The 56,491-nt window shown below is 70.6% G+C and carries 53 protein-coding genes, 3 tRNA genes and 1 other RNA gene (1 of these 57 cut by a window edge); 20 read left to right on the top strand and 37 right to left on the bottom strand.

Going from position 1 to position 56,491, the window contains the following annotated elements; translation table 11 throughout:
- From INP57_RS24380 to INP57_RS24350, 8 genes are all read left to right on the top strand, one after another.
- A protein-coding gene (locus INP57_RS24380) for an FtsX-like permease family protein (RefSeq protein ID WP_233628215.1) crosses the window boundary here: on the top strand, window positions 1–1,726 show its 3' portion. 485 nt of this gene lie to the left of the window's left edge; 1,726 of the gene's 2,211 nt are visible here — the last part of the coding sequence; the start codon falls outside the window, past its left edge; the stop codon is at window positions 1,724–1,726.
- A 128-nt stretch (window positions 1,727–1,854) separates the two neighbouring features.
- On the top strand, window positions 1,855–3,024 hold the full coding sequence (locus INP57_RS24375) for a cytochrome P450 family protein (protein ID WP_200072666.1): 1,170 nt from the start codon (window positions 1,855–1,857) through the stop codon (window positions 3,022–3,024).
- 7 nt (window positions 3,025–3,031) lie between these two features.
- Complete coding sequence (locus tag INP57_RS24370) at window positions 3,032–3,910, top strand: DUF72 domain-containing protein (protein WP_200072665.1); 879 nt, start codon at window positions 3,032–3,034, stop codon at window positions 3,908–3,910.
- Between the two features lie 76 nt (window positions 3,911–3,986).
- Window positions 3,987–4,481, top strand: coding sequence for an LLM class flavin-dependent oxidoreductase (locus tag INP57_RS29815; RefSeq protein WP_233628214.1), 495 nt, complete (start codon window positions 3,987–3,989; stop codon window positions 4,479–4,481).
- Window positions 4,482–4,566: 85 nt separating this feature from the next.
- The gene (locus INP57_RS29810) at window positions 4,567–5,040 is read left to right on the top strand and encodes an LLM class flavin-dependent oxidoreductase (RefSeq protein ID WP_233628213.1); all 474 of its coding nucleotides are present in this window, start codon (window positions 4,567–4,569) and stop codon (window positions 5,038–5,040) included.
- Between the two features lie 132 nt (window positions 5,041–5,172).
- A complete protein-coding gene (locus tag INP57_RS24360) occupies window positions 5,173–6,027 on the top strand; it encodes an alpha/beta fold hydrolase (protein ID WP_200072664.1) in 855 nt (284 codons plus the stop codon).
- 134 nt (window positions 6,028–6,161) lie between these two features.
- Window positions 6,162–6,395, top strand: coding sequence for a hypothetical protein (locus tag INP57_RS24355; RefSeq protein ID WP_200072663.1), 234 nt, complete (start codon window positions 6,162–6,164; stop codon window positions 6,393–6,395).
- Between the two features lie 118 nt (window positions 6,396–6,513).
- The gene (locus INP57_RS24350; RefSeq protein WP_307850261.1) at window positions 6,514–7,080 is read left to right on the top strand and encodes a helix-turn-helix domain-containing protein; all 567 of its coding nucleotides are present in this window, start codon (window positions 6,514–6,516) and stop codon (window positions 7,078–7,080) included.
- Window positions 7,081–7,083: 3 nt separating this feature from the next.
- Here the strand turns inward: INP57_RS24350 and INP57_RS24345 are convergent, their stop codons facing one another.
- From INP57_RS24345 to INP57_RS24320, 6 genes are all read right to left on the bottom strand, one after another.
- Window positions 7,084–7,773: a thioesterase II family protein gene (locus INP57_RS24345; protein ID WP_200072662.1), complete on the bottom strand. Its 690-nt coding sequence runs from the start codon at window positions 7,771–7,773 to the stop codon at window positions 7,084–7,086.
- Window positions 7,770–8,738: a DMT family transporter gene (locus tag INP57_RS24340; protein ID WP_200072661.1), complete on the bottom strand. Its 969-nt coding sequence runs from the start codon at window positions 8,736–8,738 to the stop codon at window positions 7,770–7,772. The genes INP57_RS24345 and INP57_RS24340 overlap by 4 nt, the downstream gene beginning before the upstream one ends.
- On the bottom strand, window positions 8,695–9,393 hold the full coding sequence (locus tag INP57_RS24335) for an alanyl-tRNA editing protein (RefSeq protein WP_200072660.1): 699 nt from the start codon (window positions 9,391–9,393) through the stop codon (window positions 8,695–8,697). The genes INP57_RS24340 and INP57_RS24335 overlap by 44 nt, the downstream gene beginning before the upstream one ends.
- A gap of 64 nt (window positions 9,394–9,457) precedes the next feature.
- On the bottom strand, window positions 9,458–10,417 hold the full coding sequence (locus INP57_RS24330) for a chlorinating enzyme (RefSeq protein WP_307850260.1): 960 nt from the start codon (window positions 10,415–10,417) through the stop codon (window positions 9,458–9,460).
- A 9-nt stretch (window positions 10,418–10,426) separates the two neighbouring features.
- Window positions 10,427–10,690, bottom strand: a complete 264-nt coding sequence (locus INP57_RS24325) for an acyl carrier protein (RefSeq protein WP_200072659.1) — start codon at window positions 10,688–10,690, stop codon at window positions 10,427–10,429.
- Complete coding sequence (locus INP57_RS24320) at window positions 10,672–12,147, bottom strand: amino acid adenylation domain-containing protein (RefSeq protein WP_200072658.1); 1,476 nt, start codon at window positions 12,145–12,147, stop codon at window positions 10,672–10,674. The genes INP57_RS24325 and INP57_RS24320 overlap by 19 nt, the downstream gene beginning before the upstream one ends.
- Before the next feature lie 338 nt (window positions 12,148–12,485).
- Between INP57_RS24320 and INP57_RS30430 the strand changes: the two genes are divergently transcribed.
- Complete coding sequence (locus INP57_RS30430; RefSeq protein WP_200072657.1) at window positions 12,486–12,728, top strand: SDR family oxidoreductase; 243 nt, start codon at window positions 12,486–12,488, stop codon at window positions 12,726–12,728.
- Between the two features lie 367 nt (window positions 12,729–13,095).
- On the opposite strand, the gene INP57_RS24310 is transcribed toward INP57_RS30430, so the two are convergent.
- The 6 genes from INP57_RS24310 to INP57_RS24285 all read right to left on the bottom strand — a co-directional run bounded on the left by INP57_RS24310 (window position 13,096) and on the right by INP57_RS24285 (window position 16,807).
- A tRNA-Ala gene (locus INP57_RS24310) sits at window positions 13,096–13,171 on the bottom strand.
- A 105-nt stretch (window positions 13,172–13,276) separates the two neighbouring features.
- On the bottom strand, window positions 13,277–13,924 hold the full coding sequence (locus INP57_RS24305) for a UdgX family uracil-DNA binding protein (protein WP_200072656.1): 648 nt from the start codon (window positions 13,922–13,924) through the stop codon (window positions 13,277–13,279).
- A gap of 7 nt (window positions 13,925–13,931) precedes the next feature.
- Window positions 13,932–15,317: an NAD(P)/FAD-dependent oxidoreductase gene (locus tag INP57_RS24300; RefSeq protein ID WP_200072655.1), complete on the bottom strand. Its 1,386-nt coding sequence runs from the start codon at window positions 15,315–15,317 to the stop codon at window positions 13,932–13,934.
- On the bottom strand, window positions 15,310–15,543 hold the full coding sequence (locus INP57_RS24295) for a DUF6158 family protein (protein ID WP_233628227.1): 234 nt from the start codon (window positions 15,541–15,543) through the stop codon (window positions 15,310–15,312). Before INP57_RS24295 ends, INP57_RS24300 begins: the two co-directional genes overlap by 8 nt.
- Before the next feature lie 5 nt (window positions 15,544–15,548).
- Window positions 15,549–15,851, bottom strand: a complete 303-nt coding sequence (locus INP57_RS24290) for a WhiB family transcriptional regulator (protein WP_200072654.1) — start codon at window positions 15,849–15,851, stop codon at window positions 15,549–15,551.
- A gap of 86 nt (window positions 15,852–15,937) precedes the next feature.
- Entirely contained in the window at window positions 15,938–16,807 is an 870-nt protein-coding gene (locus tag INP57_RS24285; protein ID WP_233628209.1) for a GNAT family N-acetyltransferase, read from the bottom strand.
- 89 nt (window positions 16,808–16,896) lie between these two features.
- Here INP57_RS24285 and INP57_RS24280 point away from each other — a divergent pair, with 89 nt between their 5' ends.
- Entirely contained in the window at window positions 16,897–18,873 is a 1,977-nt protein-coding gene (locus tag INP57_RS24280) for a UvrD-helicase domain-containing protein (protein WP_200072653.1), read from the top strand.
- A gap of 13 nt (window positions 18,874–18,886) precedes the next feature.
- On the opposite strand, the gene INP57_RS24275 is transcribed toward INP57_RS24280, so the two are convergent.
- Window positions 18,887–19,420, bottom strand: a complete 534-nt coding sequence (locus tag INP57_RS24275; protein WP_200072652.1) for a hypothetical protein — start codon at window positions 19,418–19,420, stop codon at window positions 18,887–18,889.
- Between the two features lie 238 nt (window positions 19,421–19,658).
- On the opposite strand from INP57_RS24275, the gene INP57_RS24270 reads away from it, so the two are divergent.
- The 3 genes from INP57_RS24270 (at window position 19,659) to INP57_RS24260 (ending at window position 23,067) form a co-directional block, all read left to right on the top strand.
- Window positions 19,659–21,113: a carboxylesterase/lipase family protein gene (locus tag INP57_RS24270; protein WP_200072651.1), complete on the top strand. Its 1,455-nt coding sequence runs from the start codon at window positions 19,659–19,661 to the stop codon at window positions 21,111–21,113.
- Window positions 21,114–21,142: 29 nt separating this feature from the next.
- A complete protein-coding gene (locus INP57_RS24265; protein WP_200072650.1) occupies window positions 21,143–21,292 on the top strand; it encodes a hypothetical protein in 150 nt (49 codons plus the stop codon).
- Between the two features lie 62 nt (window positions 21,293–21,354).
- Entirely contained in the window at window positions 21,355–23,067 is a 1,713-nt protein-coding gene (locus INP57_RS24260; RefSeq protein ID WP_200072649.1) for a bis-aminopropyl spermidine synthase family protein, read from the top strand.
- 292 nt (window positions 23,068–23,359) lie between these two features.
- Here the strand turns inward: INP57_RS24260 and ssrA are convergent.
- The 10 genes from ssrA to INP57_RS24210 all read right to left on the bottom strand — a co-directional run bounded on the left by ssrA (window position 23,360) and on the right by INP57_RS24210 (window position 33,293).
- Window positions 23,360–23,729, bottom strand: a transfer-messenger RNA (tmRNA) gene (gene ssrA / locus INP57_RS24255).
- Window positions 23,730–23,843: 114 nt separating this feature from the next.
- Complete coding sequence (locus INP57_RS24250) at window positions 23,844–24,773, bottom strand: amidohydrolase family protein (RefSeq protein WP_295145577.1); 930 nt, start codon at window positions 24,771–24,773, stop codon at window positions 23,844–23,846.
- Window positions 24,774–24,814: 41 nt separating this feature from the next.
- Entirely contained in the window at window positions 24,815–25,291 is a 477-nt protein-coding gene (gene smpB, locus INP57_RS24245; protein ID WP_200072648.1) for an SsrA-binding protein SmpB, read from the bottom strand.
- A gap of 35 nt (window positions 25,292–25,326) precedes the next feature.
- Window positions 25,327–26,229 carry a permease-like cell division protein FtsX gene (gene ftsX / locus INP57_RS24240; RefSeq protein WP_200072647.1) on the bottom strand — a complete coding sequence of 301 codons (903 nt, stop codon included), beginning with the start codon at window positions 26,227–26,229 and terminating at the stop codon, window positions 25,327–25,329.
- Between the two features lie 43 nt (window positions 26,230–26,272).
- Window positions 26,273–26,962: a cell division ATP-binding protein FtsE gene (ftsE, locus tag INP57_RS24235; RefSeq protein WP_200072646.1), complete on the bottom strand. Its 690-nt coding sequence runs from the start codon at window positions 26,960–26,962 to the stop codon at window positions 26,273–26,275.
- A 172-nt stretch (window positions 26,963–27,134) separates the two neighbouring features.
- Window positions 27,135–28,241, bottom strand: coding sequence for a peptide chain release factor 2 (gene prfB / locus INP57_RS24230; RefSeq protein ID WP_200072645.1), 1,107 nt, complete (start codon window positions 28,239–28,241; stop codon window positions 27,135–27,137).
- A 99-nt stretch (window positions 28,242–28,340) separates the two neighbouring features.
- Window positions 28,341–28,838: a PadR family transcriptional regulator gene (locus INP57_RS24225; protein ID WP_200072644.1), complete on the bottom strand. Its 498-nt coding sequence runs from the start codon at window positions 28,836–28,838 to the stop codon at window positions 28,341–28,343.
- 950 nt (window positions 28,839–29,788) lie between these two features.
- A tRNA-Met gene (locus INP57_RS24220) sits at window positions 29,789–29,862 on the bottom strand.
- A gap of 370 nt (window positions 29,863–30,232) precedes the next feature.
- Window positions 30,233–30,306, bottom strand: a tRNA-Met gene (locus tag INP57_RS24215).
- Between the two features lie 92 nt (window positions 30,307–30,398).
- On the bottom strand, window positions 30,399–33,293 hold the full coding sequence (locus INP57_RS24210) for a UPF0182 family protein (RefSeq protein WP_200072643.1): 2,895 nt from the start codon (window positions 33,291–33,293) through the stop codon (window positions 30,399–30,401).
- Between the two features lie 187 nt (window positions 33,294–33,480).
- Here INP57_RS24210 and INP57_RS24205 point away from each other — a divergent pair, with 187 nt between their 5' ends.
- Window positions 33,481–34,002, top strand: a complete 522-nt coding sequence (locus tag INP57_RS24205; protein WP_200072642.1) for a PPA1309 family protein — start codon at window positions 33,481–33,483, stop codon at window positions 34,000–34,002.
- 244 nt (window positions 34,003–34,246) lie between these two features.
- On the opposite strand, the gene INP57_RS24200 is transcribed toward INP57_RS24205, so the two are convergent.
- Window positions 34,247–35,272, bottom strand: a complete 1,026-nt coding sequence (locus tag INP57_RS24200; RefSeq protein ID WP_307850259.1) for a YlbL family protein — start codon at window positions 35,270–35,272, stop codon at window positions 34,247–34,249.
- A 142-nt stretch (window positions 35,273–35,414) separates the two neighbouring features.
- Between INP57_RS24200 and INP57_RS24195 the strand changes: the two genes are divergently transcribed.
- On the top strand, window positions 35,415–36,890 hold the full coding sequence (locus INP57_RS24195) for a zinc-dependent metalloprotease (RefSeq protein ID WP_200072640.1): 1,476 nt from the start codon (window positions 35,415–35,417) through the stop codon (window positions 36,888–36,890).
- Window positions 36,891–37,013: 123 nt separating this feature from the next.
- Here INP57_RS24195 and INP57_RS24190 read toward each other — a convergent pair whose 3' ends face one another.
- Entirely contained in the window at window positions 37,014–37,556 is a 543-nt protein-coding gene (locus tag INP57_RS24190; protein WP_200072639.1) for a M48 metallopeptidase family protein, read from the bottom strand.
- A 226-nt stretch (window positions 37,557–37,782) separates the two neighbouring features.
- Here INP57_RS24190 and INP57_RS24185 point away from each other — a divergent pair, with 226 nt between their 5' ends.
- Together INP57_RS24185 and INP57_RS24180 are read left to right on the top strand one after the other, a co-directional pair.
- A complete protein-coding gene (locus tag INP57_RS24185; RefSeq protein WP_200072638.1) occupies window positions 37,783–37,935 on the top strand; it encodes a DUF5679 domain-containing protein in 153 nt (50 codons plus the stop codon).
- A 373-nt stretch (window positions 37,936–38,308) separates the two neighbouring features.
- A complete protein-coding gene (locus INP57_RS24180; protein WP_200072637.1) occupies window positions 38,309–39,634 on the top strand; it encodes an ABC1 kinase family protein in 1,326 nt (441 codons plus the stop codon).
- A 69-nt stretch (window positions 39,635–39,703) separates the two neighbouring features.
- Here the strand turns inward: INP57_RS24180 and INP57_RS24175 are convergent, their stop codons facing one another.
- From INP57_RS24175 to INP57_RS24140, 8 genes are all read right to left on the bottom strand, one after another.
- Complete coding sequence (locus INP57_RS24175) at window positions 39,704–40,573, bottom strand: class I SAM-dependent methyltransferase (protein WP_200072636.1); 870 nt, start codon at window positions 40,571–40,573, stop codon at window positions 39,704–39,706.
- Window positions 40,574–40,584: 11 nt separating this feature from the next.
- A complete protein-coding gene (locus tag INP57_RS24170) occupies window positions 40,585–40,818 on the bottom strand; it encodes a hypothetical protein (RefSeq protein ID WP_200072784.1) in 234 nt (77 codons plus the stop codon).
- Window positions 40,815–41,249, bottom strand: coding sequence for a WhiB family transcriptional regulator (locus tag INP57_RS24165; RefSeq protein ID WP_200072635.1), 435 nt, complete (start codon window positions 41,247–41,249; stop codon window positions 40,815–40,817). The genes INP57_RS24170 and INP57_RS24165 overlap by 4 nt, the downstream gene beginning before the upstream one ends.
- A gap of 156 nt (window positions 41,250–41,405) precedes the next feature.
- A complete protein-coding gene (locus tag INP57_RS24160; RefSeq protein ID WP_200072634.1) occupies window positions 41,406–41,597 on the bottom strand; it encodes a hypothetical protein in 192 nt (63 codons plus the stop codon).
- A 159-nt stretch (window positions 41,598–41,756) separates the two neighbouring features.
- On the bottom strand, window positions 41,757–43,841 hold the full coding sequence (locus INP57_RS24155) for an ATP-dependent DNA helicase UvrD2 (RefSeq protein WP_200072633.1): 2,085 nt from the start codon (window positions 43,839–43,841) through the stop codon (window positions 41,757–41,759).
- Window positions 43,842–43,970: 129 nt separating this feature from the next.
- Window positions 43,971–44,912 (bottom strand): NAD(+) diphosphatase, encoded by a 942-nt coding sequence (gene nudC / locus INP57_RS24150; RefSeq protein ID WP_307850256.1) that lies wholly within the window; start codon window positions 44,910–44,912, stop codon window positions 43,971–43,973.
- The gene (locus tag INP57_RS24145; protein WP_200072632.1) at window positions 44,909–46,276 is read right to left on the bottom strand and encodes a M16 family metallopeptidase; all 1,368 of its coding nucleotides are present in this window, start codon (window positions 46,274–46,276) and stop codon (window positions 44,909–44,911) included. Before INP57_RS24145 ends, nudC begins: the two co-directional genes overlap by 4 nt.
- Entirely contained in the window at window positions 46,273–47,595 is a 1,323-nt protein-coding gene (locus tag INP57_RS24140; protein WP_200072631.1) for a M16 family metallopeptidase, read from the bottom strand. The genes INP57_RS24145 and INP57_RS24140 overlap by 4 nt, the downstream gene beginning before the upstream one ends.
- Window positions 47,596–48,116: 521 nt before the next feature.
- Here INP57_RS24140 and INP57_RS24135 point away from each other — a divergent pair.
- Window positions 48,117–49,154, top strand: a complete 1,038-nt coding sequence (locus tag INP57_RS24135) for a neutral zinc metallopeptidase (protein ID WP_200072630.1) — start codon at window positions 48,117–48,119, stop codon at window positions 49,152–49,154.
- On the opposite strand, the gene INP57_RS24130 is transcribed toward INP57_RS24135, so the two are convergent.
- A complete protein-coding gene (locus INP57_RS24130) occupies window positions 49,155–49,544 on the bottom strand; it encodes a hypothetical protein (protein ID WP_295141062.1) in 390 nt (129 codons plus the stop codon).
- Between the two features lie 111 nt (window positions 49,545–49,655).
- Complete coding sequence (locus INP57_RS24125) at window positions 49,656–50,648, bottom strand: potassium channel family protein (RefSeq protein ID WP_233628219.1); 993 nt, start codon at window positions 50,646–50,648, stop codon at window positions 49,656–49,658.
- A gap of 388 nt (window positions 50,649–51,036) precedes the next feature.
- Between INP57_RS24125 and INP57_RS24120 the strand changes: the two genes are divergently transcribed.
- The gene (locus tag INP57_RS24120; RefSeq protein ID WP_200072628.1) at window positions 51,037–51,408 is read left to right on the top strand and encodes a DoxX family protein; all 372 of its coding nucleotides are present in this window, start codon (window positions 51,037–51,039) and stop codon (window positions 51,406–51,408) included.
- A gap of 32 nt (window positions 51,409–51,440) precedes the next feature.
- Window positions 51,441–51,968 (top strand): hypothetical protein, encoded by a 528-nt coding sequence (locus INP57_RS24115; RefSeq protein WP_200072627.1) that lies wholly within the window; start codon window positions 51,441–51,443, stop codon window positions 51,966–51,968.
- A gap of 17 nt (window positions 51,969–51,985) precedes the next feature.
- Here the strand turns inward: INP57_RS24115 and INP57_RS24110 are convergent, their stop codons facing one another.
- The gene (locus INP57_RS24110; protein ID WP_200072626.1) at window positions 51,986–52,594 is read right to left on the bottom strand and encodes a hypothetical protein; all 609 of its coding nucleotides are present in this window, start codon (window positions 52,592–52,594) and stop codon (window positions 51,986–51,988) included.
- Between the two features lie 186 nt (window positions 52,595–52,780).
- A complete protein-coding gene (locus INP57_RS24105; protein WP_200072625.1) occupies window positions 52,781–56,224 on the bottom strand; it encodes an ATP-dependent helicase in 3,444 nt (1,147 codons plus the stop codon).
- Window positions 56,225–56,491: the final 267 nt, after the last annotated feature.

Here is a 56,491-nt window from a genome sequence, read left to right as displayed (position 1 = left end):
GCATGGCGCTTCGCTGGTGGAAGTCGAGGCGTCGTCCGAGGACTGGCTGTTGCAGCCGATGGCGTGGTTCGGCCTGTTCGTGCTCGCCGCTCCCAGTCTGGTGCTGGTCGCATCGGCCTCGCGGCTGACCGCGGCACGCCGGGAACGCCGGATGGCCTCGTTGCAGATGGCGGGCGCGACACCGTCCCAAGTGGTCTCGACGGTGGCCGCGGAAACCGGGCTCGCCGCCGTCGCCGGAACCGTGGCGGGGCTGCTGTTCATCTGGCCGCTGCGGTACCTGATCGCCATGATTCCCTGGGGCAACGGCACCTGGTTCCTCAGCGACATCACTCCGTCGGCGTCGGCGATGCTCGGCGTGGCGATCGGCGTTCCCGCGCTGGTGGTGGCCTCGTCGGTGCTGGGCACCCGGCGGGCCGTGCGCTCGCCGCTGAGCGCGGCCACCCAGCAGCAGCGCAGCAGGCCCAAGGCGTGGCGGCTGCTGATCATCGCCGTGGTCGCCGGGCTGTTCGTGTTCGGCATGACGAAGTACGACGAGGGCGCGGGGTTCCTGGTGCTCGTCGTCCCGATCGCCGCGATCATCTGGTCGTTCTCGCTGATCGGCCCGTGGATCACCGCCACCATCGGCCGGCTGTTCAGCAAGCTGTGGCGCCGTCCTTCGGTGCTGCTGGCGGGCAGGCGGCTCATCAGCGATCCGAAGGGTGCCTACCGGTCGACCTCCGGGATGGTGCTCGCGGTGTTCATCGGGTCGATCGCGCTGACGGCGTTGCCCGCGATGACCGCGAGCGCCAAATCCTTGGGCAGCACGGACAAGGCCGGCGTGATCCTCGCGGACGTGCCCGGCAGTCAAGCGCCCGAGCTGCGGCAACGTCTCGATGCCGAGCTGGCGCAGCAGGGCGTGCAGGCCACCGCCGCCGGCTACGAGCAGGTCAGCATCGAGGGGCCCGGCGGCGCGGTCACCAACGGTCTGCTCATCGACTGCCAGGCGGCTCGCGAGGTGACCTCGTACCAGCCCTCGTGCGCGGGGCCGCCCGGCATCCATACGCCGATCGATGTGCCGAAGTCGGATCTCACCGTCACCCCGGCCATCTTGGCTTCCAACGGCGAGCCGCCCGCCACCCCGGTGCCGCAAGGAACTCCGGTCAGCCATGAGCCGAATCTGCAGACGGTGATCATCGATCGGAGCGCCGTGCCCGCGCTGGCGGGCTCGACGCAGACCACGCTGTCCGTGCTGCCGCCCACCGAAGCCGACCGGGCGAAGGTGCGCACCGCCATGGCGCGAGTGGCCCCCGGCGCGGACATCGAGTCGATCGAGTCGCGCAACGTCGCAGGCCAGGTCATGACCGGGGACCTGCACCGGATCACGGTGATCGGGTTGTCGATCGCGTCGGTGCTCGCGGCGGGCAGCGCGGCGATCACGGCCGCGGGTTCGGTCATCGATCGGCGACGCACGCTGGGCGCGCTGGTCGCCGCCGGAACGCAGAGCAAGGTGCTGGTCCGCGCCCTGCACACCGAGGCGGCGCTACCGGCGCTGGTCGCGGCGGGCATGGCGACCGCGGCAGGTGCCGGGGTCAGCCTCGGGTTGCTCAACGTCATGGGGCAGAGCACCACGCTGACGCTCTCGATCCTGGCCCCGATCGTGCTCGGCCTGCTGGTGGCGGCGCTGGCGGCGGCGGCGAGCGGGCTGATGCTGCGCAAGATCATCGCGGAGCCGCTCGCCGACGAGTAGCGGAATCCGCGAGCGGGGAACTCGACGACGGCGGCAAGCGCACCCTGCGCCTGCCGCCGTCGCTCGTGCACCTGACGTGGCCCGTTCGGCGACCGCCCGGCCCGGCCCCGTTGTCGTAGATTCGAGGCATGGCACCGGTCGAGCTCGGCGACGACTTCGTGACCGCCCCGGTCGCGACCTACGCGAAGCTGCGCGAGCAGGGTTCGGTGCACCGCGCGATCACCCCGGACGGCGCCGCGGTGTGGCTGGTGACCCGCTACGAGGACGTGCGCGCGGCGCTGGCCGATCCCCGGTTGTCGCTGGACAAGGCACACGCGCGGGACGGCTACCAGGGCTTCGCGCTACCGCCCGCGCTGGACGCGAACCTGCTGAACATGGACGCCCCGCGGCACACGCGGCTGCGCCGGATCACCGCGCAGGCGTTCCGGGTGCACCACCTGCGGCCGCAGGTCGCCGCACTCGCCGAAGAACTGATCGACGAGTTCGCCGGCTCCGGACACACCGACCTGATGACGGCCTACGCGGGACCGCTGCCGATCGCGGTGATCTGCGAACTGCTCGGAGTCCCCACCACCGACCGTCCCGATTTCCGCGCGTGGACCGACGAAATGCTCGCGCCGAGCAGCAGGCGCTCCGCCGCGGACGCGCTCGACTCGCTGCACCGCTTCCTGGTGGAGCTCGTCGCGGCCAAGCGCGCCGACCCGGGCGGCGACCTGATCAGCGGCCTGCTCGCGCAGCGCGACCAGGAGCGGCTGACCGAGGACGAGCTGACCTCCACCGCGTTCCTGATGCTCTTCGCCGGGTACGAGAACACGGTGAACCTGCTGGGCAACGGCATGGCGGTACTGCTGTCGCACCCCGACCAGCTGGGCACGCTGCGCGCCGACCCGCCGCTGCTGCGCTCCGCGGTCGACGAGCTGCTGCGCTTCGACCCACCGCCGCAGACGGCGATCCGCCGCTTCCCGATCTCGGACGTGCGGATCGGCGGAGTCACCGTGCCCGCGGGAGAAACGGTGCTGCTGTCGCTGGTCTCGGCGCACCACGACCCCGAGGTGTTCACCGCCCCGGACATGCTGGATGTGACCCGCGGCGACAACCCGCACCTGGCGTTCGGCAACGGCCCGCACTTCTGCCTGGGCGCCCCGCTGGCCCGGATGGAAGCCGAGATCGGGTTCGAGACCCTGCTGCGGCGATTGCCGGACCTCGCGCTGGCGGTGCCGCCGGATCAGCTGCCGTGGCGTGCGTCGTTCCGCAACCGCGGGCTGCTGGAACTGCCGGTCGCGTTCACCGCGAGGTGAGCGGGCGATGGCGGGCATCTTCATCGGCACTTCGGGCTGGCTCTACCCGCCGTGGCGCGGCACGTTCTACCCGCGCGGTCTGCCGCAGCGCCGCGAGCTGGAATACCTGGCCGGGCAGCTCGGCTCCGCCGAGATCAACGGCTCCTTCTACTCGCTGCAACGACCGGAGCGCTACCGCTGGTGGGCCGAGCAGGCCCCGGACGACTTCGTGTTCGCGGTCAAGGGCAGCCGGTTCATCACGCACATGAAGCGGCTGCGCGACGTCGAGGTGCCGCTGGCGAACTTCTTCGCTTCCGGTGTTCTGGCACTCGGCGGAAAACTCGGCCCGCTGCTGTGGCAGCTGCCCGCCACGACGCGGTTCGATCCGGAACGACTGGCGGAATTCTTCGACCTGCTCCCGCGCAGCACGGCCGCTGCCGCGGAACTCGCGGGCGGACACGACGAACGACTCCGCGGCCGCGCGCTGACCGAGACCGACGCCGACCGCCCGCTGCGCCACGCGCTGGAGGCCCGCCACCCCAGCTTCGCCACCGCGGAGTGCGTCGATCTGCTGCGCGCGCACGACATCGCGCTGGTCACCGCCGACACCGCCGGAACGTGGCCGCGCATGGACGACGTGACCAGCGACTTCTGCTACGTGCGGCTGCACGGCGCCGAGGAGCTCTACGCCAGCGGCTACACCGCCGAGGCGCTGGACGAGTGGGCGGATCTGGTGCGCGCCTGGCACGCGGGGAAGAGCCCGGCGACTCCGCACACCGCCGCCGATCCCGCGCCGCGCAAGGATTCCGGCCGCGACGTGCACGTCTACTTCGACAACGACATCAAGGCGCACGCGCCGTTCGACGCGCAGGGCTTGATGCGGCGCTGTGGCGTCACGACGTCATGATCCGCTACTTGGCGGCACCGGCCGCCGGTAGGTCGCCGTATGTTCCGCGCGAATGCATCTGACGTGAGGAACACCCATGGATTTCGGCGTTTTCCTGCCGATCGGGAACAACGGCTGGCTGATCTCGGAGAACGCACCGCAGTACATGCCGTCGTTCGAGCTGAACAAGAACGTGGCGCTGGAGGCGGAGCGACAGGGGTTCGCGTTCGCGCTGTCCATGATCAAGCTGCGCGGTTTCGGCGGCAAGACGGAGTTCTGGGACCACAACCTGGAATCGTTCACGATGATGGCCGGGCTGGCCGCGGTGACCGAGCGGATCCGGCTCTACGCATCGACGGCGGTGCTCACGCTGCCGCCCGCGATGGTGGCGCGGATGGCCACGACGATCGACTCGATCGCGCCCGGCCGCTTCGGGGTCAACATCGTCTCCGGCTGGGCCAAGAAACGAGTACGACCAGATGGGCCTGTGGCCGGGCGACGAGTACTTCGAGCGGCGCTACGACTACTCGACCGAATACGTCCGGGTGCTGCGCGAACTCTGGACCACCGGAGTGTCCAACTTGGACGGTGAGTTCTTCGGCATGAGCGACTGCCGCCTGTAACCGCGCCCGTCCGGGCACGTGGACGTGGTCTGCGCGGGCCAGTCGGATCGCGGGATGCGGATGACCGCGGAGGTCGGCGACTACAACTTCGTGCTCACCCCGGGCGTCAACGCCCCGGAGAACTACGCGGATCCGGTGCAGCGGCTCGCGGCCGCGGCCGAGCGGACCGGCCGGGACGTGGGTTCGCTGCCGCTGTTCATGCTCATCATGGCCGAGACCGACGAAGAAGCCTGGGCGAAGTGGCGCTCCTACCACGCCGGCGCGGACCTGGAAGCTCTCGGCTACATGGCCGACGAGGGCGCCAAGGACGCCTCCGCGCCGGAGGGCGGCACGGCGAAGACGATCAACCTGCCGGAAGGCGCGATCAACCTCAACATGGGCACCCTGGTCGGCTCGCACGAGACGATCGCCCGCCAGCTCGACAAGGTGACCTCGATGCCGGGCGTGCGCGGGGTGATGTTCACCTTCGACGAGTTCGAGAAGGGCGTGCACGACTTCGGCCAGAAGGTGCGGCCGCTGCTCGGCTGAGCCGGCCGCACTGCTGCGGCGGGGAACAGCCGTCGCCCCGCACGATCGCGGCAGCGCGTTGACAGCGCTGCGCCGGACGCTGCATAGTTCCACCTCCAGTAGCCGTTACTTCCGGTAACAGGAGGTTTTGCGATGGTTCGGCGGGTCGTTTCCCGGGACGGTACGTCGCTGGCCGTCGTCGAATCCGGCCCGCGAACCGCGCCGACGCTGGTGTGCGTGCACGGCTATCCGGACAACCGCTCGCTGTGGGACGGCGTCGTGCAGTCGCTGCAAGACCGGTTCCACGTCGTCACCTACGACGTGCGCGGCGCGGGCGAGTCGGACAAGCCGCATCGGGACAGCGCCTACCTGCTCGACCGGCTCGCGGAGGACCTGACGGCGGTGCTGGACGCCGTCAGCCCGGACCATCCGGTGCACCTGCTCGCGCACGACTGGGGCTCGATCCAGACCTGGCACGCGATCACCGGTGACGACCTGCGCGGACGGGGCGCCTCGTACACCTCGATCTCCGGCCCGTGCCTGGACCACGCCGCGCGGTGGATGCGGTCCCGCGTGCGGGCCGGGCTGCCCGCGCTGCGCGAGCTGCTGGCGCAGCTGGCTTCCTCCGGCTACATCGGCTTCTTCCAGATTCCCAAGCTGCCGGAGCTGGCTTGGCGCAGCGGCCTCACCCAACGCCTCGTCCGCGCGCTCGACCGGTCGGCGAGCGCGCCCGAGCTGCCGGACGCGATCCACGGCTTGGCGCTGTACCGGGCGAACATGCTCCGGCGCTTCGCCCGTCCCGAGCCGCGGCGCACCGACATCCCGGTGCAGGTGATCGCGCCGAGCGCGGACCGGTTCGTGCACCCGCCGGTGCAGACCGGCATCGCGGAGTGGGTGCCGGACCTGCGCGTTCACCGGGTTCCCGGCGGGCACTGGCTGCCGCGCAGCCGCCCGGAGACGGTGGCCGGATACGCCGCCGAGCTGGTCGAGCAGGCCGCCTCCCGCTGATTCCCGCCGCCGAGCCGGCGCGTGCGCGTGAGCCGCGGAAAGAACGTGGTTGCCTGCGACCGGGCGACTTTCATCGGCACATCGGCTGTTATATCTTCCTGTGTGTTCGTTTTAAAGAACACAGGGAGGGCTCGATGATGTTGCTCCAGCGCGCGCTGCACGGCATCGGAAGAGCGTGGGAAACCCAGCACGAGCTGCACGAACGGCGACTGGTCGCGCGGCGGCCGTGGCAGCGCGACTACCTGCACTGGAGCCGGGACGGCGAGAACTGGTCGCTGCACGGCACATTGCTCCCACCGCGGTCGGCGCAGCCGGGCACGACGCGATCGGGCTGGTGCTGCTGCACGCATCCCCGCGGCAGGCCATGAGCCCGTCGACGCGGCGGTTTCCGGTGTGCGCCGGGACCGGTTGCTACGCTCCGCGCGTCGAACTGCATTGCGAGCACGGTGCGCGGGAGGGATTGTGACGCAGGCCCAAGGCGATCCGGTGTCGCGCTCGACGGGCCGCGCGATCGGCGCGCACGTCAAGCGCATCCGCAGCGCCCGCGGCCTCACCAGTGCCGAGCTGGCCCGTCGCGCAGGCATCAGCAAAGCGGCGCTTTCCAGCATCGAAGCCGGCAGCGGCAACCCCACGATCGGCACCTTGGACGCGCTGGCGGTGGCGCTGGCGCTGCCGCTGGCCGACCTCGTGAGCTTCCAAAGCACCGAAACGTCCGTGAAAGTGCCCGGCACGCCCGGCGATCCGGACGGCCCCACGCGCGAACTGCTGCGGCGCCTGCACGGCAGCTACTCGGTCGAGATCTGGCGGCTCCGGATCCCGGCCGAACACGAAACGACGGGTGCGCCGCACGCGCCCGGAACGATCGAAAGCCTCATCGTGGCCTCGGGTGAGCTCCGCGCGGGCGCGAACGCCGATCTCGCGGATCTCGCTCCCGGTGATTGCCTGTCCTTCCCCGGCGATCAGCCGCACACGTACTCGACCGGTGCGGACCCGGCCGACATCACCGTCGTGATCGCCTCGCCGTTGCACGTGGACAGCGCCGCGCGGCAATGACCGTCACCGTTCCCGCAGCACTGCGAGGACGGCATCGGCGACACCGCGTGGATTCGCGCCGGAGAGCAGATGCGGTCCCGTCAGCCGAACCGTGCTGCACGAACCCCGGGTGTGCCGCTGCCAGGCCTCCGGCTGCTGCATCCCGCCGTCCTCGGAACCGGCGAGCACGCGAACGTCCCCGTCCACCACCAGCCGCCGGGTCAGCTCGATGAATCCCTGCGACAGCAGCAGATCACTCCGGATCAGCGCGTGCGCCTGCGCGGCGACGGCGGGGTCCTGCCCCAGCTCCGCAGGCGGACCGCCGCCGAGCCGGGACAGGATCGCGGCGGCGCCGTCGAGCGAATCGATGCCCGCGAGATCGATGTCGTCGCGAGTGCGCGGAGCCGGATTGGACGCGGCGATCAGGCAGGTCCGCACGCCGCGCTCGGCGAGCAGCGCCAGGCCGATGTAGGCGCCCAGGCTCTCGCCGTAAACCACCCCCACCGAGTGCGGAACCTGCGCTTGCACGTCCCGGAGAGCCCGTTCAGCCGAGGTCAGCGCGGGTTCCCGGTACCGGCGTCCGCGGCCGGGCAACTCGACTCCGCAGATCTCCACCCCGGCCCCCAGCGCCCGGCGGAGTCGGCGGAAGTAGCCCGCGCCGCAGCAGGCAGGTGGGATGAGCGCGACAGCCGGAAGCCGACCGGCCGGCGTCACGCCGCGGCCTCCTGCGCGCGGTTCTCCAGCAGGCGCCCGAACGCGGCCGCGACGACGATCAGCACCCCGCCCACGATCTGCATGAGCATCAGCCCCTCCCCGCGCAGGACGATCGCGAAGAACGCCGCGAAGACCGGCTCGGTGGACATGATGATGGCGACCCGCGTGGCGCTGGTCCGGCGAGCCGCGAACAGCTGCGCCGCGAACGCGAACGCGGTGCCCAGCACGCCGAGGTACGCGATCAGCACCCACACCCCCGGCGTGATCGCGGAAACCTGCTCGGTCAGCAGCGGACCGAACAGCGGCGACACCAGAAGGCTCAGCGCGGCGACCACGACGACCTCGACCAGCGTCACCGACAGCACGTTGAAGTCGCGATGGCTCGAGGTCCGCCCGAACGAGAAGATCTGGTAAGCGCGCACCAGAGCCGCCGCCAGGATCAGCCCATCGCCCGGCCGCACCGCGAACGGTGCCCCGGAGCTCCCCAGCGTCAACGCTGCGCACCCGAGCAGCGCTACGGCCGACAGCGCGTAGATCGCGGGCCGCTGCCGCACTCCGCCGAACACCCTGCTGTAGAGCGGCACCAGGATCACCGACAGGGTGATCAGGAACCCCGCGTTGGCAGCGCTGGTGTAGGCCACCCCCGACGTCTCCAGCAGCAGGATCGTGAACAGCAGCGCGCCGTAGAGCAGCCCGTGGCGCAGTTCGCGCCGATTCACCCGGACCCGCGCGAGAACCGCGTAGACCAGCAGCGGCAACGCGGCCGCGGCGAACCGCAGCGCGAGGAAGTTCGGGAAGGACAGGCCGGTGGCGTTGACGGCCTGCATCACCGCGTAGGACGACCCCCACACCGCCGCGACGCCGACGACCGCGAGGTCCCCGGCCGATGCGGAACGGCCGAGCCGGGCCGCCCACGCTTCGTTACCGCCGGACCGCCCCTTCGCGGTAGCGCGCGGAGTAGCCAACCTTGAGCCGTCCCTTCTTCACCTTGGCCGAGCGGACCACCAGATCGCCGAGTTCGTCCAGGTGCGAAACGTGCGTGCCGGCGCACTCGTCCAGCGAGAACTCGCCGATCCGCACGTAGCGGCGCCCGTCCGCCCAGTACGCCTCGACCGGCAGGTCCTTGTCGATCACGGCGTGCACATCGGCCTGCACCGTGGCGACGAACTCCTCGGCGTCTTCCAATGCCGTGCCCGCCTCGAACTCGATGCGGGCCTGGCCGGGAAAGTGATTGCTGACGATGTGCCGGTAATCCCGCGCGCGCACGGCCGCATCCACCAGGTGACCCGCGGTGTGCAGGGCGGCGTGCTCGAGCCGGGCGGCCCGGTCCACCGCGACGGAAACCCGCTCGCCCACCGCGGGCAGCTCCCCGGCAGGCAGCTCGGGCACGAGCGCGACCAGCGGCTGATCGTGCTGCACCCGGACGACCGAGGCCGCAGCCCCGTTCAGCGTCGCGATGTCCGCCGGCTGGCCGCCGCCCTGGGGATGCACGATGTTGTCCCGGACGGCGAGACAGCGCTGCTCGTCGTGCAGCGCGCCGGCGATGACGGTGGTGCTGACCTCGGTCGCGTAGGTGTCGTCCAGGTACACGGCGAGTTGATGAACCACGGGATCGTTCATTTCACCGATCGTACCGTATGGTCTAACGGTCGCGCGGCGCTTCGCAGCACCGGGCCGGGCCGCGTCAAGAAGCGGTTCGAGTCCGGAACGGCGTCCCGCGCAGCGTCCGGGTGGCGATCCGGTTGTGCCCGTAGCGGTCTTCGCCGCGCGCCACGACGGCCCCGTAGTTCTCCAGCGGAATGCTCCCGCCGTACTCCTGCACCGAGTCGGTGTCCGGATAGACGCGGACCTTGGTCGGCACATATCGGGAGGCGAAGCCCATGCGATAGTTCTTGCCCTCGCTCGTGTTCGGCAGCGAAGCGTGCATCAGCGTCGACCAGAAGATGACGCACTGGCCCTTCTCCATCACCAGCGAGAAGGCGTCGGATTCGTTGGGCGTCCAGTCCGGATCGATCTGCAGCTGCCGGTAATCGTATCCGAAGAACCCCCGCGCGATCCCGTCCTTCTGCTCGGCATTGATGCGGGACTCGCTGTAGTCCATGCGCTTCGTCTCGTCGTAGTTCATCTTGTTCTGGGAACCCGGGATGATCTGCAGGCAGCCGTTCTCCCGGGTCGACTCGGTGAACGCGGTCCACACCGTGATCGTGCCCGCCCCGAAGTCGTCCTCGGACTCGCCGGGCCAGAGGATCTGCGGCTTTCCGCTCGCGTTGGCGAAGGTGTCCGCCTGGTGCCAGTCGGTTCCCTCGTCGCCCGGGTACTTGGGGAAGAACTCGGTGCGCCAGCAGAGGATGTCCGGCCCCAGCACCGAGGCGACGCGATCGACGATGCGCGCGTTGCAGACGTGCTGCGCGAGCAGGTCGATGTCCAGGTGGCGGTCGTAGTTCGCGATGTTCGTTCCGCCGGAACTGGCGTCTTCCGGGTAGGCCGCGTGCGATCGGTCCAGCGTCTGCCTGCGGACCGTCCGCCACATCTCGTCCATTTCTTCGGGGGTGTAGACGGTGATCGGGCCGATGTAGCCGTTCCGCTGGAAGAACTCCTCGTCCGCAGCGGACAGCGAGTGGTCGATGTCGAGGTTCTCGGTCACGGCAATCTCCTACCGGTGCGCTGGTCGATCGACGGAACGTCGGTTTGCGACGGCCTCGTGCAGCGGGGCCTCGTAGGTTTCCCGCGCTTCCAGGGCGACCCCGAAGGAATCGCTCAGGAACCTGTTGAGCTTGGCGAAGGTGAGCGAATGCGCACCAACGTCCAGGAAATTGTCGGAGGCGGTGATTTCGGGATCATCCAGTTCGGCGCGGAGCCACTCCACGACCGATCGTTCGATTTTCGCGGCATCGGACTTCATGGCATCGGCTTGCACGGCGCCCTCCGGAACATCTGCTCGAGTGCTGCGCGGTCGATCTTTCCGTTGTCTGTTCGCGGGATCGTTTCCAGGCGGGTGAACGCTTCCGGGATCATGTAGGCGGGCAGCCGGTCCGCGAGGGCCTGCCGCCACCTTCTGCGGGGCAGTTCGGTGCTGCCTGCGGTGAGGTATCCGCACGCGAGCCGGGTTCCGCCGTCCCCGCGCAGCGCGACGCAGACCGCCGCGGAGACCTCCGGGACGGTTTGCAGCGCGCGCTCGACCTCACCCAGTTCGATGCGGTGCCCGCGAATCTTCACCTGGTCGTCGTTGCGGCCCACGTACACCAGCCCGTCGTCTTCCCACCGCACAAGGTCGCCGCTGCGGTAGAACACCCGTCCGGACGCGGCGGTGAACTTCTCCGCGGTGAGCTCCGGCCGGCCGAGGTAGCCCGCCACCACCTGCGGCCCGGACAGCAGCAGCTCTCCCGCGTTGCCCGGCGTTACCGGCTGGTCGTGCTCATCGACGACGCGGGCGGCGAATCCTGGCAGCGGCTCGCCGATGTTCTGCCCGTTGCATTCGATGTCGTTCAGGGATATCCGGCGGATCGTGGCGTGCACGGTGACCTCCGTGATTCCGTACATGTTGTACAGCACTGCCGGCGAGATTTCCCGGAACTTCGCGAGCAGGCCCGCTTGCAGCCGCTCCCCGCCGAACACCACGTACCGGATTCGCAGGCTCCCGGGATTTCCCGCGCACAGTTCCGGCGACAGCTCCCGGAAAGCCGTCGGTGTCTGGCTCAGCACGGATATCCCCTCGCGCCGGATCAGTTCCGCGCACCGGTGCGGATCCCGGACGGTCCAGCCGTCCGGGATCACCGCGGTTCCTCCGGTGCTCAACGCGCCCCACAATTCCCACACCGAAAAGTCGAAAGCGGGCGAGTGGAACACCAGCCACCGGTCGGCCAACCCGACGTCGAACCAGGGCGCGACCGCATCGAACAACGCGGTCAGGTTCCGCTGCGAAACCGGGACACCTTTCGGCACGCCCGTGGTCCCCGAGGTGTAGATGACGTAGGCCGTACCCGCCGTCGGCCGTCGGGAGCCCGGTCGCAGCTCGAGCGCGTACTTCCCGCACAGCAGCGGTGCAGCCGAGTCGTCCCCGGCCAGGGTCAGGACGGCCTGCGGAGCGGCATCCGCGATGATCCGCTCGTTCCGCGCGGAAGGACCGGAACGAGCCAGCGGAAGGTAAGCCCCGCCGAGCAGCCAGACCGCGACGAACGCGATAGTGGAATCGATGCCGGAAGGAATGTCCACCGCGATCAGCCCCGCTGGATCGACGTCCGCGCGAAGCAGTTCGTCGGCCAGGTCCTGAGCGTTCTCGTACAGCTCGTTGTAGGTGAGTTCCGCGCCACCCGAATCCCGTACGGCGACCGCGTCCGAGAACCTGGCGGCGATCGAGGTGAACCTTTCGATCACTGCGCGCCCACTCGCGTTCCGATGATGCACCGCACCCCCAAATTTCGACCCCCGGTACAACTCGTCAAGCTACCCGCGCCCTACCAGACCGCACACCACCAACAGCGTGAATGCGGAATCCGTCGAACCACCGAACAATTGCGCGTCGCGCCGCAACATTTCCGCATTCCTGGAAACAACCGGGGCGGATCGATCTCGACGCCCGCAGCCAAGTCGGGATTCTCGACAACGACTCGGCCGTCCGGGGAATTTCTCGCCCAACGTCTTGTTCGACACCAGTGGAGCGGCGCCTTTTCCGTCTCGGCGGCCAAGCCGGTCTGCGCCGAAGGACCGCGATCGTGCGGCACCCCTACGCCGCCCTCAACTCCTGCAGCAAGATCCTCGCCCACGCCTGCGGCCCGCACGGCGTGCGCGTGCCCGCGGTCATGCCCGGCGTCATCGAGACCGGCGCCGTCGAAGCCAGCCTGCTGCACGAAGCCGAAACCACCGGCCGCGACCTGGACACCATCCGCAAGGAGTTCCACCGGCGCCTTGCCGCCCCGCTCGGCCGCCCCGGGCAGCCGGAGGAACCGCAGAACTGATCGCCTTCCTCGCCTCCTACCTCACCGGCGTCGCCATCTCTGTCGACGGAGGCATGCTGCCAACCGTCCGACGCAGACTCGGCGCCCGTCCTGCGAGCGCTGCTCGAGTCGTGGCAGGGCCGGGGTGGCGTTCATACGAGGGCTGCTGGACCCAAGTCGCGCGGCCCGCGGTCCGCTGCGGGCTGCCGACGCCGGCACCAATAAGCCGGGCACCGGGATCAACCGCACCGACCAGGCCCGGACCTGCACAAGGCCACCCCCGCCCACGCCCACGCTGAGGACCTGAGCACGGCACCTTGGGTTAGCTAGAAAGACAAAAAGACCAGCGGCCAAACAAAACCGCTGGTCAGATCAGGGTCAGAACCCTTGGTGGAGCTGACGGGATTCGAACCCGTGACCCCTTGACTGCCAGTCAAGTGCGCTACCAGCTGCGCCACAGCCCCTTGTTCGGTTGGTGCGGTTTCCCGGGGGTTTGATGTCCCGTTCACCGCGTGCCTGCATACCGTACAACAGCCCGCCGAGGCCCCGAGCACGGGGGGCCGACTTGATCACCCGGGGGTCGGCGCGAGTGCTTCCGCGGCCACTCGTAGGTCGTTGACCAGCCCTTCCAGTTCCGTCTCGGAGTCGTCGGCGCGCAGCACGGCCGACGGGTGGATGGTGGCGAGCGCGCGGGCCGGGCCGTGACGGTGGCCGGCGAGTGCCGACTCGGGCAGATCGACGAGGCGGCCGCGGGAGCGGGTGAGCCGGAACGTCGTGCCGAGCAGGGTTTGCGCGGCGGTGGCGCCCAAGCACACCACCAGGTCCGGGTCAACGACGCGGAGTTCGGCGGCCAGCCACGGCCAGCAGGCCGCCACCTCGCTGCGGTTGGGTTTCTGGTGGATGCGGCGCTTGCCGCGCTGCCGGGAGAACTTGAAGTGCTTGGTGGCGTTGGTGACGTAGGCATCGTCGCGGTCGATTCCCGCGCGTTCCAGGGCACGGTCGAGCAGGCCGCCAGCCGGGCCGCTGAATGGTTGTCCCTTGCGGTCCTCCTGGTCACCGGGTTGTTCGCCGACGAGTACCAGCCGCGCGGATTCCGAACCGCTGCCGAACACGGCTTGCGTGGCGTCCCGGTGCAGAGCGCAGCCCGCGCACGACTGCACCGCTTTTCGCAGGCCGGGCAGTCGTGCGCGGGCGGGGACGTACGGTTCGGCGCTCATCGGCGCTTCAACCCGCCCTCCCGTGTTCGCTGGGCAGTCCGCGGGTGTTGGCGGCGCGGACGAATTCGGCGCGCGGGTCGTGCAGTTCGCCGAGCGCCACGGTCTGCCGCCGCAGCGGCAGCTCCATCAGCCAGTCGCCGAGGATCCGGAGCTTGCGCGAGGCGGTCGGGATCTTCGCCAGGTGGTAGACGCGGTGCAGCAGCCACGCGGGCAGGCCCTTGAGCTTGATCCCGTACACCTCGGCGGCACCTTGGAACAGGCCCAGTCCGGCGACGGACCCTGCGTAGCGGTGCCGGTAGTCGCGCAGCTCGTGCCCGCGCAGCAGCGCCAGGACGTTGTCCGCGAGCGTGTTCGCCTGCCGCACCGCGTGCTGGGCCGACGGGCCGCACAGCGCGTCCGGATCGTCGCTGGTCAAGTCCGGCACGGCGGCGCAGTCACCGGCTGCGAAGACATCGTGGGTGCCGCTGACCTGGAGTTTCGTGGTGCACGAGACCCGGCCCTTGCTGTCCCGGGGCAGGTCGGAGTCCTCCAGCATCGGATGCGGTTTGACCCCGGCGGTCCAGGCGATGGTGTCCGCGTCGAACTCGTCGCCGTCGGAGAGCACCACGTGCCCGCCTTCCAGCGTTTTCGCGGTGGTGTTCAGCTTCACCTCGATGCCGCGCTCCTCCAGGCGGCGCCGGGTGTACTCCCCCATCGGCGCGCTGACCTCGGGCATGATCCGGTCCATCGCCTCGACCATGATCCAGCGCATGTCCTCGGGGCGCAGCGAGCGGTAGTGCTTGACCGCCTCGCGGGCCATGCTCTCCAGCTCCGCGATGGCCTCGATGCCCGCGTAGCCGCCGCCGATGAACATGAACGTCAGCAGCCGCCTGCGCAGCTTCACGTCCGAGGTGCTGGCCGCGATGTCCAGCCGGGAAAGCACGTGGTTGCGCAGGTAGATGGCCTCGCCGATGGTCTTGAAGCCCACGCCGCGCTCCCCGAGCCCGGGGATCGGCAGCGCGCGGGAGATCGAGCCGGGCACCACGACCAGCACGTCGTAGGTCAAGTGCTCCTCGGAGCCGTCGGCCAGCGTCGCGGTCAGTTCGCGTTGTTCGTGGTCGATGCAGGTGACCTGCGCGGTGAGCACCTCGCTGCGGCGCAGCGTCTCGCGCAGCGGCACCACGACGTGCCGGGGTTCGATGGAGCCTGCCGCGGCTTCCGGCAGGAACGGCTGGTAGGTCATGTGCGACTGCGGGTCGATCAGCGTCACCCGGGCCTCGCCGTCGGCGAGCTGCTTCTGCAGCCGCAGCGCGATGTTCAGCCCGGCGTGGCCGCCGCCGACGATCACGATGCGCGGCTTGCCGGTCGGAACCGATCGCAACGACGGGGATTGCGGCTGCGGCCCACTAGCCATGAAGCTGGCCTCCTCTCGCACCCTCGCGGGTCCGGCGCGGGTCCACCTCCCGGTCCGGGTGCCGTCGCAGGTATTCCTGCTCCAGTTCGAACTCCCGCGCGGTGTGCTCGCGCAGGGCGTCCGGTGCGCCGTGCAGGAACGTGTCGTGCCGAGTGCTGTGCAGTCGCGCCAGCTCGCGGAGCAGGTCCTGCTCCTGGAGCCGGTGGCCGGGAACGCCGGTGCACATGGCGATCACGCCGCGGTGCGCTGCTGCGGAGTCATCCGCTTCGCGATCAGGTCCTGCCGTTCGCGCTCGCCGAGACCGCCCCAGACCCCGTAGGGCTCCTGCGCGGCCAAGGCGTGCTCACGGCAGGCCAGCATCACCGGGCAGCGCCGGCAGATCTGCTTGGCCTGCTCCTCCCGGTTGCTGCGGGCGCTGCCGCGTTCGTTCTCGGGGTGGAAGAACTTGCTGGTGCTCAGGTCCCGGCAGGCCGCCTGCAGCTGCCACTCCCAGGTCTCGGCCACCGGCTTGGGCAGCCGCATCGTCGCCGTCATTCGTGCTCACCCACCTAGCCACGGATTCCGGCGCCGCGGTCGTCAGCGCCAACGACGACATACCCCGATCGGGGTGGGTGGACACATCAGTCCAGCAGCTCGTCGACCCGCCGCGCGTAGGCGGTGACGGGGTAGGCGGGCTCGAACCCGCAGGCTTCGGAGAACCGTTCGGCGGCACCGCCTTCCTCGCCGTGCCCGGCGATCAGCCGGGCGCCGCGCGCGTAGAGCTCGTCGACGACCTCGGTCGCCAGCGAGCTGCCCGCGCCCCGGCGCCTGCGGCCCGGCCGCACCACCACGTGTTCGACGAGCCCGATGCCCCGCTCGGTGAACCCTTGTGCGAATCCGGCGAGCCGGTCCGCCTCCGCATCCCGCAGCACCCGCAGCACGCAGCGCGGATCGTCCACCCGGTGCCCGAGCGAGCGGGCCAGGCGCTGCTCGCCGGAACCGCTCAGCCCGGCGTCGTCGGCGATCAGCTCGGCGATGCCGCGCAGGTCGCCGTCCAGCGCGGGCTCGGTGGACACCGTCACCGTCGTCCGAGAACGGTGCAGCTGAGCCATGTTCTCCTGCACGGCGCGCCATCCGGCGTCGTCGGCGATGCCTTCGATCTCGACGACGGTGGACGGCGAGGCGTAGACCACCGCTTCGGAACGCCCCGCATCGGCGAACGACTGCTCCAGCCGGAGCAGCGTCGTGGCTACCTCGGCCAGCGTCCCCCACAGCCCGCAGGCGTGATTCGCGCTGGTCAGCGGGTTTTCCGGGTTGAGCACCGCGTTCGCCGCGCCGATGCGGCCGATCCGGCCGTAGCGGATCGCACCGGAGGCCAGTTGCGCGGTCTCCACCAGTCCGGCCAGGTCACGCGCTTGCCGCGGGTCGAGCAGCGCTTCGTCGTCGGGATCGTGCAGCGGGTCCACGCCTTCCATTGTGGAGGCCACCGGAATGCGGCTCGCCTGCGACATTAAGGTGACGCGCGCTCGCGGCCCTCGAAATCGCGCCGGAAAGCTCTAATGTCGAACGAGCACTGCGTGCTGAAGTCGGGGAGTACAACGTGACCGGGACACACGATCACGGCCGGGAGCGCCTGCGCCGCGAAGCCGATGCGCAATTGCGTGCCCGCCCACCGTTGCCCACGTGGCAGAAGCGGGTGCTCGAACGGTTCGCCGCGGAACACGGCACCGGCTGGTACACGCTGCTGAACCAGTTCGCGCCGCACACCCCGGACAACCGGCCGGACGTGGTGCTGGTCGGCCCTGGCGGCGTGCTGGTGGTGCTGCTGCGCGACGACGAGCCGCATTGGGAAGCGACCCGCGCGGCGTTCGTGTGGACCGCGGAGCTGCTCGCGGGCCTGGCGACGCCGCACGGCCTGCTCACCGAGGCGGCGCTGCGCGCGGTCGTGGTGCACCCGGCGGGCTATTCGGAGACCGGCAACCGCGGCGAGCACACGGCGATCACCGAGTCCGAATTGGACCGGGTGCTGCTGCCCGCGGAGACCGCGCTGGACCCGGCGGACGCGCTGGCCGCGGCCCGGCACCTGGACACCCGCACGTTCGACCTGACCCCGATCGCCTGGAACCCGCACCGCATCCCGCGGCCGCGCGGCGCCGGGCAGCTGGGTTCCTCGGGCCGCGACTCCGGGTTGTTCGAGGTGCGGCAGCTGCGCCAGGAGCGGCTCGACGCGGCGGTGCGCGGCCCGTTCCAGGATTGGCGGCTGTTCCTGGACGACGTGCAGCTCGGCGCGGTGCGCAGGCAGTACAGCGGCCCGGCGCGGATCACCGGTCCCGCGGGCACCGGCAAGTCGGTGCTGGCGCTGCACCGGCTGGCGTACCTGGCGCGGCGCAGCACCGGCGAGTTGCTGTTCACCACGCACTTGAGCGGCCTGCCGAAGCTGGTGCGCGAGCAGTTCCACGCGCTGGCACCGCAGGTGGCGCACCGGGTCCAGTTCCGCAACCTGCACTCCTGGGCGCGGGAACTGCTCGCCGAACGCGGCCGCGAGACCACTGTGGACGATCGCGCGGTGGAGGCGGCGTTCACCGCGGTCTGGGAGCGTTCCGGGCGCCGCGGTCCGCTGGCCAACGCGCGTCCGTCCCGGCTCTACTGGAAGGACGAGATAGACCGGGTGATCAAGGGCCGCGGCCTGGGCACCCTGGAGGCGTACCGGGCCGCGCCGCGGCGCGGCCGGGGCGGTCGGCTAAGCACCGGTTTCCGGGCGCACGTCTGGGAATTCTACTGCGAGTACGAGCGCGAGCTGTGCGAGCGCGGGATCTACGACCACAACGACGTGCTGATCCGGGCGCTGGACGAGCTGGGCCGGGAACCGTTGCCGCGCAACTATTCCGCGGTCGTGGTCGACGAGGTGCAGGACCTCGCGCTGGTCGGGCTGCGGCTGGTGCACGCGATCAGCGGCTCCGGGCCGAACCAGCTGCTGCTTGTTGGCGACGGGCAGCAGCAGGTCTTCGCCGGTGGCTGGCGGCTTTCCGAGGCCGGGATCTCGCTGCGCGGGCGGGGCGAAGTGCTTCGGCGCAACTACCGCAACCGGGCGGCGATCGTGGAGGCCGCTTCCGAACTGGACGCGGTGAACCGCTTCGACGACCTCGACGGCGGGCCTGCCGTGAACCTCCGCAGGGCGCTGCCGGTGCTCTCCGGCGGGCAGGTCGTGCGGTGGAACGGCACCGAACAGCACGAGGCGGTGCTGAGCGCGCTGCGCGAACTCGACGAGACCGCGGAGACCGCGTTGATCACCCGCACCAACGCGGCCGCCCAGGAGTGGGTGGAAGTGTTGCGCCGCAACGGATTTCCGGTGGTCCGGCTGGAGGACTGGGACGGCTCGCCGGACGGCGGCATCCGGGTGGGCACGCTGCACCGGGCCAAGGGCAGCGAGTTCCGCGCGGTGTTCCTGCCCGACGAGCGCCGTCCCATCTCCTACCACCGGGACGAGTTGGAAACCTTGCAGCGCCAGCTGCTCGTCGCCGCGACCCGCGCCAGGGACCACCTCTGGATCGGCGCGTTGGAGCAGGAGGACGAGTGACCCGGCGGAACGCTCAGCGCGGTCCGCGTTTGGGCACGTGACCAAGGCTGCGGGAGTGCGCTTGCGTCGCCTGCACCCACTGCTTGACCGATGGGCGGGAAAGCAGCACCAGCAGCGTGATCACGACCAATCCCATCACCACCCAACCGACGAGACCGGCGACACCGGGGCCGTCGGTGTGCACGCGGGCCGCGCGGGTGGCTCCGAACGCGACGATGAGCGCCGTGCCCGTCGCAGCCAGCTTCATCGGCGCGGGATTCGGGAACTTCGAGTGCAGCAGCGCCGCGGCGCCGAGGCCGTAGAGCACTCCGACGCCCGCGATGATGAAGGCCAGCAGGAGCACGACGATCTCTCCGCCGCCGCTCGCGCCGCTCCAGCCGACGATGAGGGTGTAGGCCGCCAGGCCGAACAGGGCCAGCGCGATCGCGCCGCCGAACACGGTCGCGACGAGCACGGGCACGGGCCGGGCGGACGGCTGGGCCAGAGCTTGCTGCTGCGGCGGCACTGCTCCACCCGGTTGCTGGTTCTGCCACTGAGGTTGCTGCACGATCCGGCACGTTATCCCGCGAACGCTCGCTGCAACCGCGTTTCCGCGAAATCCGGTGCGCGGAAGCGGGCCCGCCGAACCGAGGCGCATCCGCTCTCCGACCGACTCGGAGCGTCGTCGCTAGCATCGGCGGGCGACGTCGACCTAACCGTCCACAGTGGTCACAACGCGCATCGGCCGGTGTGGTGACCGATCCGCGACGAACCGGCGGCCTTCCCCGCCCGAAACGGAGGCAAGCATGATCGTGGGCACGTCGAAGGGCTCCGTGCGCGGGCGGCGGTGCGGTTCCGGACATGCGTTCTCCGCGATCCCCTACGCCGCGCCGCCCACCGCCCGCTTCGCCGCGCCGCAACCGCACCCCGGCTGGGACGGAGTGCGGGACGCGACCCGCCCGGGTCCGACGGCTCCGATGCCCGAGCACCGGCTCGGCCGGCTCGACATGCGCCCGTTCCTGGGCCCGGGATGGGTGCGCGGCGACGACCACCTCACGGTGAACGTGTGGACCCCGGACGCGGCGACCCGCGGGCTACCGGTGATGGTCTTCGTGCACGGCGGCGGTTTCGTGGCCGGGTCGGCGCGGGGATCGCTCTACGACGGCGAATCGTTCGCCCGCGACGGCGTGGTGCTGGTGACGCTGAACTACCGGCTCGGCGTGCCGGGCTGGCTCTCGGTGCCGGGACGGCCGGACAACCGCGGTTTGCTCGACGTGCTGATGGCCCTGCAATGGGTGCAGGAAGAGATCAGCGCGTTCGGCGGGGATCCGGACAACGTGACGCTGTTCGGTCAGTCCGCGGGCGCGATGATCACCGCGGCGGCCCTCGCCGATCCGGCCGCACGCGGGCTTTTCCGCCGCGCGATCAGCCAGAGCGGCTCGGGTACCGGCTCGTTCGCCCCGGCGCAGGCAGAACTCCTGAGCTCGGCGCTGGCCCGCGATCTCGGAGTCCGGCGGGACGACATCCCGGAGATCCCGGATGAGCGCCTGCTGGCTGCGCTGGGCGCTTTGGCGCCGGTGGACCCTCGGGTGCATGGGCGGGCTGATCCGTTCCTCGGCATCTCCCGGCTCGGGCCGGTGCTGGAACGGCCGCCCGCGGAGGTTCTCGCCACCGGAGCCGGGTGCGACGTCGATCTGATCGTCGGCACCACCGAGGAGGAGGCCAACCTCTACCTGGCCGACCAGAAGTCCACAATGGACGATGTGCGAGTGGTTGCGGCGCAAGCACATCCCGACCCGGATCGGCTGATCGCCGCCTACCGCGAGCAACGACCGGGCGCCTCCGCGGGCGAACTCCGCTCGGCGATCTGGAGCGACGGCGTGTTCGGCGCGGGCAGCCGCAGCCTCGCCGACGCGCACTCCGCGCACCCGGCAGCGACCTACCGCTACGAGTTCGCCTGGCCGTCCCCGGCGCTGGAGGGGCAGCTGGGCGCGTCGCACGGCGTCGAGCTGCCGTTCGTGTTCGACCGCGCGCACGACCCCGAGCTGCACGGCCCCGAGAAGCTGCTGGGCGAGCCGGAAGCACCGGCGGAACTGGCCCGGGCGATGCACTCGGCGTGGATTTCCTTCGCCACGAACGGAGATCCCGGATGGCCGCAGCACGTGCCCCCGCAACGGCGCACCATGCGCTTCGCCGAAGAATCCGCAGTGGTAAACGATCCGCGTCCGGTCGAGCGCGCCGCCTGGTACGTGCCGAGCTGAGCACCGCCCGCCCTTCCATTGTCGAGGCGATGAGCCGCGGGACCGCCGCGCCGTGCCCGGTGGAAGCGGGAATCATCGATCCGGAGCTGCTCGGCGAAACCCGTGTAACCGATCGGACGGGCACCGTCGAGAACTGGCTCCGCGAAGGTCTCGAGAACGGTTACGCACTGGTCGACTGAACGCCCGAACCGCAGCACAACCAGGGTCCACCAGCGCATTCGCGCTGTGGGAGAGTACGCCCGTGCCCACCGACGAAACGCCTTCAGCGCCTGCCCGCGACGCACTGGAGAACGCGGAACAGCTGGTGTCGGCGGCCGGTGCGCACGCGCGTCCGTTGCGCGAGATCATCGCGCTGCTGACGGAAGGCCCGCACACGCTGGCGTCGCTGGTCCGGCTCTCCGCGGTATCCCGCCGCGGCGTCGAGGCGGTGCTGGAAGCGGTCGGCCCCGACCTGATCACCGGCGAAGACGGCATCCGCCTGCGTCCGGATCGCGCGGAAAGCTACCGGGAGCGGTTCGGCTACCAGCAGTTGCGGCGAGTCCGGCTGGCCGATCCGCTGGCGCCCGCGCTGGAACGGCACCGATCGACGATCGACGAGATGGATCGCCTGATCGCGGCGGCTCCGCGGGGACGGCAAGCGCTGGACCACGTTTCGGCGACCGCGGAAACGGTGGTGCGGCGCGCGTTGTGGCTGGACGCGACGTTCGACCTGTCCGGTGCGCAGTTGCTCTGCGCGGGCGATCACGACCTGACGTCGCTGGCGGTGGCGCAGGTGAACACCGGTGTCGCGATCACCGTCGTCGACGTGGACGAGCGGATCCTGGAGTTCATCGACGAGCAGGCGCGGCGGCGCGGGCTGAACATCCGCTGCCTGTTCGCGGATTTCCGGTTCGGTTTCCCGAGCGCTGCCAAGGAATCCGCGGACCTGCTGATCACCGATCCGCCTTACACGCCCGAGGGCGTGGCGTTGTTCCTCTCCCGCGGCCTGGCGTCGCTCCGGGACCGCGAGCTGGGACGGCTGGTGCTGGCCTACGGCTTCGGGGAGCGGCAGCCGACGCTGGGGTTGAAGGTCCAGCGGGCGATCCAGGAATTGCACCTGGTCTACGAAGCGATCCTGCCGGACTTCAACAGCTACGCTGGCGCCCAGGCCGTGGGCAGCGCCAGCGACCTGTACGTGTGCAGGCCGACCTCGCGGACGTGGAAGGCGTTCGACGCCCCGGCGCGGTCGTCCGCACCGAACATCTACACCCATGGCGCGCAATCCCTGGAAGGCGCGAACGCCGCACTCGACGAGCCGACGATCGAAGCACTGCGCACGGCCGCCACCGGCGAGCAGGACCTGCCGCTCGCGGTGCTGGCCGACGGGTGGCAGCCCTCGTTCGGCAACATCGGCCACGTGCGGCTCGGCACGCTGATGTCGAGCGGGCTGCCCGCCGCGATCACCAGGCAGCCCTCGTTCGCCGTCGCAGCCGACCTCTCCGCAGACCCCGGTCCGTGGTTGCTGCGCGTCTTGCTGGCGGTCAACGCCGAACGAGTCGTCCTGCTGGTGCCCGGCGAGCACCCCGACGTCGCAGGCGAAACGGCTCGGCGGGAGTTGGGCGACCTCATCGCGGACAAGTACGCGCTGCGATTCCGCCGCAACGAGCCGGATTCCCGCTACGCGCTCGTCGAAGCCGCGCTGGTAGGCGCTCCTTCCGCGCGGCTGACCCGCCAGTTGCTGGACCGGGCGCACGGCAAGATCGGCAACGTGTGGCGCGACGGGCTGGTCCGGTTCAGCCGCGACTCGGCGCGAGGGCCGATGACGAAGAACGCGGCGCGGGAACGCATCCAGCTCACCGCACGGCGCCCCGATCTGCTCGAGGCCACGCTGATCGAACTCCCACGCGGCCGAATCCGAGAGCTCTGCGAAGAAGCGGCGGCATCGCTGGAGAACCGCGAGCCGTCAAAACCCTGACATTGCCTTGTAAACCGCCCGCATTGTTCAGCGACCATGGCGGTACGGACGACGCCCACGTCGATCGGAAAAGGCGAACACGGTGCGGACACGCCGGACTCCGATTTCGCCACCGGCTCCAGGCAGCTGCCATTTCCGAAGGCTGGTCCACGACCAAGCCACCAACAACAAAACGGTGCGGAGCCGACAAAAGCCGACCACCGCACCGTGGGGGCCTGCGGGGGCTCGGCCCCCGCAACTAATACGACGGGCACCGGCGAACCCGCAGCCGCGGTGAGCAGCACCCGCCGCCTCGTGGAGGTGCCGGGAATCGAACCCGGGTCCTCCGTCGCTTCACCAAGACTTCTCCGTGCGCAGTCCGCTATGCCGCTACTTGGCTCCCTCGGTCTCGCGAACTAGCCGAGGTGACGAGCCCAGTCGCTGTTGGATGTCCCACCAGGCCCCGCGACCGGTCCTGATGGTGCAGCCTCCTTGTCGATGCCGGATTCCGGGTCGGAGGCGTACCCGGTCCGACAGAGTTGCTCCTCGCTCAGGCAGCGAGGGCGAACTCGCGCTGACTCTTGTCGGCGCTTATTTGTTCACGGCGACGCTTTCGGTGGTCTCCCGCCTGCACCGGCACGCTTCTCTTGGATCAACTCACGGAGTCGAAACCGTTCACCCCCTTGTCGGCTGCCATCGAGCGCAGCCGTACCGTTCATTCACTTCCAGGCCGCTCGGGCCTTCCCACAGCATAACGTGTGGCCCTCGGCAGATCATTCCAATATCCCCGAACCTCGTCACGCCTGGTCAGCGCCGTCGACGCCGAGCAGCCGGGCCGGATTGCGCAGCAGCGCCGCACGCAGGAAGTCGGTGCCCAGGCGGTCGTCGGCCCCGGCCCAGCCCGCGATCGCCGCGAGCTGCTCCGCGTACGGGTACGGGATGTTCGGGAAGTCCGTGCCGAGCACCACGCGGTCGCGTACGGCGGCCAGTTGCGCCGACCAGTCAGCCGGCAACGGTGCGAACTGCTCGGTGAAGGCCACCCCGACCATCGTGGTGTCGAGGTGCACCCGCTCGTAGCGGTGCACCAAGTCCAACGCCGCGCCGTACTCGGGCATTCCGGCATGAGCGAGGACCGCGGTCAGCGACGGATGCCTGCGCAGCACCTCGCCGAACACGTCCAGCCCGGTGTGCGCACCGCGCAGCGGGCCGTGCCCGCAGTGCACCACGACCGGCACGCCGGCTTCGGCGAGCCTGCCCCAGCATTCGTCGAGCAGCGGGTCGCGCGGGTCGAACCCGCCGACTTGAACGTGCACCTTGACGCAGCGGGCCCCGGAATCGAGCGCGGCGCTCAGCGAGCGGGCCATGCCCGGCTCCGGGTAGAGGGTGGCCGTGGGCACCGCACCGGGCGTGCGCGCACCGAAATCCAGCGCCCACTCGTTCAGCCACTCCGCCATGCCGGTCTTGTGCGGGTACACCAGCGGCGCGAACGTCGTGACGCCGAGTTCGCCGAGCAGCCGCAGCCTGGTCGGCTCGTCGTGCCGGTAGTGGATCGGCCAGTCCATGCCGTAGTGCGTGCCTGCCTGGTCGAAGTAGGCCCACACCTTCTGCAGCACGCGTTCCGGCAGGAAGTGCGTGTGCAGATCGACCAGGCCGGGGATGCCGAGCTCGGCCAGCCACGGCCGCACTTGCGCGTCGGTCTCCGGTCCCGTCAGTTCCGGCCCAGTCACGTCCGGCCCAGTCACGTCCGACCCAGTCACGTCCGACCTCGTCACACGCGGCCCTTGCGCACTCGGCCGACGTGCCGCGCCATCTCCCGCTCGGCGTCCCGCTTGGCCATGTCACGCCGCTTGTCGTGCGCCTTCTTGCCGCGCGCGAGGGCGAGTTCGACCTTGGCCTTGCCGTCGGAGAAGTACATCGACAGCGGGACCATGCTCAGCCCGGTCTCCTTGATCTTGCCGAGCAGCCGGTCGATCTCCCAGCCGTGCAGCAGCAGCTTGCGGGACCTGCGCGGCTCGTGGTTCGTCCAGGTCCCCTCGGTGTACTCGGGGATGTGCGCGTTGCGCAGCCACACTTCGCCCTCGTCCACGGTGGCGAACGCGTCCACCAGCGACGCCTTGCCCTGCCGCAGGCTTTTCACCTCGGTACCGGTCAGCACGATGCCGGTCTCGTAGGTGTCCAGCACCGACCAGTCGTGCCGCGCCTTGCGGTTCTGGGCGATGAGCTTGCGGCCGCGTTCCTTCACCATGCTTCGACTCTAAGCCAACTGGTCAAACCCATTTCCTAGAGCCGCACGTACAGCCGCAGCGTGACGTAACCGGTGGTCGCCGAGATCGCCGCCGCCACCAGCAGCATGATCGGGGAAACCGCGCCGATGTCGGCGTAGCCGATCTCCGGGATGATGCCGGTGCCGAACACCGGCCCCATGACCCTGTCGATGAACGCCGCCTTCGATATCAGCAGTCCGACGACCGCCAACACCGCGCCGAGCAACCCGGACACCATCGCTTCCAGCAAGAACGGCAACTGGGTGTACCAGCGCGTGGCCCCGACCAAGCGCATGATGCCGGTTTCCGTTCTCCGGTTGAACGCCGAGAGCTGAATCGTGTTGGAGATCAGCAGCAACGCGCCGAGCGCCTGCACCAGCGCGACCGAGAACGTCGCGTTGCGGATCCCGTTGAGCACGTTGAACAGCCGGTCCAGGTACTCGGCCTGGTCGACGACGCTGTCCACGCCGGGCTTGCCCTCGAACTTCTGCTGGATCGCGCCGAACCGCTCGGGGTCGCTGAGCTTGATCCGCAGCGAGGCGGGCATGGCTTCCTTGCGCGCCACGTCCCGCAGCTCCTGCATGTTCTCGAACGCCTTCTGGAAGTTCGCGAACGCCTGGTCCCGGTTCTCGTACTTGACCGACTGGACACCGGACGACTGGGTCAGCTCGCCCTTGAGCCCGGCGCACGGCTGCTGCGTGCAGCTGCTGTCGTTGGCGCTGATGTCGTCGGTCAGGAACACCACGACCTCGACCCGGTCCTGGTAGACGTCCTGCATCCGGTCGATCAGCCGGACCACCAGCAGACCCCCGCCGAGCAGGCCGACCGAGATGGCCGTGGTGAGGATCATGGCGATGGTCATCGTGACGTTGCGCCGAAGGCCGTTGATGACCTCGCTGAATACGAAGCTCGCGCGCATCTTGGAGTGTGCTTCCTGGCTGGGTTCGGGGGTGCGGGACGGGTCAGCGGCCGACGCCGTAGACGCCGCGGGCGTCGTCGCGGATCACTCGGCCGACGCTGAGTTCGACGACGCGGCGCCGCATGGAGTCAACGATCGAATGGTCGTGCGTTGCCATCAGCACTGTGGTGCCGGTGCGGTTGATCCGCTCCAGCAGCAGCATGATGTCTTGACTCGTATCGGGGTCGAGGTTGCCCGTCGGTTCGTCGCACAGCAGGACCAGCGGACGGTTCACGAAGGCGCGGGCGATCGCCACGCGCTGCTGCTCCCCACCGGAGAGCTCGTGCGGCATCCGGTCCGCCTTGCCGTCCAGGCCCACCAGCTGCAGCACTTCCGGCACCACCTTGCGAATGGTGTGCCGGGGCTTGCCGATGACCTCCAGCGCGAACGCCACGTTCTCCGCGACGGTCTTGTTGTTCAGCAGGCGGAAGTCCTGGAACACGCACCCGATGCGCTGGCGCAGCCGCGGGACGCGGCGGCGTGGGAGTTTCGCGACGTTCCAGTCGGCCACGAACACCCGGCCCCGGGAAGGCACTTCCTCGCGCAGCAGCAGCCGCAGGAAGGTCGACTTCCCCGAGCCGGAGGGGCCGATGAGGAACACGAACTCGCCTCTGTCGACGCCGACGGAAACATCGTCGAGCGCGGGGCGGGTCGAGGTCTTGTAGCCCTTGGACACGTGCTCAAGCCGGATCACGGGCGGTGAGTTTACCTGCGACCGTTCGGGGGATTACGGCTCACCCGGGCCAGTCCGCGAGCACCCCGAGATCGGGGTTCCCACCGCAGGTCAGCGCTTGATCATCGGCCCGGTGGGCGATCGGCTCGGTTCACCCGCAAGGGCGGCGGGCCGCTCGGCCCGGCGGCGTCGGTCAGGCCGCGGCTTCCTGCTGGCGGCGCCAGCGGATGCCCGATTCCAGGAACCCGTCGATCTGGCCTTCCAGCACCGCCTCCGGGTTGCCGACCTCGTGCTCGGTGCGCAGGTCCTTGACCATCTGGTACGGGTGCAGCACGTAGGAGCGCATCTGGTTGCCCCAGCTCGACCCGCTGTCCTTGAGCGCGTTGAGCTCGGCGCGCTCCTCCTCCCGCTTGCGGGCCAGCAGCTTGGACTGCAGCACCCGCAGCGCGGCGGCCTTGTTCTGCAGCTGCGACTTCTCGTTCTGGCAGGAGACCACGATGCCGGTCGGCTGGTGGGTGATCCGCACGGCCGAGTCGGTGGTGTTCACGCTCTGCCCGCCGGGACCGGAGGAGCGGTACACGTCGACCCGGATGTCCTTCTCCGAGACTTCGACGTGGTCGGTCTCCTCCACCACCGGCAGCACTTCGACCCCGGCGAACGAGGTCTGGCGGCGGCCCTGGTTGTCGAACGGGGAGATCCGCACCAGCCGGTGGGTGCCCTGCTCCACCGACAGCGTGCCGTAGGCGTAGGGGGCGTTCACGCGGAAGGTCGCGGATTTGACGCCGGCTTCTTCGGCGTAGGAGGTGTCGTAGACCTCGACCGGGTAGTCGTGCCGCTCGGCCCAGCGCACGTACATCCGCATCAGCATCTCGGCGAAGTCCGCCGCGTCGATGCCGCCTGCTTCGGCGCGGACCGTGACCATCGCGGAGCGTTCGTCGTACTCGCCGGACAGCAGGGTGCGGACCTCGAGGGCATCGAGTTCCTTCTTGAGCCGGTTCCGCTCCTCGTCGGCTTCGGCGACGCTGGCCTGGTCGCCCTCGTCCTCACCGAGCTGGTAGAGCACCTCCAGGTCTTCCACCCGCTGGCGCAGGTCGGTCACCTTGCGCAGCTCGTTCTGCCGGTGCACCAGCTGGCTGCTGACCTGCTGCGCGTGCTCGACGTCGTCCCACAGGTCCGGCTTGGCGGCCTCGGCCTCCAGTTCGGCGATCTGCGCGCGCACTGCGTCCAGGTCCATGACGCTCTCGATGCCTTCGAGCGTGGTGGACAGTTCCTTGAGGTCTGCGGCGACGTCGGGATTCACGGTGTTCAAGGGTACTTCACCAGCGGGCTCCGGCCCACGAGGACGGGCCCCGCGGCACCGGAAACGATTCCCCGGCCCACCGCGGGCCGGGGCTGCGGCTCATTCCGGAATGGCGTCGAGCAGTTTGATGATGGCTCGGTTGTGCGCGACGGTGAAGTCGGCCGCCGCCTTCTCGTACGGGTCGTCGGCGGCCTTGGCGGCGTTCTTCGCCTCGTCCAGCTTCGCGGTGTACTGCGCGCGGGCGGATTCGACGAGGGCGGTGCGCTGCTTGGCCGTCAACTGCCCGGCGTGCACCAGGCGCAGGATGAGCGGGCTGCGGACGTTGTCCGGCCCGGGTTCGGTGTTCAGCCAGGATTTGAAGGCGCGCTTGCCCGCGGCGGTGATCGCGTACTGCTGGCTGGAGCGGGGGCCTTGCTTGCCGAGCCGCAGCAGTCCGGACTCGGTCAGCGCGGGCAGTTCCCGGTACACCTGGCTGCGGGTCACGCTGAAGAAACCACCGAAGCGTTCGGTGGCGGCAGCGACGAGCTGCCCCCCGGTCTTCGGGCCGTCGTGCAGCAGCCCCAGCAGGGCGGCGGATGTCGCGTTCAGCTCAGTCACGAGTCCCACGGTGCCACGGCCCTCCTAGGCTGTCCACAATGGTCGGCCGTTCTGTCCACTGTGGTTGCAGCGGACTGCTCCGGGTGGACCAGCGGCCGTCTGCGGTGCGTGAGCGGATGCCTCCGTCCTGGCGTGCTCCAGGGCACATCGCTCTGCCAGAAAGGCGAACGGGGCGCCCGCCTGCTCGTTCCGGAGCCTGTGCGAAGAGTCCGCAGCGGCCTCCGTCGCTACCTGATCGTGCGGTCTACCTGCACGAAACGGTGCGGTTGAGCGCCAAATAGGACGGTCACTGCGCGTTACTCGACATGCTGTGCCGACTGATCGTCGTTCCGGCGGTCGTGTTCGGACGGAGGTCGAGGATGTGGCGCGGCGGCGGACTGCTCGGATTTTTCAGTTGTGTGCGCAAAAAATTTCGCTCCAGGCGTCACGTGTGCGCGGTGTGCACCCGCCCGATGCGCCCGCTGCCGGGTGTGGCGCCTGCGGATCGCCTGTGTTCCCCCGCGTGCGCCAAGATCTGGGCGCGCTCCACCCGATCTCCTTGACTCCCAACACTTTCCTCGCACTCGCACCGTCCTCTTACGCCACAAGCACCGCTCCCTTCCAACCCCCATACCCCAGAACACACCCCCACATGCCCGAATCCACAACCCGCGCCCCACGCGAGACCCATCGACTTACCGATGAGCCCGCAGCACCCCACCTCACACCGCGATGCGAAGCGAGCCCCGCAGGCCCACACAAGACACACCAAGTCGAAGCGACCACGACTGCGACTCGACCGCCCCGCACATTGCTGGTCGCTCCCCAGGCCCTTGGACTCGAAACGCAAGGAACCAACGCGCCGCAACCACCGCACCGTGGGGGCCCACGGGGACTCGGCCCCCGTAAAAAACCGCCCCAAACGGGAAGAGGCCCCCGCCAACAGGCGGGGGCCTCAAACAGACTGCTCGTAGCGGGGACAGGATTCGAACCTGCGACCTCTGGGTTATGAGCCCAGCGAGCTACCGAACTGCTCCACCCCGCGCCGTCTTTCGTTGTTGTGCCGCTAACTCTACACCCCGGCGAACTCCTCCAACGCCCACCCCCTCCAAACCAGTCCCTGCCCTCTGGACACCCACACCACTCGCATCTCCACCGCAGCTCACACCCCTCCCACACCAAAACCCGCGGCACCACACCACGACGCGAAAGCGAGCCCCACACACGCACACAGACAGCTGCCCCCCCCCCGATTATTGGCCGCTCCCCAAGCCCCCAAAAACCGAAAGGTGAGGAGCCAGCACCGCGCAACCACCGCACCGTGGGGGCCTACGGGGGCTCGGCCCCCGTACAAACACCGCCCCAAACGGGAAGAGGCCCCCGCCAACAGGCGGGGGCCTCAAACACACTGCTCGTAGCGGGGACAGGATTCGAACCTGCGACCTCTGGGTTATGAGCCCAGCGAGCTACCGAACTGCTCCACCCCGCGCCGTCTTTCGTTGTGCCATCAGCTTACGCGACGGCTCGTCGGGTGAAGAACCGGGGGGTGGGTCGCGTCGCGCGGCGACCCACCCCCTGGCCTCAGCCGCCGTTGCCCTGGAGTTGCTCGAACCGGGCGATGGCTTGGTTGAGCTGCTGGAACGAGGTGCCGAGGTCGCCGAGGTTGCCGGACTGCTGCGCGGAGCGGACCTGTTCGAGCGCGCCGCGGATGTCCGAGACGGCCTGCTGCAGCTCGGGTGTTGCTTGCTGCCCGGGCTGCCCGGGCGGTTGCTGCTGCTCGGGCGGTCGTTGCTGCTCCTGTCCGGGGCCGGTGGCGTCGCCCGCGCCTGCGCCGAAGATCTGTTCCAGTGCCTTCGGCAGGGTTTCGGCGAAGCCGACGTCGCCGCCGAACGAGACGAGCACCCGCGCGAGCTGCGGGTAGGAGTCCTGCTCGTTGCGCTGGATGTAGATCGGTTCGACGTAGAGCAGCCCACCGGCGACGGGCAGCGTGAGCAGGTTCCCGAAGATGGGGCGGACGTTGGGGTTGTTGAACAGGGTGCGGTTCTCGGTGACCTCCGGGGTGGATTCCATCTGGTTCTGGACCTGGTTCGGCCCGGCGGTCTGGGTGTTGGTGGGCAGTCGCAGCACGGTGAGCTTGCCGTAGTCGCGCGGGTCGGAGGAGGCCGAGACCCAGGCGGCCATGTTCTGCCTGCGCAGCGCGGTGAGCGCGCTGGTGAGCTGGAACTTCGGCCGGTCTTGGCCGGGGACTTGGGCGACGACGTAGTACGGCGGCTGCTGGTTGCCTTGCGCGGCGGAGCCGCCTTGCCCGTTGCTGGTGGGGTCCGGCGGGACTTCCCAGAAGGTCTGGGTGGAGTAGAAGTCCGCCGGGTTGTCCACGTGGTATTCGGTCAGCAGGCTGCGCTGGACCTTGAACAGGTCTTCGGGGTAGCGGAAGTGCCTGCGCAGTTCGGGGCTGATCTCGCTGGAGGGTTTGACGGTTCCGGGGAACACGCCTTGCCAGGCCTTGAGCACCGGGTCCTGGTCGTCGACGGAGTACAGGTCGACGCTGCCGTCGTAGGCGTCGACGGTCGCCTTCACCGAGTTGCGGATGTAGTTGATCTGCTGGTTCGGCTGGCGCTGCACCCCGGGCAGCGTGTCGTTGGTGGCTTCGCCGAGTTCGGTGAGTTCGGAGTACGGGTAGTTGTTCAGCGTGGTGTAGCCGTCGACGATCCACTTGATCCGGCCGTTGACCACTGCCGGGTAAGGGTCGCCGTCGACCTTCAGCCAGGGCGCGGCCTTCTGCACCCGGTCGCGCGGGTTCCGCTCGTAGATGATCTTCGAGTTGTCTCCGATGGCCTGGTTGAACAGGATGTTCCGCTCGGTGTAGTGCGCGGCGAAGATCAGCCGGTTGAACCAGTTCCCCAGCGGCACGCCGCCCTTGCCCTGGTAGGTGTAGGCGCTGCGGTCGGTGTCGTACTCCCGCGGCGCGTCGCCCGGGTCGCCGCCGACGATGGCGTAGGTCGACGCGAGTTCGCCGAAGTAGCTGCGCGGCTGGTCCACGGGGATCTCGCCGCGGCCGCCGTTGGCCACGTCGCTGACCGAGAACACCGGGTAGCCGCCCTGGGTGCGGCCTTCCTGGTAGGTCGAGTCGACACGGTCGGCCGGCGCGCTGACGAACCCGTTGCCGTGCGTGTAGACCATGTGCTGGTTGATCCAGGACTGCTGGTTGGCGGCCAGCCCGTTGGTGTTGATCTCACGCAGCGCGACCAGGTAGTCCTGCAGCTGCCCGTCCGGGCCGCGGTAGCGGTCCACGTCCAGCTTGTCCGGGAATCCGTAGAAGTTGTACTGCTGGGTGAGCTGGGTGAACGTGTCGGACAGCACGCTCGGGTCCAGCAGCCGGATGTTCGGGATGGTGCCGGGGTCGTCGGCGACCTGCTGCGGCTGCAGGTTCGTCACCCCCGGGTAGTCCTTGACGTCGACGTTTTCCGGGCCGATCTTGAAGGCGTTGCGGGTGGCGTCGATGTTGCGCTTGATCGACTCGGCTTCGCGCTGGTTGGCGTTCGGTTTCACGGAGAACTGCTCGAGCAGCGCGGGCCCGACCGCGCCGACCAGCACGCTGGAGAGCACCAGCAGCACCGTGGCCAGCGCCGGGATCCGCAGGTCGCGCAGGAACACCGCGGCGAAGAAGGCGCAGGCGCAGAACACCGCGATGCACAGCAGGATCAGCTTGGCGGGCATCAGCGCGTTCAGGTCGGTGTAGGTGGCACCGGTGAACAGCGAGTTGCGCTGGGACAGCAGCAGGTCGTAGCGGTCGAAGAAGTAGTCGACGGCCTTGAGCAGCACGAAGATCCCGGCGAGCACGGCCAGCTGCACGCGGGTGGGCGCGGCGAGCTGCCCGGCACGTCCCGCCAGCCGGACGCCGCCGAAGATGTAGTGCGTGACCAGCGCGCCGAGGAACGCGACGGTGACGGCGACGAAGCTCCACGACAGCAGCCACCGGTAGAACGGCAGCTCGAAGGTGTAGAAGCTGATGTCGTGGCCGAACTGCGGGTCGGTCTTGCCGAACGGGACGCTGTGCAGGAACAGCTGCACGGTCTGCCAGTCGGCCTGCGCCGCGAGCCCGCCGAGCACGGCCACCGCGACCGGGATGCCGATGGCGAACAGCTTCGGCCGCGCGCTGATCACCGTGCGGTACCGGGCGAGCGGATCTTCCGGGCCGCTGACCGGGACGAACACCGGGCGGGTGCGGTAAGCGATCCAGAGGTTCAGCAGCAGCACCGCACCGAGGAAGACCGCGGCGGCCGCGCCGAGCGCGACGCGGGTGAGCACCTGGGTGGTGAACACGCCGCGGTAGCCGACTTCGCTGAACCAGAGCCAGTCGACGTAGGCACCGACCAGGCTGGACCAGATCAGCAGCGCCACCAGCACGATCCCGCCGATGATCAGCAGGATCCGGCTGCGCCGGGACAGTTTCGGCATTCCAACCGGGGGCCGCATGGCCACAGCGCACACTCCAGGCGACGATCGACGGGCCGGCGGGGTGCACGGACCCCGCATGATGTTCAACTCTACGACGTCGCCGGGGGTTTCCCGGAGCGCACTCGGATTCCGGCGAATCCGGCATCTCGCCCGCAGGTCACGGCGGCTGCGCCGCACCTGCGGTCCGGCTGCGACGATGACCGGCATGTCAGCCGCTTCCGGCGAGGAGCTCGCCGCCGCCCTGCCCGGTTCCGCCCGCGAGATCGAGGAGTTCGTGGCCGCCGCGGGCTGGGATCAGCCCGCGCAGATCTTCGCGCTGGTGCCGACCGCCCAGCTGCTGGCCAACGAGCCGAACCTGGCCGAGGAACTGGATCCGGAAGCCCCGCTGACGCCGATCGCGCAGGACTCGCTGCCCGCCGAGGACCTCGGCGACGCGCTGTCCCGGGTCGCCTGGCCCGAGCAGGTCGCCGGGTGCGCGCTGGTGCAGGAGATCGTGGTGCTGCCGCCGGAGGCCGAGGCGGAACTGCCCTCCGACGACGAGCAGGCGCGCGAGACGGCGGCCGAACATCCGGACCGGCAGGAGGCGCGGCTGGTCGCGGCGGTGCTGCGGGACGGCGGTGAGACCTGCGTGCTGCGGCTGCGCGTGGCCGAGGAGGGCGAGCTGATCCAGGATCCGTCGCTGGCCCCGAACCTCCTCCGGGCGCTGCATGAAACCTTCGCCGCCTGACCTTCCGCCGACGCGCCGGTGCTTCGCCCGATCACCGCGAACGCATGCGGAGTGAGCGGACCGTTCGTCCGAGTAGATTCGGCGAAAGTTCCGTTCACTCCGAACGATCCGGCTTGTCCCCGCGGCTCGGGATCGAGCCGACACGCCCGCGGCTCACTTGATCAGCGCATCGACGTGCCGAGTGAGCGGACCGCTGGTCCTAATAGATTGGGCGAGCGGTCCGTTCACTCCTGGTGAACGGTGGTCAGCAGCTCGGGGGTACGCCGCCTGCGCGGATGGTGTCGAGTGCCTTGGTGGCCTCGTCGAGAGTGCCCGCCCGAACCAGCTGCAGTCCGTCCGGAGCCTGCGACTTCGCCTCCGCGCAGTTGCCCGCGGGCACCATGAAGATCGTCGCGCCCGCCTCCCGGGCCATCGTCATCTTGAACGGGATGCCGCCGATCGGTCCGACCTGGCCGGTGTCGGTGATCTCGCCGGTGCCCGCCACGAACTTCCCGCCGTTGAGCTCACCCGGCGTCAGCTTGTCCACGATGGCCAGCGAGAACATCAGTCCGGCCGAGGGCCCGCCGACGTCGGCGAGGCTGATGTCGATGCGGAACGGCACGTCCGGCTGCCCGCTGGCCGCGACCCCGAGGAACCCGTTCGGCCGCCCGTCCGGCGCCGGGGCGAGCGGCACCGGCACGGTGCGCGGCGCTTCGTCGCCGTGCCGGAACGTCAGCTGCACCGCCTGGCCCGGCGGGCTGCCACCCACCGCCGCCTGCAGCGCGGCCGCGTCGGTGATCGGCCGCCCGTTGACCGACAGGATCTGGTCCCCGGCGTCGAGCACCGCGTCCGCGGGGCTGCCCTTGACGACCTGGCCGGCGACGACCTTCGTCGGATAGCCGAGGTGGCGCAGCGCCGCGGTCTCCGCGGAGGTCTGCGAGTCGTTGAACGCCTCGGTGTTCTCCTGCTCGATCTGCTGCTCGGTCTTGGTCGGCGGGTAGTAGACCTCCCGCGGCGCCAGCGCGTAACGGCCGCTGACCCACATCCCCAGCGCGCCGAGCAGCGAGAGGTGATCGGCGACCGACACCGTGGTCATGTTCAGGTTCCCGGCCGTCGGGTAGGTGCGCTGCCCGTCGATGTTGATCACGGGCGTGCCGCCGTCCTCGCCGAGCGTGTTGTACGTCGGCCCCGGTCCGAGCGCCACGTAGGGCACCCGGACGAAGCCGCCGAGCAGCCCGAATGCGACGACGAGGACGACGCTGATCAATAAGGTCCAGGTACGACGGGTCACGAGCCGACAGCGTACGTGTTCGCCGTGCGCGAGATTCCCGCCGCCGGGTGCGCCGCCGATCAAGCCACGAGCTGCGAACATCCGCCGAACCGGGCAGGTGAGCGCCTTATCCGCGCACGCCCCGCCCGCGTACGGTGGAAGCATGAGTGACACGCCGTTCGGGTTCAGCCCGCAGGATCCCGACGACGACCGCGACAAGCGCGACTCGTCGGAAGGGCGCTCCGAGGGTGGCGCCGGCGATTCCGGGCAGCAGTCCGGCTTCGGGTTCGGCTTCGGCTCGCTGCCCGGCGGTTCGGGCGGACCGGGCGGGATGCCGAACTTCGACATGGGCCAGCTCGGGCAGATGCTCACCCAGCTCGGCCAGGCGCTGAGCCACTCCGGGCAGCCAGGTGGTTCCGGTTCCGGGCCGGTCAACTACGACCTGGCCAAGCAGCTCGCGGTGCAGCAGTTGCACAACAACCAGCGCACCGAGCGGCCCAGCCAGCAGCAGGTGAAGGGCATCGAGGACGCGATGCACCTGGCCGAGCTGTGGACGGATCCGATGACGGCGCTGCCCGCCGGAGTGCGCTCGGTCAAGTCCTGGTCGTCGGTGGACTGGGTGGAGCAGACGCTGCCGACCTGGCAGCGGCTGTGCGACCCGGTGGCCCAGCGGGTGTCGAGCGCCTGGCTGGAGGCGTTGCCGGAGGAGGCCAAGCAGGCGGCGGGGCCGCTGCTGTCCATGCTCGGGCAGATGGGCGGACTCGGGTTCGGTTCGCAGCTGGGCAACAGCCTCGCCGAGCTCGGCGCCGAGGTGCTCACCTCCACCGACGTCGGCCTGCCGCTGGCGCCGGAGGGCACCGCCGCGCTGCTGCCCGCGAACGTGCAGCGCTTCGTCGAGGGGCTGGACCGCCCGCTCGAAGAGGTCACCTTGTTCCTGGCCGCGCGGGAGGCCGCGCACCACCGGCTGTTCAGCCACGTGCCGTGGCTGCGGCAGCGGCTGCTGGCCACCGTCGAGGAGTACGCGCGCGGCATCCAGGTCGACACCTCCTCGCTGGAGGACATGGCCAGCAAGATCGACCCGACGGATCCCAGCTCGATGCAGGAGCTGATGGGGTCCGGGATGCTCGAGCCGAAGAACACCCCGGAGCAGCAGGCCGCGCTGACCCGGCTGGAGACGCTGCTCGCGCTGGTCGAGGGCTGGGTGGACGTGGTCGTCTCGGACGCGGTCAGCGACCGGCTGCCGGGAGCGGACGCGTTGCGCGAGACGATCCGCCGCAGGCGCGCCAGCGGCGGGCCCGCCGAGCAGACCTTCGCCACGCTGATCGGCCTGGAGCTGCGGCCGCGGCGGCTGCGGGACGCGGCGAACCTGTGGCGGCTGATGACCGAGCGGCACGGCGTGGACAGCCGGGACCGGGTTTGGGACCACCCCGACCTGCTGCCGAGCGCGGCCGACCTGGACGAGCCGTTGGACTTCGCCGATCGCTGGGGCGCGAGTTCCGACCTGGACGACCCGATCGCCGCGATCAAGCGCGCCGAGGCGGCCGAACAGGACGAGGCGAAGCAGGACGAAGCGGGCCAGGACGGCGGCGAGCAGGGCGAGAACGACCAGCAGGGCCGGGACGACCAGCAGGACAAGTGACGGCCGCGTCGCCCGCACACAAACCGGCGCCGCGGAGTGAACGGCCTGTTCGTCCCACTAGCTTGGTCGAACGGTCCGTTCGCTCGGAAAGCGCGGGGCGCCGTTGTGGCTGCGGCGCCGGCATCAGTCCACCGGATCGCCGTCCAAGGTCAGGTCCAGGTTCGCCGCGGCGGAGAGCCCTTCCAGGTAGCCCACGGCGCGCTCGGTCTTCGGGTAGCGGTTGACCCACTTCCAGAAGTCCGCGCCGTGCCCGGGAACCAGCAGGTGCGTGAGTTCGTGCACCAGCACGTAGTCCAGCACCCAGCTCGGCACGTCGCGCAGCCGGTTGCTGATCCGGATGGTCTTGGAACTCGGCGTGCACGAGGCCCAGCGGGTGCGCATCGGCGGCACCCAGCGGATCGAGCGCGGCTCGGCGCGATCGTCCAAGTACTGCTCGGAGAGTTCGCGGCAGCGCTGCACCAGCGCCTCGTCCGACTCCCGCGCCGGTGACCGGCGGCGGGTTTCGCTGCGTTGCAGGCGGCTGAGCATCTCGGCCACCCATTTCTTCTCTTCTGCCCGGCTCATCCGTGCCGGGAGCAGCACCACGACCTTGTCGCCATCCCGATACGCGCTGACGGTCTGGCGGCGGCGTTTGCTGCGGCGCACCTCGACCTGCGGTTCTGCCACGAGATCCGACCCTAGCGACCGACACCGACAGCGGGACACGGCTGTGAGCATTTCCGCAGCGCCTACTCGGCGTGATCCCCTAAAGCGTTACTCCATTCGCCCGAACATGCGATCACCGTAATGCAGTGCTAGCGATTCGATCGCCGGTACGGTTCCCTGCGCGGCCCGGACCGGGCGGACCGGCGGCGCGAGGCGCCGCTGCCAGCACGACACGAAGGAGAGCGCCGTGGCCGAGACCTACAACGGTTACTGCGTGAAGTGCCGGGAGAAGCGGGACTTCTCCGGCGAGATCACGGAGACCAACGGCCGCCGGATGGCCAAGGGCACCTGCCCGGTGTGCGGCACCCGCATGACCCGCATCTTGGGCAAGTCGTCCTGAGCGCCTGCCGCCCGAGCTCGGCGCAGCTGGTCGGTCGGCTCGCGTAGGGCGTCGGCGCCGGCATCGCGAGACGACGGCGCAGAGCCCGCGGCGGCGCCGGTCGCGCACCTGGTGGGAGCGACCGGCACGAGCACCACCGCAGCAAGCGTGGTTCCCGAGGCACGAATCGTCACCCACGGCAGGCCGTCGATCTTGCCGCCGCGGCCGCAACGGGCGGCGGCAAGATCGACAGCCGGGCCGGCGGGCGGTTCCGGCGCGATCGAGATCCCCACAAGCCCTCGGTGAACCACTACGATGTGCTCCGGCCCCCCCCGATACTCGAAAACTTTTCGTTCCTCGGGACGGTTCTGCTGCGCTGCGCAAAGGAGCCTTCGTGACCGACATCCCCCGCCGGGCGGCGCAACGCACCGCCAAACTCGCGAGCCTTCCGCTTGGCGTGGCCGGGCGGGTGGCCGCCGGCTGGGGCAAGCGGCTCACCGGGCACACCTCGGAAGAGATCAACGCGGAGCTCTCCGCGCGCACCGCCGAGCAGCTGTTCGCCGTGCTCGGCCAGCTCAAGGGCGGCGCGATGAAGTTCGGCCAGGCGTTGAGCGTGTTCGAGGCCGCCGTCCCGGACGAGATGGCCGAGCCGTACCGGGAGGCGTTGACCAAGCTGCAGTCCGCCGCTCCCCCGATGTCCGGGGACAGCGTGCGGCGCGTGCTCGACACCCAGCTCGGGCGTGCCTGGCGGGACCGGTTCGCCGAGTTCGACGACGAGCCCGCGGCCGCTGCCAGCATCGGCCAGGTGCACCGCGCCGTCTGGCACGACGGCCGGGACGTGGCGGTGAAGGTGCAGTATCCCGGAGCGGCGGAGGCACTGCGTTCGGACCTGCGCCAGCTGAGCAGGTTCTCCCGGTTGTTCCAGTCGCTGGCGCCGGGCGCGGAGATCAAGCCGCTGCTGGCGGAGCTGCAAGACCGGATGGTCGAAGAGCTGGACTACCGCACCGAGGCCGCCAACCAGCGCGCGTTCGCCACCGCGTTCGCCGGCGACGACCTGGTCCGGGTACCGAAGGTGCTGGCCAGCGCCCCGCAGGTGCTGATCACCGAGTGGGTCACCGGGAAGCCGTTCGCCGAGATCATCGCCGACGGTGCGCAGCAGGAGCGCAACGAGGCAGGACGGCTGCTGGCCGAGTTCCACTTCTCCTCGCCGCAGCGTTCCGGGCTGCTGCACGCCGATCCGCATCCCGGCAATTTCCTGCTGGACGAGGACGGCCGGTTGATCGTGATCGACTTCGGCGCGGTCGCCCGGCTGGCCGACGGTCTGCCGCCGGTGCTGGGGCGGATGATGCGGCTGGCACTGGAGGAGCGGGCCGACGACCTGCTTAGGCTGTTGCGCGATGACCGGTTCGTGCAGACCGACAGCGCGCTGCGCTCGGAGGACGTGATCGCCTACCTGGGGCCGTTCGTGGACCCGGTGCGCACCGAGCGGTTCCACTTCAGCCGCGAGTGGATGCAGCGGCAGGCCGAGCGGGTCGGTGATCTGCGCAGCCCGGACTTCCGCACCGGCCGGTCGTTGAACCTGCCCCCGGACTACTTGCTGATCCACCGGGTCACGCTCGGGGCGACGGGCATCCTGTGCCAGCTCGACTCGGAGTTCGCCGCGCGCGAGATCATCACGCGCTGGCAGCCCGGTTTCGCGGCCGAGCCCGCACAGGACTGAGCCGACCGCAATCGCCTGCCTGCGGCGCCGGCCGGTGCGGCTACCGGCGACGGACGGCCGCGCCGGACCTCAACCGGCGGGTTTGCCGCCCACGTGGACCGTGTCGGCGACCAGGTAGTACACGTCGTCGCGACCGCCCACGTAGTGCGGGCCGTCCGGGTCGAGCAGCGCGTCGACCGCGTCGAGATCTTGCTGCGCGACCCGGCCCTCCGCGCCGCGGCGCAACCACTCCAGGCGTTCCAGGACGGCCGTGAACGCCGGACCGGACACCGGCGCGGGGCGGTCCACCAGCTGCGTCCAGGAACGCACCTGCTCCAGACCGGCCTCGGCCAGCGCGCGGGACCAGCCGAACGGCATCCGCACCGAGCCGCCCATGTCCGCCCGCATCTCGCGGAACCACTCGGCCCGGGCCGCGGCCAGCCGCGGCTCCAGGCCCGGTTCGGCCAGCCCCACGTCCCACGGCAACGCCCGCGATTCGAGCCCGGACTCCACGATCGCCAGCTGGCCGCCCGGCCGCACCAGACTCGCCAGCCGCCGCAGACCGGCGACCTGGTCCGGCAGGTGGTGCACCGCGCGGGAGGCGAACACCAGGTCGGCCACACCGACCTGGGACAGGTCACCCGCAGCTACATCGACGGCGACCGAGCGCACCGCGACGCCGGAGCCCGCCGCGGCGGCCGCGTTGCGTTCGCCCTCCGCCAGCAGCTCCGGCGCCGAATCGACCAGCACGACCGTGCCGCCGGTGTCCCACAGCGCATCTGCGAACGCCGCCGACATGCCGCCCGCCCCGGAACCCACGTCGATCACCGAACGGTCCTGCTTGCGCAGCAGCGCCCGCGCCAGCTCCGCGGATTCCGGTGCGAGCAGTTCGTCCCGTTCCCGCAGCGACGCGATCTTGTCGTCCCAGTCGATTCCGTCGTGCGAATGCGAATGACCCATGATCGCGCACTTTACGGCCAAGCCGCGCGTTGTCGTGCGCGGTCCGCGCGTTTCTGCGCGAACCGCGCCAACTTGCGCCACCAGCGCCCCGCGGTGCACGCGCGGATCATCCGGGCCTGCCGCGCTTCCCGCAGGAGGTCGTGTTTTCGGGATCTCGCCAGTTCTTCTGGAATGAGCATCGTGATCGCTTCTTTCGAGTGGGTGATGGCTCGGTGGGATCCGGTGAGTGCGTCGTGGGCGTTCATGCCGCCTGCTCCTGTTCGTCCCGCTGCGCGCCGGAAGTCTCCGGTGCGGTCTGCTGCTGATCTGCGGTCCGGTTCCCGGAGGATTGCTGTGCGGAAACCGATTGCCGCGCCGGCTCGGCGGCGTTCTTGCGGGGACGGCCGCGGGGCCGCTTGCGCGCGACGACCGCGCCGCGCTCGAAGATCTCCCCGCCCCACACGCCCCAGGGCTCGCCCCGGGACAACGCGCCCTCCAAGCAGGGCTGCTTGATCGGGCAGTCCGCGCACAGCGCCTTGGCCCGCTCCAGCTCCGCGGGGGCCTCGGCGAACCACAGGTCGGGGTCGCGGCGGCAGGGCACCTGCTCGGCCTGCCCGCTGGCGTCGAGCAGCGCGCCGACGGCGCCACCGCCTTCGCCGTCCGTCCCGCTGCATATCGGGACGCTCGTGCTGAACATCTTTCCTCCTACCTGCCCGGGCAGTGCGGCTGCCCGCGCGGACGGTGGGGAATTCCCCAGAACATCGGCATTTGCTTCGAGGTGGGTGCGCACAAAAAGGCCGCGGACCCGGCTGGTGCGGGTCCGCGGCCTTCGAAAAAGCCCTGGAGGGCGGTCCTAGATCAGTGGATCGAGGAACGACTCCATGCGAACCGGCACGGAACGGTCGGCAACCGGCAGTGCCACGTCGATCAGACGCGGCAGGGTGCGAACGCGGTCATAGCCGAGCCAGGCCGGAAATTCCTGGAACAGCGCGGTACCCCCGGACATGGGGTGGCCAGGGGTACCGAGCGTCTGCAAGCTCTTCATCACTGCCACCTCCTTCCGGGTCGACGCCGGGTTCCGGACACCTCGGCTGCGCGATATGCAGAGTATGGGGCCCGCGAAGCGGCCCGCAACCGATTTTTCGAAGTTCCGCCGATCGCGGAAAAAATGCTGTTCAGCGCAACCGGAGCGGGCTCGGGCGGATCAGCTGCGGGTGTGCTCGCCCTGCACCAGGGCGAGCACGTCGGCGCCGAACTTGCGGACCTTGGTCGCTCCGATGCCGGAGATCGCCACCAGCGCGGCCTCGTCCGGCGGCCGCTGCTCGGCGATCGCGGTCAGCGTCGCGTCGGTGAACACGACGTAGGCGGGCACGCTCAGCTGCCGGGCGCGTTCGCCGCGCCAGGCGCGCAGCCGCTCCAGCAAGGTCTCGTCCACATCGGACGGGCAGTCCGCGCAGCGGCCGAGCTTGATGTCCATCGTGCTCACCAGCACCGCCGTGCAGCTGCGGCAGCGCGGCTGGGACCGGTTGCGCGGCGCGGCGGCCGCCGCCGAACGGGTCTTCGCGGGCAGCGCCGCCGGATGCCCGTCCGGGACCTGGCCGTACAGGAACCGGCTCCGGCGCCGGTAGCGGCGGCCGTCCGCGGCGCGGGCCAGCGCCCAGGACAGGTGCAGGTGCTCGCGGGCGCGGGTGACGCCGACGTAGAACAGCCGCCGCTCCTCCTCGATCGCGGCGTCGTCCTCGGCGTGCTGGATCGGCAGCGTGCCCTCGACCAGCCCGGCCAGGAACACCGCATCCCACTCCAAGCCCTTCGCTGCGTGCAGCGAGGCGAGCGTGACGCCTTCGACGGTCGGCGGGTGCTGCGACTCCGCGCGGGCCTCCAGCTCGGCGACGTAGCGCGGCAGGCCCGCGTCGGGAACCGACGAAGCCAGCTCCTCGGCCAATTCGACCAGCGAGATCAACGATTCCCAGCGCTCGCGGGCCGAACCGCCCGGCGGGGGCTCCTCGGTCAACCCGACCTCGCCGAGCACCGAGCGCACCGCGGCGGGCAGGTCCGCACCAGCGTCGGACCGGTTCTCGGCGGTGCGCAGCGCGACCATCGCCTGGCGCACCTCGTTGCGGGCGAAGAACCGCTCACCGCCGCGGACCTGGTACGGGATCTCGGCGTCGGACAGCGCCTTCTCGTAGACCTCGGACTGCGCGTTGACGCGGAACAGGATGGCGATCTCGGACAGCGCCACGCCGCGGCCCGCCAGCTCGGCGATCCTGCGGGCGAGCGCTTCGGCTTCCGCGGGCTCGTGGTCGTACTCGGCGAACTCCGGTTCCGGGCCGTCCGCGCGCTGGCCGACGAGCCTGAGCCGCGTCCCGGCGGGGCGTTCGCGGGCCGCGCCGATCACGCTGTTCGCCAGCGAGACCACCTGCGGAGTGGAGCGGTAGTCGCGTTCCAGGCGGACCACGGTCGCTTCCGGGAACCGCTTCGGGAAGCCCACCAGCCACTTCGGGGACGCTCCGGCGAAGGAGTAGATCGTCTGGTTCGCGTCACCGACCACGGTCAGGTCGTCGCGCGGACCCAGCCACCCGTCCAGCACGCGCTGCTGCAACGGGTTCACGTCCTGGTACTCGTCCACGACGAACGAGCGGTACCGGGAGCGGAACTCCTCGGCGACGTCCGGGTGCTCCTCCAGGATCGCCGCGGTGTGCAGCAGCAGGTCGTCGAAGTCCAGCATCCGGGCTTCGTTCTTGAGCTGCTCGTAGGCCGCGAAGACCTTGGCCAGCTGGTGCGGCGCGACCGGCACGTCCCGCCCGGCCCGCGCGGCCGCGGTGGCGTAGCCGTCCGGTCCGACCAGGCCCGCCTTGGACCATTCGATCTCACTTGCCAGGTCGCGCACCGACTCCTTCTCGGTGGACAGGCCGACCCGGTTCGCGGCCTGCACGACCAGGCGGAACTTGTTGTCCACCAGCGGCCAAACCTGGGTGTCGTGCACCCGCGGCCAGAAGTAGCGCAACTGCCGGAACGCGGCCGCGTGGAACGTCTGCGCCTGCACTCCTGCGGCGCCGAGCCCGCGCAACCGGGTGCGCATCTCACCTGCGGCGCGGGCGGTGAACGTCACGGCGAGCACCTGCTGCGGCACGACCAGGCCGCGCTGCACCAGGTACGCGATGCGGTGCGTGATCGTGCGGGTCTTGCCGGTGCCCGCGCCCGCCAGCACGCAGACCGGGCCGCGTGGTGCGGTGACCGCTGCCCGCTGCTCCGGATCCAGACCTTCCAGGAGTCGCGGTTGATCGGCCATGCCGGGCATCCTCGCAGAACCGCGCGACCGACCGGCGGCAACCCTCGCGGCGCGTTTCGCGCACCGTTGCTGAGCTGGGAGTTCGCCGCCTTCTCCGTGCTGCGGCCGCTCCGGGACGACTGCGCCCGATCAGTCCGTCCAGAAGGCCCAGCCGCGCAGCATCCGATGCGCGATGGAGACGCTGGGCGGCAGCCGCAGGCCCGGGATGATGCCGTCCTCGGTGTTCATGGCGGCCTGCACGTCCGAGCGGGACACCCAGCGGGCCTCCTCGATCTCGCCGTCCGCGGGCCGTAACGGCTGCGCCGGGTCGGCCACGGCGGAGAACCCGAGCATCAGCGAGCGCGGGAACGGCCACGGCTGGCTGGCCAGGTAGCGCACCCGGTCGGCGTGCACCCCGACCTCCTCGGCCACTTCGCGCTGCACGCAGGCTTCCAGCGACTCGCCGACCTCGACGAACCCGGCGATCACCGAGAACCGCTGCGGCGGCCAGCTCGGCTGGCGCGCCAGCAGCACCTGATCGGCGCCGTCGTGCACCAGGCAGATCACCGCCGGGTCGGTGCGCGGGTACTCCTCCCGGTCGCAGCCGGAGCAGCGCCGCGCCCAGCCGGCCTTCACCCGGTTCGTCGCCGCGCCGCACACCGCGCAGTAGCGGGAGTGGTCGTGCCAGTTCAGCAGGCCGACGGCGGTGGTGAGCAGGCCCGCATCGGTGTCGTCGAGCAGCGCGCCCGCGACCCGCAGGTCCTTCCAGCCTTCCTGCGCTCCGTCGCGTTCGGTGCGCAGCGCCCAGTAGGTGGTGCCTTGCTGGCTGCCGAGCAGCACCGCGTGCGGGATCGGCTGCTCGCCGAAGGCGGCCGCCTCCTCGAAGACCAGCCCGCCGTCCGGCGTGACCTGGGTGCGGCCCTTGCCGTCGACGAGCAGCACCTTGCCGGAGGCCCACAGCTCGGCGGGCGGGACCTCCCGCAGCAGCTCGGTGCGGTCCACAGTGGAACGGGACAGCAGCGGCGCGGCGTCCAGCTGGAAACCGCCCCCGTCGTGGTGCTGCGCGGGGGATTGCGCGCATGCGCCGGTCACGGCAGCACCACCCCGCCCAGTGCGCGCAACTGGTCGCCGATCTTGTTCGCGTCGCCGACGATCACGCCGGTGAACGCGGTCGGCGCGTAGTGCAGCGCCGCCTCGGCGACCTGTTCGGCGGTGACCGCGCGCAACCGGTCCGGATGCGCGGTGAGCCAGCGGTGGTCCAGCCCGGAAGCGGCCAGCGTGGACAACATCGATGCCATCCCGGACTGCGAGGAGGTGGAGGTCAGCAGCCCGCCGATGGCGTACTGCCTGGCCGATTCGACCTCCGAGGTGCTCGGCGGGACCAGCGCGAGCCTGCCCAGCTCGTAGCGGGTCTCCAGCAGCGCGGCCGCGGTGACCTCGCTGGCGGTGTCCGCGTCGACCAGGATCGTGCCCGCACCGCGGGTGAACTCGAAGGAGGAGTGCGCGCCGTAGGTGTAGCCCTTGTCCTCCCGGATGTTCTCCACCAGCCGGGACGAGAAGTAGCCGCCGAAGCACAGGTTCGCGATCTGCAACGCCGGGTAGCGCTCGTCGGTCCGGTGCAGGCCCTGCGCGGACAGCCGCAGCTGCGACTGCACCGCGCCTTCGCGGTGCACCAGCCGCACGTCGCCGCCGCGCAGCTCGGGCAGGTCCGGCAGCTCGCGGGCCCGCGCATCGGAATCCCAGCCACCGAGGATCCGCGCGACCTCACCGATCACCGAATCCGGGTCGATGTCGCCCGCCAGCACCAGCACCGACCCGCGCGGCAGCACGGCCTGGGCGTGCAGCGCGCGCACGTCCTCCGCGGTGACCTGGGCGACGTCCTCGGCCTCCGGAACTTCGCGGACGAACGGGTGATCGCCGTAGCGGACCCGCTGCAGCTCCTCGCGCGCGATCACGCGCGGTTGCGAGCGGGCCACGGCGATCCGCTCGACCAGGCGGTCGCGTTCACCGGCGACCTCCTGCTCGGTGTAGGCCGCGCCGGTCAGGGCGTCGGCGAGCACGTCCAGCAGCGTGTCCAGCCCGCTGGACAGGGCGCTGCCCGCGAGGCTCAGCCGCTCCGGGTCGACCACCGCGTGCAGCTCACCGCCCACCCGGGCCAGGTCGGTGTCGACCTTGACCCGGTCGCGGGTGGCCGTGCCGGTCAGCAGCGTCTCGGCCAGCACTTCCGCGCGGGCCGGGTGCATCGCGTCGTCCCCGGCGAAGGGGATGCGAAGCCTGGCTTCGACCAGCGGCACCGCACCGTGCCGGACGGCGATCACGCGCAGCCCGTTCGCCAGCTCGGTGTCGACGACCTCCGGCGAACGCAGCGGGCGCGGCTCGGCCAGCGGCGGCAGCGGGCGCGGCCCCGCCTCGGTGCGGCCGATCTCTTCGGCGCTGCGGTGGGTTGCCTGCGTCATGCCGCACCTCCGGCGGAGTTCGAGTCGTTGGCGGGCCGCACCCGCAGCAGCGCGCGGGTGTCCGGGCGCAGCGCCTTCGCGGCGGCGGCGACCTGGTCGGCGCGGACCTCGGCGATGCGCCGCGGCAGCTCGGCGACCAGTTCGGCGCGGCCGTGCACCAGCTCGGCGCTGCCCAGGTCGAGCGTGCGCGACACGACGCGGTCGTTCTCGCGGTGCAGCGAGGCGGCCCAGCGGGCGGTCACCCGGGCGAGTTCGTCCTCGGTCGGACCGTGCTCGGCCAGGTTCTCCAGTTCGCGGTCCACGGCGTCCACCACGCGCTCCTCCGCGACATCCGGGGTGTGGATGGCGGTGAGCGTGAAGGTGTCCGGATCCCGGGCGTCCAGCGGCGCGCCCATCAGCCCGCAGCCCGCGTGCACGTCCACCACCAGCGGCTCCTGGTAGACCATGCGCTGCTGCAGCCGGGCGGCGTCGCCGTCGGTGAGCACCGCGGAGAGCACGATGTTGGCCAGGTACTGGTCGAGCTCGCCGACCGGGTCCGGCAGCCGGTGGCCGAACGCGATCGCGGGCAGCGGCGCGTGCGGGTCGACGTGTTCGCCGACGAGCTCCTCGGTGGGGAACGGCTCGGCGAACGACGGGCGCGGGCGCACCTCGCGGGCCGGGACGTCGCCGAAGTGGCGGTGCACCAGCTCGATCGCGTGCTCGGCGTCGAAGTCCCCCGAGATGGTCAGCACGGCGTTGCCGGGCGCGTAGAAGGTGTCGAAGAACGCCGCGCAGTCGTCGACGGTGGCCTTCTCCAGGTCGGTGAAGTCCCCGTAACCGTTGTGCGCGTTGGCGAACGTGGAGTACAGCACCGGCGGCAGCAGGATCCACGGGAAGCCGCCGTAGGGCCGGTTGAGGACGTTGAGCCGGATCTCCTCCTTGACCACGTCCACCTGGTTGCGCAGGTTCTCCTCGGTGAGCTTCGGCGCGCGCATCCGGTCGGCTTCCAAGAACAGCGCCCGCTCCAGCGCCGCCGCGGGCAGCACCTGGAAGTAGTCGGTGTAGTCCTGATGCGTCGAACCGTTGAACACGCCGCCGGAGCCCTGCACGTGCCGGAAGTGCGCGAGCTTCTCCAGGCTCTCGCTGCCCTGGAACATCAGGTGCTCGAACAGGTGCGCGAAGCCGGTGCGGCCCTCCGGTTCGGAGCGGAAGCCCACGTCGTAGTGCACGCTGACGCCGACCACGGGGGCCTGCCCGGAAGCGCCCTGCGCCGAGTCCGGCGCGAGCACCACGCGCAGCCCGTTGGGCAGGGTGAGGCGCTGCAGTTGGGGTTCGACCATGTCCCGCAGCTTACGTCCGCGCGGTCACGGCGCGTCACGCCCCCGTTGCCTCTCCGCTCGTGCTTCGGCCGGCCGCGGCGTTGCGCGCGGTGCGCTCCGGCCGCTGCCGCCCGTGCTCCGGAAGTTCAACGGAACGGCTGGTCAGCGAGTCGCGGGCGGTTCAAGGCCGTTAGGCCGCCGCGCCCTTGGGCGGCATCCGCTCGCACCGCCTGATCAAACCCTGATCGAGTGGCGCGGGTGCGTGTCGGCCCGCCCGGCCCGGAGCGGGCGGTCACATCGCCCAGCCGCCTGAGCGCTGCGGGACGACCAGCCGCCCGAGCCCCGCGGGACGAGTCCTCGGCCGACCCCCGTGCAATCCCTACTGCTCACAACGGACAGAACGGGATCCATCGCCCGGTCCGTCCGGCCCGCGGTCCCGCACCTATCGAGTTCGTGCGATCTCCGGCCGGGTGGACGCTAAGCTCCCACCCGCGATCAACGAGTGCGATCGCGCCGCGCGGCCAGTCGTTTGGAGTCCAGCCATGACGCAGCCACCGCCGCAACGACCCGGTGCGCCATCCGGCCGCAGGCAACAGCCGGACCCGCGCTCGGCAGGCGGTAAGCGGCGGTCCGGCAACACGGGGCTGATCGTCGGGCTGGTCATCGTGGGGATCTTCCTGCTCGGCTTCGGCACGGTCGGCGTGGGCGCCATCGCCCTCAACACCGGCACCACCGGCGGCGACCGGCCGGTCACGCACGATCCGACCGATCTCCCCGCCCCGGCCTCCGGCACCGAACCTTCCGACGAGGAAACGACCTCCAGGCGGCCCGTGCGCCCGCGCCAACCCGATCACGCGTACGCGAGCGCTCCGCGCCCGGTTTCCGCACTGGCCGAGAACCCGATCAACATCGCGGGCAACGGCGCCGTCGACGCGCCTTGCCCGTTGCCGCCGTTCGCCACCGACACCGCAGCGCAGGACGCGTTCTACCAAGCCGCGGCGCCCTGCCTGATGCAGGCGTGGGCGCCCGCGCTGCGCGCGGCGAACCTGCCCGCGCGAACGCCTTCGGTGGTGACCACCGCAACCGACCTGAACACCCCGTGCGGCCACCGCACCTGGGACCAGACGGCGATGTACTGCCCCAGCGACAACACCATCTACATGACCTCGCGCTACTACGCGGAGAAGGAGAACCGCGTCGAAGGCGGCGCCTACCTCGGGCAGTTCGCGCACGAATTCGGGCACGCGATCCAGGCGATGAGCGGGATCAACCCGGCCTACCTCGACGCCTCCAAGGCCGCAGGCGGCAGCAGTCCCGCCGGGCTCGAGCTGACCCGGCGCTCCGAGCTGCAAGCGACCTGCTTCGAAGGGATGACGCTGGCCGCGCTGCAGAACGGCGGCGTGCGCAACGACCTCGTGCTGCCCGCGCTGGCCGATTCCCGGGCGCGCGGCGACGAGTACAACGAGCAGCCCGACCACGGCCGCATCGCCACGAACACCAAGTGGATCGACCGGGGATTCAGCGGCAACGAGGTGACCGCGTGCAACACCTGGGCCGCCGCACCATCCGATGTGGACTGATCAGGCGGGTTCCGGGCGGCGCAGCAGCAACGCGTAACCGCCGCCCGCCACCGCGGCCAGCGTGCCCAGCACCCAGCTGATCCGGGTGCTCGGCCCGCCGTCACCCGTCGCGTCGCCCGCGCGGAACGCGCGATCGCCCCGCTTCGGGACCTGCACCTGGAATTCCTGCCCGCGGTTGTGCCCGCAACCGTCCAGCCGCAGCCGCCGCACTTCCCCGTCCACGCGGACCTCGACGAGATCGCCCTGCGTGGCCCTGCCGCACGGCACCGACTCGACGACCTTGGCCTGCGCGGTGCGCCCGCCGGGCAGGCCGCTTTCCGACAGCCGCCACCAGGAGAAAGCCACCACGCCGAGGCCGAGCAGTCCCAGCACAACCAGGATCAGCCCCACCGATGCCGAACCACCTCGTCGCCCCACGGTGTGATCGTCCCAGAACGCCGGGTGGCGTCTTCGCGCACCGGCCCGCTCACGGTTCGGCCGGGTTCACGGTCCAGCCGGGGTTCACGGTTCGGCCGGGGTGACCTTCTTGACGTAGAGCAACCGGTCGCCGTCCTCGATCGCATCGGCTTCCGGAGCGTCCACCCGGTACAGCTCGTCGCCGCGGACCACGCCGAGCACGATGTCCGACAGGTGCCGCGGCGAACCGCCGACCTCCGACGGCTCCACCTCGCGTTCGGCGATCGCCAGCCCCACGTCCGGGGTGAGCAGGTCCTCGAACATCTCCACCACCGACGGCGTGGTGGTCGCCATGCCCAGCAGCCTGCCCGCGGTCTCGCTGGAGACCACCACCGAGTCCGCACCGGACTGCCGCAGCAGGTGCACGTTCTCGGCTTCCCGCACGGCGGCCACGATCTGCGCCTTCGGCGCCAGTTCGCGGGCGGTGAGCGTCACCAGCACCGCGGTGTCGTCGCGCGCGGGCGCGATCACGACCGCGCGCGCCCGCGGCAAGCCCGCCACGCGCAACACGTCCGAGCGGGTTCCCGAACCGTTCACCGTCACCAGGCCCAGCGAGGACGCCGTCTCCAGCGCGGCGTGGTCGGTGTCCACGACCACGATCCGCCCCGGGTCGGCCCCGTCGCCGAGCAGCGCCGTGACCGCGGAGCGGCCCTTCGTCCCGTAGCCGATGACGACCACGTGGTCGCGCACCTTGGACCTCCAACGTTGGATCTTCAGCGCCTGCCGGGAGCGTTCGGTGAGCACTTCGAGGGTGGTGCCGACCAGCACGATCAGGAACAGCACCCGCAGCGGCGTGATGACCAGCACGTTCACCAGCCGCGCCAGCGGGCTGATCGGGGTGATGTCCCCGTAGCCGGTCGTGGACAGCGAAACCGTGGCGTAGTAGACGACGTCGAGCAGGCTCAGCTCGCCGCCCGCGGAGTCCCGGTACCCGTCGCGTCCCAAGTAGACGATCAGCACGGTGGCCGCCAGCGCCAGGATCGCGCCGATGATCCGGCGCACGATGGAACGCCCGGGGCTGACCCGCGCTTCCGGCATCCGGATCACGCCGACGAGGGTGTGGTCCGGGCGGTCGGTGAGCCGGTCGCCGGTCTCCTCGCGCGCCCGCGCGTTGATCAGCGAGGCGGGCGAGATGCGGCCGCGCCCGCTCACCACGCGCCCACCCGGCTTCCGGCCGTCGCAGGTCCGCCTGCGGCCGTCGCGCGTTCGCTCACCACTCCCCCGATTCCGGCTCGTTCGCCGTGGTCGCGTCGGACCCGCAGAACATAACCCGGGCGCACCCGGCCGAACCAACGCCGGTCGGCAACCGCGCCGGAGACCGTTGCGGCGGCCCGCGACAACCCGGACGGACCGGGCGAACGGGAGCCGGATCCCGGAAAGCTGCGGGGCATTGTCCGCCGCGGCCGCCCGTGCGAGGCTGCCGGGCATGTCCGCGAAACGTTCGGTCCGCGTGCTCTCCGGAGCCCTCGCCACGATGGGCGCGCTGCACTTCCTGCGCCCGAAGCCGTTCGACGGGATCGTCCCGCGATCGCTGCCGGGTTCCGCCCGCACCTGGACCTACGTGTCCGGGGCGGCCGAGCTGGGCTGCGCGGCCGCCGTGGCGCACCCGCGCACTCGGCGGGCCGGGGCGCTGGTGACCGCCGGGTTGTTCGTCGGCGTGTTCCCGGCCAACCTGCGGATGGCCGCCGACTTCCGCCGGAAACCGTTGCCACTGCGGCTGATCGCCTACGGCAGGCTGCCGCTGCAGATCCCGCTCGTGGCCTGGGCGCTGCGGGTCCGCCGCGAGGCGGGCGAGTAAGCACGGTCACCCGCGAGGTTTACGATCTTCGAGTGCAGGAACTTGAGCACGCCGCAGCAGCACTCGGCTGGCACGGGCAGGTCGTTTCCGACGTGGCAGCGCTCGGGTCCAGATTCGCCGCCGTGACCCGCGTCCGGCCGGACGTGCACCGGTGGCGGTGTGCGCACGGCTGGACCCCGGAGAACGATCCGGCCTGGTTCCGCTCCTGGTCGCAGCCCAACATGCACGATCACCTGCCGGTCGCCGCGATCGACATCGTCGGAATCCTCGTTCCGGTGCGCAAGGCCAAGCACGGGATGCGGGCCTGCGGAACGCTGATGACGCTGGCGCCGTGCAGCGTGGTGCTGCCGCCCCGGCACCCGTACCGCCCGTGGCCGATGACCGAAATGGACTACTACGGCGTCGGAGTCGTGCAGGACAACGGCCCGGAACCGTCCGAGGTGCTGCTGCAGCCGGAGGACCGCTCCGCCGAGTTCGGCGCCCCGTTGTTCGGCCGCTGGTTGCAGGAAGTCCTGTATTCGCTGATGTTGCAGCGCGGCCAGCAGAGCCCGGCGTCCTGACCCGATTCGCGGACGGCTCAGGCGAGGACGTACTCGCGCCAGTTGAGCCCTTCGGGGTTCCAGCTCAGCCCGCGGCCGTTCTTGATCGAGCGCAACGCCTGCACGGTGTGCGGCCAGCGCCGGGCCACGTTCGCCGCGGCCACCGGCGTCATCAGGTCGCTGGTGCGCTGGTGCCTGCCGGGGCCGAGGAAGGCGACGCCATCCGGCGTGGACAGGATGTCGGTGAGCGTGACCTGCCCGGACAGCGCTGACTTCTCCACGCTGATCAGGGAGTCCGGCTGCACGTCCGACGGCCAGCTGCGGCGGTCCAGGTCGGCGGCGACGGGCGTTTCGCAGTTGCCGCAGCGGCACTCGAACTCACCCGCCCAGCCGTGCCTGGTCCAGGACCACACCACCGCGCCGCCGCGGTCCAGGTCGGTCAGCGCCGAGACGTGCGGCCACGCGGCGACGACGGCGCCGAGCACGGTCCGCTGGGTCGGCGGATCGGCGCCGGGGCCGGTGAACGACCAGGCGCCCTCGGCGTCCCGGGCCACCCGCACGAGGGGCGCGCGCAGCGACAGCACATCGGTGTCCACGAGGACTTCCGCTTCCGGCGGCGTATTGAGCTTCCACTGGTTCTGCTCCATCAGGAAGCATGTTGATCCGCCCGAATGGCCCTAGACAAGATCCACCACTCGAAGGTGTGGACATGGGAAAAGATCGCAACGACTTCGGCGTCCCACTGCCGCCTTGGAACCCGGGGCTTGCCGCGGGGTTCGCTTTTTCGAGCGGTGCAGCCGCTTTCGCCGCCCGAGCGCCGACGCCGCGGGGTCTCAGGCGTCGGTGGATGCTCGCGGGACGGACGTGATCAGCTCGCGGAGGCCCTCGGCGTCCAGCAGGTCCGCGGGCCGCAGCGTCCGGTCGTGCCGCACGTAGTGGAACGCGGCGCGGACTTCTTCCAGCGGTGCGCCGGAAAGCGACGACCAGGCGAGCCGGTACGCGGCGAGCTGCACGGCCAGCGCGGGCAGCCGGTCGTCGTCCGGCACGCCGCCGGTCTTCCAGTCCAGCACGGTCCAGCCGCCGTCCGGGTCGGCGAACACGGCGTCCATCCGCCCGCGCACGACGACGCCTTCCACCTGGGTCTCGAACGGCACCTCCACCTTGTGCGGGGTGCGTCCGGCCCACGATCCGCTGCGGAACGCGGCCTTGAGCTGTTCGAGGTCGTCCTGCGGAGAGGCCGTTTCGTCGCCCGCGCCGGGAAGTTCGTCCACGTCGATCAGCGCGCTGCTGCCGAACCGGTGCTCCAGCCACTCGTGGAACGCGGTGCCGCGCCGCGCCATCGGGTTCGGCGGCAGCGGCAGCGGGCGGCGCAGCTTGCGGGCGAGGGTTTCCGGGTCGTCGGCGAGTTCGACCAGGCGGCTCACCGACAGGTTGCCGGGTAGCGCCACCTGGTCGCGGCGCCGCGCGGCGGCTTCGCGTTCGGCCAGCAGGACGTCGACGTCGCGCGCCCAGTTGAGCTCGTCTTCCGGGATCTCTTCGCCCGGGATGTCTTCGCCCGGACTGTGTTCGTCCAGGGCTTGCCCGTCCGGGCCCTGTTCGTCCGGGCTGTGTCCGTCGGAGGCTTGTCCGTCCGGGATGCCCGATGCTTCGGGCAGGTCCTCTTCGTGCGGCACTTCTTCCGCGGCCCCGGGTTCCGCGGCAGGCACGCTTTCATCCACAGTGGAATCCGAAGCCGCGGCGGCCATCGCAGCGCGGACCATGTCGGCACCCGCGGACACGGCACTTCGCCGAGCACCCAGCGGATCCGCGGGCCATTCGACCGAACGCACCGTCTCGGCCAGCGGATTCTCCGCGTCCTCCGGCGGTTCGTCGGCCCATTGCGCGAGTTCGCCGACGTCGGACCCGCGCAACACGTGCGCGAGTTCGGTGAAGAAGTCCGACGGCCCCTTCGGTTTCTTCGCGCCTTCGGCCCACCAGTGCGCGGAAAGCAGCAGCACCCGCTCCGAACGGGTCAACGCCACGTAGAACAGCCGCCGCTCCTCGGTGAGGCGGCGGTCCTCGAACTCGCCGTCGTGCCGCTTGAGCTCGTCGAGGATCTCCTTGCGGTCCATTCCGGACAGACGATCCAGGTTCAGCGCGGGCAGATCCTGCGCGTCACCGCGCAACTGCGACGGCAGCTCGGTCACCGACGTCAGCCACGACGCCGAATGCCTGCGCCCCGGGAAGACCTGGTGCACCAGGTGCGGCACCGCGACGATCTCCCACTCCAAGCCCTTCGCGGCGTGCGTGGTCAACACCTGCACGCGGTCCTCGGCTACCTCGACCTCGCCCGGCTCGAGCCCGTCCTCGGCGCGTTCGGCGGCGGCGAGGTAGTCCAGCAGCGCGGGCAGCGTCGCGGAAGGACTGGCGGTGGCGAATTCGGTGACCACGTCGGCGAACGCGTCCAGGTGGATGCGCCCGGAACCGTCCGGGCGGGCCAGCGCCTCGATGTCCAGCAGCAGGGTGCGCTCCACATCGGCGACCAGCTCCGGCAGCGGCTGTTCGAGGCGGCGGCGCAGCGCCACGAGTTCCTTGCCCAGCCGGCGGATCCGCTCGTAGCCGGCCGCGGAGTAGTTCTCGGGGCCGCCGGGATCGTCCAGCGCGTCCACCAGGCCCGCCTGCTCGGACTGCTCGCCGGGCAGCGCGCCGCTGACGACCTCGGACGGGTCGTCACCTTCGGCCGCCTGCGCGCCCGGTCCGAGGCTGCGCGCCCGGTCCCACAGCGCGGCGATGTCCGCCGCGCCGAGCCGCCAGCGCGAGCCGGTCAGCAGCCGCATCGCCGCGGTGCCCGCCAACGGGTCCACGAGCATCCGCAGCGCGCTCGTCAGATCCCGGACCTCGGGCTCGTCCAGCAGTCCGCCGAGACCGACGACCTCGACGGGCAGTCCGCGCTCGCGCAGCGCGGTGGCGAGCCCTGCCATGTCCGAACGGCGGCGCACCAGCACCGCCGCGGTCGGCGGCTCGCCGCTTGCGTCCAGCGCCGCGTGCCACTGCTCGGCGATCCGGTCGGCCACCCACTCGCGCTCGGCCCGCACGTCCTGCACCAGGGCGGCGCGGATGTCGCCGGGGTCGGCGCCGTCGCGGGCGCGCAGCTCGTCGACTTCCAGCCCGGCCTTGCGCAGCGGTTCGGCGGCCGCGTTGGCCAGGCTCAGCACCTCCGGCGGGTTGCGGAAGCTGGTCAGCAGGCCGTAGCGGTGCGCGGGCGCGCCATCGCCGCGCGGGAAATCCGTGCTGAACCGGGGCAGGTTGGCCGCGCTGGCACCGCGCCAGCCGTAGATCGCCTGCGCCGGGTCGCCGACCGCGGTCACCGGCAGCGGATCGCCGACCTGCCCGAACAGCGCCCGCAGCAGAACCCGCTGCGCGTGTCCGGTGTCCTGGTACTCGTCCAGCAGGACCGCGCCGAACCGGGCGCGCTCGCCCGCGGCGACCTCGGGGTGCTCGGCGGCCAGCCGCGCGGCCAGGGACATCTGGTCGGCGAAGTCCATCGCCGCCTCGCGCCTCTTGTGCTGCGCGTAGGAATCCAGCAGCGGCAGCAGCGCGGCCCGCAACCGCTGCGCGGCGACGATCTTGGTGAGGTCCTGCGGCAGCTCGGCCTTCTGCCGCTTCGCCCGCGGGGCGTTCTCGATCAGCGCGCACAGCTTCTCGGCGTGCTCGCGCAGCGCATCGGGGCGGACCAGGTGCTCGGCCAGCTCACCGGCCAGCGCCAGCACATGGCCGGTGACCGTGGAGGGCACCTTCTCGGTGTCCAGGTCCTCGGTCCACGTCGCCACCACCCGGTGCGCGAGCTGCCACGACGCGGTTCCGGTGAGCAGCCGGGCACCGGGTTCCACCGGCACCCGCAGCCCGTGCTCGCCGACCAACCGGCCCGCGTAGGCGTGGTAGGTCAGCACGGTCGGTTCCTCGGCGAGCACCGCGGTGCGCAGCTGCCCGCTCGGGTCGACCTCGTCGAGCAGCCCGGAGCCGGCCAGCCGCCGCAGCCTCGCCCGCACCCGGTCGGCGAGCTGCCTGGCGGCCTTGCGGGTGAAGGTGAGGCCGAGCACGTGCTCCGGCGTGACGATCCGGTTCGCCACCAGCCAAACCACCCGGGCGGCCATCGTCTCGGTCTTGCCCGCGCCCGCGCCCGCGACGACCAGCGCGGGTTCGGCGGGCGCGGCGATCACCGCGGCCTGCTCCGGAGTCGGCGGGTGCAGCCCGAGCCCCTGGGCGATGCGCTGCGGGCTGAGCTGTTCACCGTGCATGCGCCGTGTGTAGCACGCCGCTCCGACGACACCGATTCACCGGTCAGCACCACTCCCCGACCGAGCAGCGCGGTTCCCCGGCCGACGCGGTTCCCCGGCAGGCAACGCGGTGCAACGCGTTTCTCCGGCCAGCCAACGCGGTTCCTTAGCTGTAGTGCCTCGGGAGGTTGTGAATTTGGAACATGCGGTTGGATGATCTTGGAATAGGAAGGACCCCCAGGTTCGGTGTGGATCACCACATCACGCACCGAACGATGGAGGTCCTTG

It is taken from the genome of Saccharopolyspora galaxeae (assembly GCF_016526145.1).
Lineage (GTDB): Bacteria > Actinomycetota > Actinomycetes > Mycobacteriales > Pseudonocardiaceae > Saccharopolyspora_C > Saccharopolyspora_C galaxeae.
This window is presented reverse-complemented; position numbering and strand designations above follow the sequence as displayed.

Coding starts and splice junctions, on each gene's coding strand:
- INP57_RS24375 (WP_200072666.1), top strand. CDS start 1,855: ATGGCACCGGTCGAGCTCGGCGACGACTTCGTGACCGCCCCGGTCGCG.
- INP57_RS24370 (WP_200072665.1), top strand. CDS start 3,032: ATGGCGGGCATCTTCATCGGCACTTCGGGCTGGCTCTACCCGCCGTGG.
- INP57_RS29815 (WP_233628214.1), top strand. CDS start 3,987: ATGGATTTCGGCGTTTTCCTGCCGATCGGGAACAACGGCTGGCTGATC.
- INP57_RS29810 (WP_233628213.1), top strand. CDS start 4,567: ATGCGGATGACCGCGGAGGTCGGCGACTACAACTTCGTGCTCACCCCG.
- INP57_RS24360 (WP_200072664.1), top strand. CDS start 5,173: ATGGTTCGGCGGGTCGTTTCCCGGGACGGTACGTCGCTGGCCGTCGTC.
- INP57_RS24355 (WP_200072663.1), top strand. CDS start 6,162: ATGATGTTGCTCCAGCGCGCGCTGCACGGCATCGGAAGAGCGTGGGAA.
- INP57_RS24335 (WP_200072660.1), bottom strand. CDS start 9,393: ATGAACGATCCCGTGGTTCATCAACTCGCCGTGTACCTGGACGACACC.
- INP57_RS24305 (WP_200072656.1), bottom strand. CDS start 13,924: ATGAGCGCCGAACCGTACGTCCCCGCCCGCGCACGACTGCCCGGCCTG.
- INP57_RS24300 (WP_200072655.1), bottom strand. CDS start 15,317: ATGGCTAGTGGGCCGCAGCCGCAATCCCCGTCGTTGCGATCGGTTCCG.
- INP57_RS24295 (WP_233628227.1), bottom strand. CDS start 15,543: ATGTGCACCGGCGTTCCCGGCCACCGGCTCCAGGAGCAGGACCTGCTC.
- INP57_RS24290 (WP_200072654.1), bottom strand. CDS start 15,851: ATGACGGCGACGATGCGGCTGCCCAAGCCGGTGGCCGAGACCTGGGAG.
- INP57_RS24285 (WP_233628209.1), bottom strand. CDS start 16,807: ATGTCGCAGGCGAGCCGCATTCCGGTGGCCTCCACAATGGAAGGCGTG.
- INP57_RS24270 (WP_200072651.1), top strand. CDS start 19,659: ATGATCGTGGGCACGTCGAAGGGCTCCGTGCGCGGGCGGCGGTGCGGT.
- INP57_RS24265 (WP_200072650.1), top strand. CDS start 21,143: ATGAGCCGCGGGACCGCCGCGCCGTGCCCGGTGGAAGCGGGAATCATC.
- smpB (WP_200072648.1), bottom strand. CDS start 25,291: ATGGTGAAGGAACGCGGCCGCAAGCTCATCGCCCAGAACCGCAAGGCG.
- ftsX (WP_200072647.1), bottom strand. CDS start 26,229: ATGCGCGCGAGCTTCGTATTCAGCGAGGTCATCAACGGCCTTCGGCGC.
- INP57_RS24210 (WP_200072643.1), bottom strand. CDS start 33,293: ATGCGGCCCCCGGTTGGAATGCCGAAACTGTCCCGGCGCAGCCGGATC.
- INP57_RS24205 (WP_200072642.1), top strand. CDS start 33,481: ATGTCAGCCGCTTCCGGCGAGGAGCTCGCCGCCGCCCTGCCCGGTTCC.
- INP57_RS24195 (WP_200072640.1), top strand. CDS start 35,415: ATGAGTGACACGCCGTTCGGGTTCAGCCCGCAGGATCCCGACGACGAC.
- INP57_RS24175 (WP_200072636.1), bottom strand. CDS start 40,573: ATGGGTCATTCGCATTCGCACGACGGAATCGACTGGGACGACAAGATC.
- INP57_RS24170 (WP_200072784.1), bottom strand. CDS start 40,818: ATGAACGCCCACGACGCACTCACCGGATCCCACCGAGCCATCACCCAC.
- INP57_RS24165 (WP_200072635.1), bottom strand. CDS start 41,249: ATGTTCAGCACGAGCGTCCCGATATGCAGCGGGACGGACGGCGAAGGC.
- INP57_RS24160 (WP_200072634.1), bottom strand. CDS start 41,597: ATGAAGAGCTTGCAGACGCTCGGTACCCCTGGCCACCCCATGTCCGGG.
- INP57_RS24155 (WP_200072633.1), bottom strand. CDS start 43,841: ATGGCCGATCAACCGCGACTCCTGGAAGGTCTGGATCCGGAGCAGCGG.
- INP57_RS24145 (WP_200072632.1), bottom strand. CDS start 46,276: ATGACGCAGGCAACCCACCGCAGCGCCGAAGAGATCGGCCGCACCGAG.
- INP57_RS24140 (WP_200072631.1), bottom strand. CDS start 47,595: ATGGTCGAACCCCAACTGCAGCGCCTCACCCTGCCCAACGGGCTGCGC.
- INP57_RS24135 (WP_200072630.1), top strand. CDS start 48,117: ATGACGCAGCCACCGCCGCAACGACCCGGTGCGCCATCCGGCCGCAGG.
- INP57_RS24125 (WP_233628219.1), bottom strand. CDS start 50,648: ATGCCGGAAGCGCGGGTCAGCCCCGGGCGTTCCATCGTGCGCCGGATC.
- INP57_RS24120 (WP_200072628.1), top strand. CDS start 51,037: ATGTCCGCGAAACGTTCGGTCCGCGTGCTCTCCGGAGCCCTCGCCACG.
- INP57_RS24110 (WP_200072626.1), bottom strand. CDS start 52,594: ATGGAGCAGAACCAGTGGAAGCTCAATACGCCGCCGGAAGCGGAAGTC.
- INP57_RS24105 (WP_200072625.1), bottom strand. CDS start 56,224: ATGCACGGTGAACAGCTCAGCCCGCAGCGCATCGCCCAGGGGCTCGGG.